We start from the raw sequence: 55,459 nt of genomic DNA on the forward strand, positions 1-55,459 counted from the left end.
GCCCGGCAAGCGCCAAGCGGGGTGTCGTTTTCTCTTGGTTACTTCTCTTTTGGACAAGCAAAAGAGAAGTAACTCGGGCGCCGTAGGCGCACGAAAGCTCTTGCCTCTGAGACACAAACCGGCCTACTGCGAAAACTGAACCTGACCCAGATATCGATCGGCGAAGGAGAACTGGTCGTTTGGCAACGGTATCGGCAATGCGTTGCATCGAGTTGCGTCGATCAGTTGATCCGCCGCCGAAGCGTACATAATTTGGCGAGTTCGAGACAGCTGACCTCATCCGTCGGTAGGTTCATCCCGACCGGATGCGAGCAGTTTGCTGCTCGGCCTGATATACCTGCTGTTGCCGGTCAAGACGACGCGCCATAAAAAGCCCAGTTGCAACGCCACCAAGCCAAAGCGCGACGGTTAGCGCTAGGCGCATCCAACGGCCAGTGTCGTACGCGCCATCGACGATGTCATTAGCCACGAATGTGCCGACGTAGTAGTAGTAGACGGCGGCGAGCAATACGGCCAGAACGATTGCCGTTCTTAATCGATATCGTGGGGCAAGGTACGCCCCCACAAGAATCACAATGAACGGGTTGAAGAAGGCCACGGCCAACTGCACTAATACCTCTGTCGGAATGAGCGCAAGGAGAGAGGCCGTAGGCTTATTGTTTTCGTCTCGATCAGCCACGTCGTACTGGTTGGCCAGAACGATCCAGCGAACCAGAATTGGGGCGAGAAGCGCGACAGCCACAGCACCCGGAAGCACTGCAATCCAGCGCAAGAATTCCTTATCTAGCCAGCGGGTGTTGTTCGTCATTTGCGGATTCCGATGATGACTGACCATTGTTCTTGTGGCGTCTGAACTCGGCGCTGGTGTTGCCCACCTGCAGGCACGGATAAGGTCCGCTACGGGTTGCGGACATTAAAAACGAGCCTATCTTATTCCCCGCGTAACCACCGCGCCGCATCGATCGCGTAGTAGGTAAGAATCGCATCCGCCCCCGCGCGCTTCATCGCCGTCAGCGATTCCAGCACCACCGACTTCTCGTCCAACCACCCATTCTGCGATGCCGCCTTCAGCATCGCGTACTCGCCGGAAACCTGGTAGACGAAGGTGGGCGCACCAAAGGTGTCTTTCACCCGGCGCAGCACGTCGAGGTACGGCAGGCCGGGCTTCACCATCACCGCGTCGGCGCCTTCAAGCAGGTCCAGCTCGACTTCGCGCAGCGCTTCGTCGCTGTTGCCCACGTCCATCTGGTAGGTGTGCTTGTTGCCCTTGCCGAGGTTCGCCGATGAACCGACCGCATCGCGGAACGGGCCGTAGAAGGCGGAAGCGTATTTCGCCGAGTAGGCGAGGATGCGGGTGTGGATGTGGCCGGCGGCTTCCAGCGCGTCACGGATCGCGCCGATGCGGCCGTCCATCATGTCCGACGGCGCCACGAAATCCATGCCCGCCTCGGCCTGGGCCAGCGACATCCTGATCAGCGCCTCGACGGTGGGCTCGTTCATCACGTAGCCGGTGTCGTCGATCAGGCCGTCCTGCCCGTGCGTGGTGTACGGGTCCAGCGCCACGTCGCCGATCAGGCCCAGCCCGGGGTACGTCGCCTTCAGCGCGCGGGTGGCGCGGTGCATCAGGTTGTCGGGGTTCCATGCCTCGGCGGCATCCTCGCTCTTCACCGCGGAACCCGGCGATGGGAACAGCGCCAGCGCCGGAATGCCCAGGCTCATGCACTCGCCGGCCAGCTTCAGCAGTTCGTCGATGGACAGCCGATCCACCCCCGGCATCGACGGCACCGGCTCACGCCGGCCTTCGCCCTCGATCACGAACGCGACCATGATCAGGTCGCTGGGCAGCAAGGTGTGCTCGCGCATCAGCGCGCGGGAGAAGGCGTCGCGGCGCATGCGGCGCATGCGGATGGCGGGAAAGCTCATGGCAGGTCCTGGCGGGTCGTATCCCGCGCATTTTAGGCCACAACGCCGAACCCGCGGCCGCGCCGCGACATCCGCGACACGCCGGCGAAACCCGGCCATAACATTTCCCGGGGCACTCTCGGTGCGGCATCCGACGCCATCCCCTCGGGAGAAAGCCTCATGAGCACGGCCCGAACCGCCACCCCGACCACCCACCGGCATCAGCCGCCCGGCGCCCGCTACCTGGGCCGGCACGCTCCGGATGCGTCGCTCGACGTGACCCTGGTGCTGCGGCGCCGGAACCCGCTGGGCACGATGGCCCCGCCTGCCTCACGCGCCGCGCGGCATGCCGACTTCGAGGCGAAATACGGCGCCGATCCGGCCGACGTGGATCGCCTGCGCAGCTTCGGCCGCCAGCATGGCCTGCAGGAACTGGCCAGCGAACCGGGGCGGCGCGCCCTGCACCTGCGCGGCACGGTGCAATCCCTGCAGCAGGCGTTCGGCGTGCAGCTGGGCCGTTACGAGCTGATGCCCGGCGGGGTGTCCTATGTCGGCTGCGCGCAGGCGCCGACCCTGCCGGATCCGTCGGTCATCGCCGTGCTGGGCCTCGACCGGCGCCCGGTCGCCCGGCCGCACTTCCGCGTGGCGCAGGCGCAGCCGGTGAACACCTACACGCCGCTGCAGGTCGGCCAGTTGTACGACTTTCCCGCCGGCATGGACGGCAGCGGCCAGGTCATCGCGATCATCGAACTGGGTGGCGGTTACCGGCAGGCCGATCTGGATACCTACTTCACGTCGCTCGGCCTGGCGACGCCCTCCATTACCGCCGTCTCCGTCGACGGCGGCAGCAACCAGCCCGGCGGCGCCGCGGATGCGGAGGTGATGCTGGACATCGAGGTCGCCGGCGCACTGGCGCCGGCGGCGAAGCTGGCCATCTATTTCGCCCCGAATACCGACCAGGGCTTCTACAACGCGATCTCGCAGGCCGCGCACGACAGCAGCCGGCCGGCCACGGCGATGTCGATCAGCTGGGGCGCTCCCGAGGACAGCTGGACCACGGCATCGCGCAACGCGATGGAAACCGCACTGGAGGACGCCGCCGTGCTCGGCGTGACGGTGACCGCGGCGGCCGGCGACAGCGGTTCCGGCGACGGCGAAAGCGATGGCCAGCCGCACGTGGATTTCCCCGCCGCCAGTCCATCCGTGCTGGCCTGCGGCGGCACGAAACTGGTCGGCGTCGGCAGCACGATCAGCAGCGAGGTGGCATGGAACGAGACCGCGGCCAACGAGGGCGCCACCGGCGGCGGCGTGAGCACTGTGTTCGCGCGGCCGGGCTGGCAGGCGGCCGCACAGGTGCCCACGGCGGCCGGAGGATTCGCCGGACGCGGCGTGCCGGACGTCGCGGGCAACGCGGACCCGCTCACCGGCTACGCCGTGCGCGTGGACGGCCAGGACGAGGTCGTCGGCGGCACCAGCGCGGTCGCGCCGTTGTGGGCCGCGCTGGTGGCTCGCCTCAACCAGCAACTCGGCCACACGCTGGGTGCGGTCCAGGCCGCCCTGTACGGTCTCGGCAACGGCGCATTCCACGACATCACCCAGGGCGACAACGGCAGCTACGCGGCGGGTCCGGGCTGGGACGCCTGCACCGGACTGGGCAGCCCGGACGGACAGGCCCTGCTCGGCGCGTTGCAGGCGGGGGCAGGCAACCCCATTCCGGCTCCGCCCGGCCACAAGCCCAAGCACGGGGGCCACAAACCCAAGCATGGCGGCCACAAGCCACCTGCGAAGGGCAGCAAGCACAAGGGCAAGCCGTAGGATCGCCCGACACGCGCAGGGCGGCCCAGCCTGCCGGATGCGGCCGGTGCTGGACGCTGGCCCACATTCACGGCAGGCTTGCTGCTTTCCGTGTCCCTGCTGGAGTCCCGATGCGCGTTACCGCCCCCACCCTGCTCGTCGATCTCGGCGGCACCAATGTCCGTTTCGGCGTGGCGGATCCATCGCGCGACAAGCCGCTGCTGACCGACAGCATCCGGCGCTACCGCGTGGCCGAGCACGACTCGCTGGTGGCTACCGCGAAGCACTACCTCGCCGACACCGGCCTCAAGGTGAGCCGCGCCATCGTGGCCGCCGCCGGGCGCATCGTCGACGGCGAGACGGTCAAGGTCACCAACAATCCGTGGGCGATCTCGGCGCACCAGACGGCCAGCGCGCTGGGCCTGGAATACGTGCACCTGGTCAACGATTTCGCCGCGCAGAGCATGGCGGTGACCCTGCTGCAGGGCGACGACCTGGTCGACGTGGGCACGGTGCCGCGCCCGGTGGTGGGCGCCGAAGCCGAGCAGACCTTCGCCGTCGTCGGCCCCGGCACCGGCCTGGGCGTGGGCGGCCTGCTGGTGCGCGGCGGCCACTGCAGCGTGCTGCAGACCGAAGGCGGCCACGCGGGCTTCGCCGCGCACACGCCGGAGGACATCGCCATCCTCGACTACCTCAACCACAAGTTCGGCCGCGTCTCCAACGAGCGGCTGATCTGCGGCCAGGGCCTGGTGAACCTGTACGACGCGATCTGCCACATGGTCGGCGCCCAGCCCGAGGCGCTCAAGCCGGAGGACATCACCGCCCGCGCGAAGGACGGCAGCTGTTCGCTGTGCACGCGCACGGTGGAGACCTTCGCCGGCATCTTCGGCAGCGTCGCCGGCGACCTGGTGCTCACGCTCGGCGCGTGGAACGGCGTCTACCTCACCGGCGGCCTGATCCCGATCCTGCTGCCGTGGCTGGAACGCGGCCGCTTCCGCGAACGCTTCGAGGCCAAGGGCCGCTTCCGCGACATCATGGAGAAGGTGCCGACCCAGGCGATCATGAACCCCGAGCCGGGCCTGCTCGGCGCGGCGGCGCTGGCGGTGCTGGAGTCGGGGCGCTCGCTGCTGCCGCGATAGCCCATCCGCCTGGCCGATCCGGGAGAAACCGCCCATGCCCCGCCACGACACCGCCTTCCTGTTCGACCTCGACGGCACGCTGATCGACAGCGTCTACCAGCACGTGCTGGCGTGGAAGGAGGCACTGGACGGGGAAGGCGTGGAGCTGTCGGTATGGCGCATCCACCGCAAGATCGGCATGAGCGGCGGGCTGTTCGCGAACATCCTGCTGCGCGAGACCGGGCTGGCGATCACCGAGGAGCGCCTCGACCGCCTGCGCCGACGGCACGCCGACGCGTTCAACCGGCAGCATGCCCAGGGTTCGGTGCGGCCGCTGCCGGGTGCGCGCGAGCTGCTGGATTACCTCACGGCGCAGGGCATCCCGTGGGCGATCGCCACCAGCGGACGGATGGAAACCGCCGCGCCCAACCTGGCGGCGCTCGGCGTCGACCCGGCGCAGGTGCCGGTGGTGACGCGCGACCAGGTGCGCCACGCCAAGCCCGATCCGGACCTGTTCCTCGCCGCCGCCGCGCGGCTGGGCGTGGACATTCGGCAATCGCTGGTGATCGGCGACAGCGTGTGGGACATGCTCGCCGCGCAGCGCGCCCGCGCGCTCGGCGTCGGCCTGCTCGCGGGCGGCTATGGCCTGGCCGAGCTGCAGCAGTCCGGCGCATTCCGCGTATACGACGACCCGGCCGACCTGTTGCGCCACGTCGATGAAGTGGCCGCGCGTGATTGAGCCTTCGACCGTCGCTGAACCGCACGCCCGCGCATCATGAAAAATTAATCCCCCATGCGCGGTCCGAGGGTAGGCTCCTTCGCCATCCGCTCACGGAGCCGCCCATGCGCCGCCTCGCCGCCAGCCTGCCGCTAGCCCTGCTGCTTGCCGCATGCTCGCCCTCGCCGGCGCCACCGCAAGCCGGCGCCGGCCGGAACGCGCCGGCGGATGCCGCACTCGGCTCGCCCGAATGGTACGTGTGGGTCGACCGCTCGCTGCACATCGGCGACAACGGCCACGGTCCCGAGCACGGCTCACCCGCATGGAACCAGGCCGTGCAAAACAAGCTGGGCCAGGAAGCGCCGCAATCGGAACCCGGCTCGCCGCAGTGGCAGCAGTCGGTGGATGCGCTGCTGCGCACGCGGCTGCCGCCGTCGTCGTAAGAGCCTGTGTGGGGCGCTTGAAGATCGTGGACAGGCTCCGACGCGGATTCAGCCCGGCGTCAGCAACGCGTCCAGGCCACCCTCGTCGAAGCTGAGCTTCTCGCGGCTGCCGCCGCCTTCGAGCACGGCTTCGGCAAGCTCCGCTTTGCGCGCTTCAGCTCCTAATGCGCTCTTCCACAGCGCCGGCACCTTCCATAAATGTACGGGGGTCCGGCCGATATGCTCAGTCGCATCGACGAGGTGGCGGCGCGAGAGGGTGCGTGCTAACGTAATTTCATGCGAATCTGCCAACGGAGACTCAGCAAGATCGTGATCCGCGTCTTTTGCAACTTGGACTTTTGCAAAAAACATCAACAAGGAGTTCTTCATGAAGAAGACAGTCAGCGGGCTTGTTCTGCTCGTAGCCCTGATATCAACTCAGGCCTTCGGCAAGACCATCACGTTGGTTTGCAATGGATGCAACCTCATAGAAAAACGCCTCCTGGCCGTTGAGGGTGGCACCGGCGACTACTACATCTTCGATTTTGTCAATCGAAACTTCGCGCACTGGAGCATCAACAGCCAAAACGCCCAGACGGTACCGCTATTGGCGAGCGAATTGGATGTATACCGCGCCGTTCAAAATTTCTACGACGCCGATGGCGGTTCACTCGACCTCTCTGTAACCGCGAATGTCTTTACCGATGAATCGGCCCCTCTACTTACACAACAAAATCAAATAAGCGCACTGTCAGACACTCGTCAAGCCACTGCTTTCGATGTGGTTACGACCCCCGTAATAAAGGAGCGAGTGGTGAGTAGTGTAGCTAACGGATCATCGCTATCGGATCGTGCAAACCAGACAATGATAGCCTTTAGGACGCTGGTAAGCTGGGCCAGTAACATCAAGATATTGGGGACCGGGATACGAATTCCGGTGAATGCCCAAATCAAGGTTCCGTTTTCTGACGGAAGTTCCGTTGTGGTCTATTTCGATTTTCCGAGCATGTCTTATGCGTACCTGAAGGGCAGCGCCAGAGATGCTGTCGGCAATCCCATTCCCGAAGACGCCATATCTGCTGCAGGCGGCCCCGATTCCACCCAGAAATATTTGTACCCGGACACCCCCGTGGGGCTCGAGTCTGGAATACGTGGAATTCAACACCTTAACGGGCTCGGCATTCCCGTCGAGATGCCACGTGTATTTTTTGGGCCATGGACCGTGGCGTGCACCAGGGTGGGTCAGTCCACGCAGTGCAACACCCAGCCCCAATAGCGATATTTGAGCCCAGGGCAAGTCCTGGGCTCAATGCCACTTCCCGGCAACACGGAGCGAATAAAATGTCGAGAGTATCGAGCCTGATCATTACGCTCTTTTTCATCACGCTCGCAAGCATGACCCTGCAACAGACATTGAACTGGCTAGTCAACGTCAAGGGGCCAGGCACCCTTGGCGAGGCCACGCCAACATTTGTACTGGCCGGCGTTGCCGCCATCCTCGCCCTGCTTCTTTTCATGCACGAACGCGGCCCCGCAGCGGGAAGGCTGTTTGCCCGCTTCAACCGGGTGTTCCTCGCGACAGCTATCATCTGCTACAGCATCATCATCGGCATCACGGCATTCAGCGTCATCAAGGCAACTTGATGACTTGAGGCGAGTTGCCCCCGCTTCACCCCGGCGCCAGCAATGCATCCAGGTCGCCCTCGTCGAAGCGCAGCCTCTCGCGGGTGCCGCCGCCTTCGAGCACGGCGGCGGCCAGTTCGGCCTTGCGCTCCTTCAGCTGCTCGATGCGCTCCTCCACCGTGCCCGAGGTGATCAGGCGGAACACGAACACCGGCTTGTCCTGGCCGATGCGGTGCGCGCGGTCGCTGGCCTGCGCCTCGGCGGCGGGGTTCCACCACGGGTCGTAGTGGATCACGGTGTCCGCGGCGGTGAGATTGAGGCCCACGCCGCCGGCCTTCAGCGAGAGCAGGAACAGCGGCACCTCGCCGTTCTGGAAGCGCTGCACCGGCTCGGCGCGGTCGCGGGTGTCGCCGGTAAGGGTGACGTAGCGGATGCGCCGGCGGTCCAGCTCGGCGGCGATCAGTTTCAGCATGCCGGTGAACTGCGAGAACAGCAGCACCTTGCGGCCCTCGTCGAGCAGCGCCGGCAGCATGTCCATCAGCAGCTCGAACTTGGCCGATTCGTTCACGCCGCGCGCCGCTTCGAGCTTGACCAGCCGCGGGTCGCAGCAGACCTGGCGCAGTTTCAGCAGCGCGTCCAGCACCACGATGCCGGAGTGCGCGATGCCGCGCTGGGCGATCACCTCGCGCAGTTCCTCGGCCAGCGACAGGCGCAGGCCTTCGTAGAGATCGCGCTGGCGCCCCTCCAGCACCACGCGGCGGGTGATCTCGGTCTTCGGCGGCAGCTCCTTCGCCACCTGCGCCTTGGTCCGGCGCAGGATGAACGGCGCGATGCGCAGGTTCAGCCGCTGCTGGCATTCCTCGTCGTGCTGCTTCTCGATCGGCACGCGGTAGAAGCGGCGGAACGCACCCTCGTCGCCGAGCAGGCCGGGCACGGCCAGGTCGACCTGCGACCACAGCTCGCCCAGATGGTTTTCCAGCGGCGTGCCGGTGAGGCAGACGTAGCGCGGCGTGCGCAGGCTGAGCAGGGCGCGGCGCGCCTGCGTGCGCGGGTTCTTCACCTGCTGCGCCTCGTCCAGCACGATCAGCGCGAACGGCTGCTTGCGCAGCGCGGCCACGTCGCGCGGCAGCAGCGCATAGCTGGTCAACACGATGTCCTGCGCGCCGAGCTGGATGAATTCCTCGGCGCGCTGCGGCCCGTGCAGAGTCAGTACGTGCAGCATCGGCGCGAAGCGCGCGATCTCCGACTGCCAGTTCGGGATCAGGCTGGTCGGTACCACCACCAGCGCCGGCTGGGTCAGCGTGCCGGCCTGCTTCAGCGCCAGGAGATGGGTGATCAGCTGCAGCGTTTTCCCCAGGCCCATGTCGTCGGCGAGCACGCCGCCGACGCCGGCTTCGGCCAGCGCGTTCAGCCAGCGCAGGCCCTCGCGCTGGTAGGGCCGCAGCTCCACGGTGAGCCCGTCGGGCACCGCGTCGCTGGCGCGTTCGGCGGCATCGCGCAGGCGCGCGGCGAAACCAAGCAGCGGTTCGGCCGCCTCCAGCGTGCCGTCGCCGGGCATCGCCGCGGCGAGTTCCTCCAGCCGGCCGGCCTGCACCCGCGGCAGGTGCAGTTTCTTGCGCGGCTTCTCCAGGTATTCGGCCAGCGGCGCCAGCAGCCCGCGCAACTCCTTCAGACGCACCGGCACGCGCCGGCGCGCGTCGACCGGCGCGTACCACACCGCGTCCTCCGGCTCGTTCGGCGCGGGGCTGAGGTTCAACTGGTGCTCGGCCAGCGCCTGCGCCACGGCCGGCAGCAGGTTGTGCCGCTGGCCGTCCAGCTCGATGCCGATCTCCAGGTCGAACGCGTGGTCGTCGGCATCCTCCACCGCCTGGCCGTACCAGTGCACCGGGCCTTCCAGCACCTCGAACGGGAAACTCGGCGCGTACTCGACCTGGAAGTTCTCTGCCTCGAGCTTGGGCCGCAAGGCCAGCCAGCGCGCCGGCGTGTTGACCTCCAGCGCGCCGGCATAGCCGGTACCGGGAAACAGCCAGGCGTCGTCGGGCAGGGTCTCGGCCACGTCCCACGGCAGGCCCTCGGTATCCACGCCGGGAGTGAGCCCGGCGCGTTCGAGCCGTTCCATCGCGCTGAGTTCCTCGGCGCGGCGGCGGATGATCTCGACCAGCTGGCTGTTGCGCACGCGCCGCACCAGTGGCTCGCCGCCCCGCCCGGGCAGGCGTTCGCCGGCGTAGTCGAAGGCCAGCCGCGCATAGCCCAGCGGCGGCGTGCCGGCGGCGAGCCGGGCATGCCGGGTCAGCGCGTGCAGGATCAGCACCGGCTTCGGCGCGAGCGCCGAGCGGCGCACCTCGCCGAACACCAGCGGCGGCGGTACCCGCGTGGCCAGCCGGCTGCCGGCCAGGCGGCCACGCAGGCGGCGGCCGTGCTCGTGTTTCAGCGGCGGCAGTTCCAGCCAGTGCGCTTCCTCGGGCGCGGCGTCGAAACGGCCCACGGTGGCGCGCTCGACGTCCAGGTACCACAGGCCGTCGATGCGCAGCAGGCGCTGGCTGTGCGGCAGCACCGGCAGCAGGCGCTGGCTGCCGTCCGGCTCCAGCTGCCAGTGCCAGTTGAGCGGATGCGACCTGCCGCGCGACAGGCGCAGGCCGGCCAGGCCGCCGAGGAAGCACGGCGCGGTATCGAGGATCTCGGCCAGCAGGGTATCGCCGACGTGGCCGCCGAGGCGCGCGTAGCTGCGGCCCTTGCGCACGTTCTGCGGCAGACCCAGCATGGTCGCGGCCAGGCGCTGCTCGTGCGGCTGCAGCGGCGACTGCGCCAGATGCCGGCTGTCCAGCGGCACCGGCCGCGCATAGCGGCCGTGCTCGACCACCGCCAGCAGCACCGGCGCCACGTCCAGCCGGGCAAACGGGGCGCCCTCTTCCGGCATCACCTCCAGGAAGAAACCGAGTACGCCATGCTCGTCGGCCACCGCCGGCTTCGGCGCGGCCAGCAGCCGCCGCCAGGCCGGCGGCAAGGCTTCGTCGTCGCCGGATGGCGGGACGGCGACGTGCTGTTTCTCGTCCGGTTGCTGCATGCGCATGCGGTCCGCGGCGACGACCAAAACATTGAGCTTAGCAGTGCGGCGGCAGGATGCGACCGTCGCCGGCGCGACAAATCGCGTCGCCGCCGGCGGGGTCAGCCGGTGCCGAACAGGCCGTGCGGATATTCCGGCTTCTGCTCGCGCGCCATCAGCGCCTTGAGCCCGTCGACCGGGGTGACCTCACCGTGCAGCACGGCGCGCACGCCCGCGCTGATCGGCAGGTCCAGGCCGTGCTTGTCGGCCAGCCGCGCCACCTCGTCGGCGGTGAGGATGCTTTCCACCACCTGCCCGATCCGGCGCACCGCCTCGTCGATCGCCACGCCCTGGCCCAGCGCCAGGCCGAGCCGGCGGTTGCGCGAGAGATCGCCGGTACAGGTCAGCACCAGGTCGCCGAGGCCGGACAGGCCGATCAGCGTCTCCGGCCGCGCGCCCAGCGCCACGCCGAGGCGCAGCATCTCGTTCATGCCGCGGGTGATCAGGCCGGCGCGGGCGTTCAGGCCCAGCTGCATGCCGTCGGCGATGCCGGTGGCGACCGCCAGCACGTTCTTCATCGCGCCGCCCAGCTCGGCGCCGAGCACGTCGCCCCCGGAATACGCGCGCAGGTTCGGCGCGTGCAGCAAGGTGGCCAGCTGCTGCGCAAACGCCGCGTCGTCCGAATGCACGGTGACCGCGCTGGGCAGGCCGGCGGCGACTTCCTTCGCGAACGACGGGCCGGTAACCACCGCCGCGGCGCGACCGGGCAGCCGTTCGGCCACCAGTTCGTGCAGGAAGCGGCCAGTGCCCGGCTCGAAGCCCTTGGTCGCCCAGGCGATCGCGGTGCCCGCATCCAGCAGCGGGGCCAGCTCGGCCAGCATCGCGGCGAACGCATGGCTGGGCACCACGATCAGCACGATCCCGGCACCGCGCACGGCGGCAGCCAGGTCGGCTTCGTAGGTCAGCTGCGCCGGCAGCTCGGTGTCCGGCAGGTAGCGCCGGTTGCGACGGCTTGTCGCCATCACCGCCAGTGCCTCGCGGTCACGCCCCCACAGCGTGGTCGGCACGCCGTTGCGCGCGGTCAGCGCCGCCAGCGCGGTGCCCCAGGAGCCGGCTCCGAGGATGGTCAGCTTCGGGTTTTCAGCCATGCACGCGGCTCAGCTGTTGAGCATGGCCGGGGCGTTGTCGCCACCCATCGCGCGGCGCTGCTGCTCGGCGAACAGCGCATCGAAGTTGATCGGCTGCAGCAGGAACGGCGGGAAGCCGCCCTCCAGCACCAGCGAGGAAATCACCTGGCGGGCATACGGGAACAGCAGGTTGGGGCAGTAGCTGCCGATGATCCCGGCATGGTCCGCCTCGCTGAAACCGGCAATGCCGAACAGGCCGGCCTGTTCCACCTCGGCCAGGTAGGCGGTGCGCTGGCCGACCGTGCAGGTCAGGGTGAGGCTGAGCACCACCTCGTACAGGTTGTTGCCCAGGTCGGTGGCTTTCTGGCCCAGGTTCAGCTGCACCTGCGGCTGATCCTTCTCGTCGAGTTCCTGGAAGATCTGCGGCGCATTCGGCGCCTCGAAGGACACGTCCTTCACGTAGATCTTCTGCATCACCAGCTGCGGCTGACTGGCCTGGCCATTGGCCTGGTCGTTGGTGATCTCTTGTGCCATCGGGGAGTTCCTCGGGTTTCGGTGTCGTGTATAAAAGAGGTCGATTGTTCCATACAACACCACCGCGCGCACGCCGGAAGCCGCCCGGTCGACCGGGGCGGATTGCGCACGGCCTTGTTTTTCTGCGAGAATGCGCGGCTCGCCTCTGTCGACCCGGTGCTTCCGGGCGGTCCGCCACGCGGTACGGACCCCACGATCATGCGTTGCGACAACTCCAGCATCGCGTGGCGCATGGCGCCGCTGGGCCGATCTCACCCTGGCCAACGGGTGTCAACCAAGAATTACGGAGGTCGTCATGGCCCGTGTATGTCAAGTCACCGGTAAGGGTGTGCAGAGCGGCAACAACGTCTCGCATGCCAACAACCGCACCCGTCGCCGCTGGTTGCCGAACCTGCATGAGCGTCGCTTCTGGGTGCCCAGCGAGAACCGCTGGATCAAGCTGCGCGTTTCCAACAACGCCCTGCGCACGATCGACAAGAATGGCATCGAGGCCGTGATTGCCGAGATGCGCGCCCGCGGCGAAAAGGTCTGAGGATTGAGCCATGGCTAACAAATCGCAAGACAAGATCCGCATGATCTCCTCGGCCGGCACCGGCCACTTCTACACCACGCAGAAGAACAAGAAGAACACGCCGGAAAAGTTCGAGTTCAAGAAGTACGATCCGGTCGTGCGCAAGCACGTGATCTACAAGGAAGGCAAGATCAAGTGACATTCTGGCGCGTCCGCGCGTAGCGCGTACGCCTTTGCCAGAACGTCATCCCGGCGCAGGCCGGGATCACCTCTGCTTCTGCAACAGCGAGACTGATACCTCCAGGAAAACCCGCCCTCGTGGCGGGTTTTCTTTTGCTCGAATGGAATGGCCTGACCGACGCGCCATGGCGAACCTGGTCATCCATGTTGCTTTTGCGCAAGGCCCGATGGATGACCAGCTCCGCCGTTGAAAAGCTCCTCCGGCCTTCGCCGGAATGACGAAGTTCGGAGATTATTCGGGTCTCCCCGCAGACCCAAATAAACAAAACCCGCCACGAAGGCGGGTTTTGTCGAACCGTTGTGCCGCCGGACGAATCAGGCCGTCGCGACGCTGTAGCCCTTGAGCCGTTGCGCGAACTCCTGCAGGGCGCGGATGCCGCTTTCCTCGGCTTCGTGGATCCACTGCTGCAGGCCCTTCAGCGCCTGCTCGGCACCACGCTGTTCCATCAACGCCGCAAGGCGGGTGCGGAAGTCGCACACGGTCTTCAGCGTCGGGCGCCGCGCAAGCACGGCCTGCATGCGGTCGCGGCCTTCGTTGTCGAGCCAGCGGCCGCCATCGGCCAGCGCCAGGCGCATGCGGCGCGGCATCGACTTGATGCTCTCGCCGGCGTGCTGCGCCTCGTCGCTGATGGTCGGCAGGATCACGCCGCGGTAGTAGTCGGTCATCGCCTGGAAGCGATGGGTGAGCACGGCCCTCAGCGTATCGGCATCGGGCAGGCGCACGTTCGGGCGCACGTCCAGCGACGGCGCCACGCGCAGCACCTTGGCCAGGCCCAGCGCGCGCAGGCCGCAGATCGCCGCCCAGCCGATGTCGAACTCCCACTTGCGCAGCGCGAACTTGGCCGAGCTGGGGAACGCGTGGTGGTTGTTGTGCAGCTCCTCGCCGCCGATCCAGAAACCCCATGGGATCAGGTTGCGCGCGGTGTCGGCGCTCTCGAAGTTGCGGTAGCCGGCCCAGTGGCCGATGCCGTTGACGAAGCCGGCGGCCCAGAACGGGATCCAGACCATCTGCACGGCCCACAGCGCGGCGCCGATCACGCCGAACAGGGCCAGGTCGATCAGCAGCATCAGGGCCGGGCCCCAGTACGGATGCGCGCCGTAAACCTTGTGCTCGACCCAGTCGTCCGGGGTGCCGCGACCGTACTGCTCCATGTCCTGCTTCGACTCGCAGGCATCGCGGTACAGCGAGACGCCGTCCCAGAACACCTTCTTGATGCCGTAGATCATCGGGCTGTGCGGGTCTTCCTCGGTCTCGACCTTGGCGTGATGCTTGCGATGCACCGCCACCCACTCGCGGGTGACCATGCCGGTGGTCAGCCAGCCCCAGAAACGGAAGAAATGCGCCAGCGCCGGGTGGAAATCGACACCGCGATGGGTCTGGCTGCGGTGCAGGTACAGCGTCACCGTGAAGATGGTGAGCTGGGTCACGATCAGCATGTAGACCAGCATCTGGCCCCAGCTTGCGCCGGTAAAACCGTCGTTCAGGAAATTGAGTACGGCGTCGAGCATGGAAGGCACCGGGTGAGGGATGGGGCAGTGTAGATCGGGGGTTTCCATACCCGCCAGCACGGCGAACCGCGGATGATAGCAGCCGGTCAAGAGCGGGGCGCTAAAGTGACGTTATTCGCGCCCGCAGCCTGCGCCTGTTGTCTAACGGTGGGGGCGCCGTGACAATCACGCAATGACCCCGCGCATTTCCGATTCACCCCGCACCGTCCTGCGACTGCACCGGCTCAGCCGCCGCCGCGCCGGCCGCGCCGCCGTGCAGGACCTCAGCCTGGAGCTGCAAGCCGGCCAGGTGATGGGCTTGCTGGGCGTGAACGGCGCCGGCAAATCCACCACCTTGTCGATGATCGCCGGCGCGCTCAGGCCCGACAGCGGCGGCATCGAGCTGAACGGCGAGGATTTCCTGGAGCACCCGGTACTGGCCCGCACGCAGATCGGCTGGCTGCCGGAACGCGCGCCGGTCTGGGCCGAACTCAGCGTCGAGGAGCATCTCGACGCGCACGGCCGCCTGCGCGGCATGGCCGGCGCCGCGCTGCGCCAGGCGCGCACCGCGATCATCGAGCGGCTGGAGCTGCAGCCGCTGGCACGGCGCCTGGCCGGCGTGCTGTCGCAAGGCCAGCGCCAGCGCCTCGGCCTGGCCTGCGCGCTGCTGCACCGCCCTGCGCTGCTGGTGCTGGACGAGCCGGCCAACGCGCTCGATCCGGTGCAGGTGGCCGCGCTGCGCGCGCTGATCCGCGAGCAGGCCGCGGCCGGCACCGCGGTGATCCTGTCCACCCACCTGCTGGCCGAAGTCACGGCCGTGTGCGACCGCGTGGCGATCCTGCACGAGGGCACGCTGCGCCACGACGGCCCGGTGCGCGCCGACGACCACGCGGCGCTGGAAAAAACCTTCTTCGGGATCGCGATGAACGGCGGCACCGAACCGGCGCGCGCCGCATGAGCCACGCTTTCGTGAACACCCTCGCCGTGACGCGGCTGGAATGGCGCCGGCTGCTGGTGCGCCCGCTGGCCTGGGTACTCGCCGCGCTCACCCTGGCCTGGCTGGCGTGGAACTTCACCCTGCTGCTGGGCGGTTTCCTCGCCGGGCAGATCCAGCGCGCCGCGCTGCCGGACGGTCCCGGCTTCATCGACCTGGTCGGCGTGCCGCTGCTGGCCCAGCTGGCCCAGCTGGCGTTCCTGGTGGTGCCGTTGCTGTGCATGTCGGCGCTCGCCGGCGAGCGCCGCAACGGCACCCTGCCGCTGCTGTTCGCCGCCGGCGTGCCGGCCTGGCGCATCGTGCTGGGCAAGTACCTGGCGGTGCTGGGCTGGCTGCTGCTGTGGCTGGCGCTGACCCTGGCGATGCCGCTGGCGCTGATGCACGCCACGCACTTCGACTGGGGCAAGCTGGCCGCCGCCACGCTGGGGCTGGCGCTGATGCTGGCCGCGCTGGCCGCGATCGGCGTGGCCTGCTCGAGCTTCGCCTCGCACCCGGCGCTGGCCGCTGCCGCCGCGCTGGTGGTCGCGCTGGCGCTGTGGGGCGTGAACCTGGGCGCGCAGATGGCCGGCGTCAACGGCGGCGCGATCAACTGGCTGGCGATGAGTACGCACCTGCAGCCGATGCTGCGCGGCCTGGTCTCGACCAACGACATCGTGTGGTTCGTGCTGCTGATCGCGCTGGCGCTGGCGCTGGCCGCGCGCCGGCTCGATGCCGACAAGGAGCGCGGCTGATGCGCAACCTGTTCAGGCGTCTGGACGGCTGGTTGTTCGCCTTGCTGCTGGTGCTGGCAGCCGGCGCGATCGGTTACCTCAGCACGCGCTACGCACGCCAGGCCGACTGGACCGCCAACGGCCGCGCTAGCCTGTCGGCGGAAAGCCGCGCCGTGCTGGCGCGCTTCGACAGCCCGGTGGAAATCGTCAGCTACGCGAACCCGCAGGGCGACCTGCGCCGGACCGTGGCCGGTTTCCTGCAGCGCTACCAGGCGGTGAAGCCCGACCTCGGCCTGCGCTTCGTCGACCCGCAGTTGGATCCGGCGAAGATGCGCGAGCTGGGCATCACCGTCGACGGCGCGCTGATCCTGCATTACAAGGATCGCGAGCAACGGCTGGACGAGTTGTCCGAGCGCAGCCTCACCAACGCACTGGAGCGGCTGCTGCGCGGCAGCGACCGTATCGTGGCCTTCGTCGCCGGCGACGGCGAGCGCCGCGCGGACGGCCAGGCCAATGCCGACCTCGGCACCTTCATGGCGCAGTTGGAAGCGCGCGGCATGCGCGCGGTGCCGCTGAACTTCGCGCAAGTGCCCGCGGTGCCCGAACACACCGACCTGGTGGTGCTGGCCAGCCCGACCCTGGCGCTGCCGCCGGGCGCGGTGCAGGCACTGGTCGGCTACGTGCAGAACGGCGGCAACCTGCTGTGGCTGACCGAGCCGGCAAACGACGACCTCGGCCTCGGCCCGCTCGCTGCCGCGCTCGGCGTGCGCGTGCTGCCCGGCGTGCTGGTCGACGGTTCCGGGGCCGCGCTCGGCCTGCACGACCCGCGCCTGATCGCGCTGGGCGACTACCCGGCGCAGGCGATCACCCGCGGCTTCACCCTGACCACGCTGTTCCCGCAAGCCTCCGCGCTGGCGCAGCTGGCGCAGGGCGGCTGGGCGGTCAAGCCGTTCCTGCGCTCCGGCGCGCAGAGCTGGACCGAGTTCCGGCCGATCGACAACAGCAAGCCCTCGGAGATCCGCTACGACGCCGATGCCGGCGAGCTGAAAGGACCGCTGGACTTCGGCTTCGCGCTGAGCCGGCTGTCGCCCAGCCCGGACAAGAGCGAACAGCGCGCGGTGGTGATCGGCGACGGCGACTTCCTCTCCAACACCTTCCTCGGCAACGGCGGCAACCGCGCGCTGGGCGAGCGCGTGTTCGACTGGCTGCTGGGCGACGACAAGCTGGTCCAGTTGCCGCCGCGCGGCGCGCCGGACCGGCTGCTGGAAATCTCGCAAGCCGGCTTGAACGCGCTGAGCCTCGGCTTCCTGGTCGTGCTGCCGTTGTTGCTGCTGCTGGCCGGTGCCCTGATCGCGTGGCGCCGGCGGCGGCGCTGAGCGATGAAGCGCGCCACCCGCCAGCGCCTGCTCCTGCTGCTCGCCGCGATGGCGCTGCTGGCGCTGGCGTCCTGGCAGTGGCAACGCGATGCCCGCCACGCCACCGGCAGCCTCACCGCGCTCGATCCGGCCGCCATCACGCACGTCGCGCTCACCCTGCCCGATGCGCCGACCCAGCACTATGAAAAGCGCGACGGCCACTGGTGGCGCCTCGACGGCACGCCGCAACGCGCCAACGATGCCCGCCTCAACGACCTCGCCGGCACCGCCGCCGCACCCGTGCTGAGCTGGCGCCCGGCCGGCGATTTCGATCCGGCGAAGATCGGCCTGGCGCCGCCGCGGGCGTCGCTGGTGCTGGACGGGCAGACGCTGGAATTCGGCGAGGGCTCGGTCACCGGGCCGCAACATTACGTGCGCGTGGGCCGGCGCATCGCGCTGGTGTCGACCCGCTACATGCCGCGCTCGCCGGCCACCTCCACCACCGAGCTGCACTGAGCGCCGTGCCCGAGCTGCCCGAAGTCGAGACCACCCGCCGCGGCATCGCGCCGTACGTGATCGGGCGCCGCGTCACCGACGTGATCCTGCGCCGGCCCGACCTGCGCTGGCCGATTCCGCCGGAGATCAGCGAACGGCTGCCCGGCCAGCGCATCGACGCGGTGGAGCGGCGCGCGAAATACCTGCTGCTGCACACCGCGGCCGGCAGCGCGCTGCTGCACCTGGGCATGTCCGGCGTGCTGCGCGTGCTGCCGCCGGACGCGCCGATCGGCAAGCACGACCACGTCGACATCGCGCTGGAGCGCACCCCGGAGCAGGCGCCGCGCATCCTGCGCTTCACCGACCCGCGCCGCTTCGGCTGCCTGCTGTGGCAGCCGCCCGGCGAGACGCATGAACTGCTGGCGAGGCTCGGTCCGGAGCCGCTGACCGACGCCTTCGACGGCGACCTGCTGTGGCATCTCTCGCGCGGCCGCACGGCGGCAGTGAAATTGTTCCTGATGGACAACGCCGTCGTCGTCGGCGTGGGCAACATCTACGCGAGCGAGGCGCTGTTCCGCGCCGGCATCGACCCGCGCAAGCCGGCCGGCAGCGTCTCGCGGGCACGCTACGCGCGGCTCGCCGCCGAGGTGAAACGCCTGCTGGCCTGGGCGATCGAGCGCGGCGGCACCACCCTGCGCGACTTCCTCAACCCCGACGGCGCGCCCGGCTACTTCTTCCGCGAGCTGATGGTCTACGGCCGCGCAGGCGAACCGTGCCACGCCTGCGGCACGCCGATCCGCCAGGTCACGCTGGGGCAGCGCTCGACGTTCTGGTGCCCGCACTGCCAGCGCTGAGCCGAGCCCATACCGATATCAGGACATGACCTATTTGCTGTCCGACACCACTGGCACGGGCAGGCTTTGCAGCGGCCCGACTTCGACCGTGCCCATTTCAGCGGCCGACAACTCCCACACCTGGTCTTTCAGCCGGGCGTAAGCTGCGGCCGACTACAGCGCCGGCGTGTAGTAGTCGGTGCCGCGCACCGGCGTGCCACCCAAAACCACCGGCGCGCCGTCGTCGCGCTGCAGCGGCGACCCGGCCCCACCCCGCAACAACACGGTCACGTTGTTGCCGCCCAAACCGGTGCGGCTGCCGGTGGCCCGGGCGAGCTCCCGGCGCAGCGCATTATCGAGTCGCTTCAGCCCCTGCGCGTCCCCGTATTCCGCGTAAACCCGGCGACCTCGCTCGATGGCACGCTGACGTTCATCCGGGTTGAGCTGCGCCCAGTACCGCTCGCGCTGAGCCAGCAGGTCGGCATAGCCACGACCAGCCGCCAGATCCATCCACGCATAGGCCAGCGCGCGATCCTGCGGCACGCCATCGCCGTTCCAGTACATCGCCGCGATGGTCGCCTGCGAGGGCTTGTCCGCAAAACGCGCCGCCTTGAGAAACAGAACCAATGCCTGCTCCTTGCTGCCTGCCTGGTAGCTCCTGATGGCAGCGTCACGGTAGAACAGGTCGGGATGCCGCGAATTCACCTGACTCTTGTCGAGCAGGGCGATCTGCTGGCCCAGATCGCTCGCCTGCGCCAACCCGGGCACGCATAGGGCCGGGGCGGCCAACAAACTCACTGCCACAAGACAACTCGCGCAACGGATGGGCACGACGGCTTCGCTCCTGCTCGCTTTCGACTGTCCCCACTTTGTACGCAAAGGGCGGGGCAGGTTCAACGCACAGCCCTTGTAGGGCGGACACTGTCCGCCGGCTTTCTGATCCGGATTCCAGGCGTTTCGGCAAGTGCGGCGGGCGGTGCCCGCCCTACGGGGTCATGGCGCCCATCCACAAAAATGCGATCGCGCACGGGGTGCGCTCCTACAAAACCCGCCGCTCACTCCGGCCAGCGGAACTCGACGTGGGTGTTGTTGAACTCGGGGTCGTCGAGGCTACCGCCCGGTTGCGCCACCAGGTCATCGGGTAGGCCGTCGACCTCAAGCGGCTGGCCGGCACTGAAGTGCGCGCCCAGCGACAGCAGTTCGACCAGCCGTTCGCACAGCACGCCGGCGCGGTCGACGTCGCGATCGGGCACGTTGCGCAGGCTGAGGTCGGGGCGGCCGAACTTGCGCATGCCGCGGGTGTGCACCCAGGAGCGGTCGCCGCCCTCGTCGCTACGCAGGATCAGCACGTGGTGGCGCGGCGGCGCGCCGTCCTTGACCAGGTAGTGGCGGCGCCAGTGCGCGGCGTCGAACAGGGTGAGGATCTGCGGGTCGAGGATGGCGGTGCCGCCCACGTCGAGCATGCCGGCCAGCACGCCGAGCGTGTCGCGCAGGTAGTCGAGGCTGGCGCCGTCCTTCAGCACGCCGCGCACCACCAGCACCTCGGGCGCGATGCGCGCCTGCTCGTACGCTTCCGGCGTGTCTTCCTTGATGAGGCCGCCCAGCGCGCCGTTCAGCGGATAGCCGTCCCACTGGCGCAGCACGGCGTTCTGGAAACGCTGGATCCCGACGCCCGCGGGCAGGCCCGGGCTGCCGTAGCGCGGCGACGGGATCAGCAGCTCCGGCTCGAACTTGCCGAACACGTAGAACTGCAGCACGGCCTCTTCTTCGCCGGGCTGCCAGTACGGCCGCGGCCAGCCGGCGGGGGGAGTGGCTTCGCTCATGCGGATTCCTTGATGGATCGGTTCATTCGCGCTCGCCCAGCGGCAGCACGGCCTGCTGCAGCTCGATGCGGCCGTTGCCTTCGCTGATCTTCTTGAACTCGGCGCGGCTCACCGAGACATAGCGTTCGTTGCCGCCGATCTCAACCTGCGGCCCGTCGGTGACCACGCGGCCGTGCTCGTCCACGCGCACCACCATAGTGGCCTTGCGCCCGGTGTGGCAGATCGTCTTGATCTCCTCCAGCTCGTCGGCCCAGGCCAGCAGGTAGCGGCTGCCCTCGAACAGCTCGCCGCGAAAATCGGTGCGCAGGCCGTAGGCCAGCACCGGGATGCCCAGCCGGTCGACCACGTCGCTGGCCTGCCACACCTGCGCCTTGGTGAGGAACTGCGCCTCGTCGACGAACACGCAATGCAGCGGGCCGTTCGCCGCAATGTCGGCCTCGACCAGCGCGAACAAGTCCTCGTCGCCGGCGAAGCGCCGCGCGTTCGCCTTCAGGCCGATCCGCGAGGCCACCACGCCGTCGCCGAAACGGTCGTCCAGCGCCGGGGTGAGGATCAGCGTGCGCATGCCGCGCTCGTGGTAGTTGTACGCGCTCTGCAGCAGCGTGGTGGTCTTGCCGGCGTTCATCGCCGAGTAATAGAAGTAGAGCTTGGCCATGTCGGTGCGCCGGGATCGTGACCGTGCATGGTAGCGCGACAGGCGGTGGACGATGGCTTGCCTGAAGATCCAGGGGCACCCCACCCCGACCCTCCCCGGCACGCAGGGGAGGGAGCGCAATCAGGCCTTGTCCAGCGGCGTGTTGCCGCCGGTGAACGGCGTTCTTGCCTGGGCCAGCCGGTGGCGGCGCTCGGCGCGTCCGCGGCGCCAGTCGCGCAGGGCGATGATCGCGTAGACCAGCTTGAACAGCTGCAATCGCCACAGCACCTTCGGCGTGTCGAACAGGTCGCCGGCGAGCATCGAGATCACGGCCTGCTCCAGCTGCCAGGTGTTGCGCGGCGAGCGCAGCATCTGCCGCATCACCGGCCCGTTGAAGCGGTAGACGAAGAACGCGAAGCGCGCCAGGCCGGCGCGCAGCCGCCTTTCCAGCTTGCGCAGCAAGGCCGCCTCGCGCTGCGGCTCGCGCAGGGCCTGGTCGACCACCGCGGCGGCCTGCTCCGCCCCGCTCATCGCCAGGTACACGCCGGAGGAGAACACCGGGTCGAGGAAGGCGAACGCGTCGCCCACCAGCACCCAGCCCGGCCCGCCCATGCAGGTCGAGTCGTAGGAGTAGTTGCCGGTGACATGTACCGCGTCGCCGATCAGCTCGGCCCGCCCGACGCGCTGCCACAGCGCCGGGTTGAGCTGCAGCGTGTCGAGCAGGAACTCCACCGTGCGGCCCCTGCGCTGCTTCAGGTACTCCGGCTGGCACACCGCGCCCACGCTCATCACGCCGTCGGGCAACGGGATCATCCACATCCAGCCGTGCGCGAAGCGGTAGATGCTGACGTTGCCGGCGTCCTCGCCGGGGCGGCGATCGGCGCCGCGGAAATGGCCGAAGATCGCCGCGCTCTGGTGCTGCGCGTTCCTGCGCCGCAGTTTCCTCTTCGTCGCCAGCAGCGCGTCGCGGCCGCTGGCGTCCACCACGTAGCGCGCGCGGATCGCGTAGTCGCGGCCGTCGTCGGTGCGCACCTCCAGCCAGCTCTCGCGCGGGCCGCGCTGCTCCACGCGCAGCACTTCATGCCCTTCGCGCGCCTCGGCGCCGGCTTCGCGCGCGTGCTCGTACAGCATCCTGTCGAAATCCTGCCGCCACACCTGGTAGGCATGCGGCGGGCTCGGCCCGATCGCGCGGGCGAACGCGTAGACGTTGTAGCCGCGTGCGTTGTCCGCCTCGAAATCGGCGCCGGACTTGAACACGCCCAGCTCGCGCACCTTGTCCAGCACGCCGAGCCGTTCGAACACCGGCAGGTTCATCGGCAGCAGCGACTCGCCGATGTGGAAGCGCGGGTGGTGCGCCTTCTCCAGCGCGATCACCTTGTGGCCGCGGCGCGCCAGCAGGGCGGCTGCGGTGCTGCCGCCGGGGCCGCCGCCGATCACCGCCACGTCGCACTGCTCGACTTCCGGTTCCGCCATGCCCTTCCCCGCCGACTGCCGTGCGGCCGATTATGGCCGAAGCCGGCGGGTGCGCCAGCAGCGCTCTGCTACCATCGGCCGCCGCCTCACGCCTCACTCGGTCCATGCTCAATCCACAACAACTGGCCGCCGTCGAACATTGCGACAGCCCGCTGCTGGTGCTGGCGGGCGCCGGTTCCGGCAAGACCAGCGTGATCACCCAGAAGATCGCCTACCTGATCCAGCGCCGCAAGCTGGCGCCATCGAAGATCGCCGCGATCACCTTCACCAACAAGGCCGCGCGCGAGATGCGCGAGCGCGTGGCGAAGCTGGTCAGCAGCGAGGACGCCGCCGCACTCACGGTGAGCACGTTCCACGCGCTGGGACTGAAGTTCCTGCAGATCGAGCACGCGCACGCCGGGCTGCGCCGCGGTTTCTCGGTGCTGGACGCGGACGACAGCGGCGGCATCGTCAAGGAGCTGGCACCGAAAGGCGCCAAGCCCGACGTGCTGTTCGGCATCCGCAACCTGCTCAGCCGCGCGAAGAACGGCGGCCTCTCGCCGGAGGAAGCGCTGGCCGCCGCGCGCGGCCCGCGCGAACTGGAGGCGGCGACGATCTACGACCTGTACCAGCAGCGCCTCGCCGCGTTCAACGCAGTGGATTTCGACGACCTGATCCGGCTGCCGCTGCGCATCCTGGAATCCGATGCCGAATGCCGCGACGCCTGGCGCGAGCGCCTGCGCTACCTGCTGGTGGACGAGTACCAGGACACCAACGACGCGCAGTACCGCCTGCTCAAGGCGCTGGCCGGCGAGCGCGGCGGCATCACCTGCGTGGGCGACGACGACCAGAGCATCTACGCCTGGCGCGGCGCCAATCCCGAGAACATCGACCAGCTCGGCCGCGACTGGACGAACCTGCGCGTGATCAAGCTGGAGCAGAACTACCGCTGCGGCCGGCGCATCCTGCGCGCGGCGAACGCGCTGATCGCCAACAACCCGCACAGCCACGAAAAGAAGCTGTGGAGCGAGCACCCGGAAGGCGCGCCGATCCGCGTGCTCGAATGCAAGGAGGCCGAGCACGAGGCCGAACGCATTGCCGCGATCGCCACCACGCTGGCCGAGAAGCACAAGGCGCGCTGGGACGACATGGCGATCCTGTACCGCGGGAACTTCCAGGCGCGGCCGCTGGAGAAGGCGCTGCGCCTGGCGCGGATTCCGTACCACCTCACCGGCGCGCTCTCCTTCCTCGACCGCGCCGAGGTGAAGGACCTGCTGTGCTACCTGCGCCTGCTGACCAACCCCAGCGACGACGCCGCGTTCCTGCGCGTGGTCAACGTGCCGAAGCGCGAGATCGGCGCCACCACGCTGGAGAAGCTGGGCCAGATCGCCCAGTCGCGCCACTCGTCCCTGCTCGACGCCACCCGCAGCGACGGCGTGCTGCGCCAGCTCACTCCACGCCCCGCCGCTGCGCTGGCCTCGTTCGCGAACCTGCTGGACGAACTGCGCAGTGCCTCGCTGCACGAGAGCGCCGCCGACCTGGTCGAGCTGATCCTGAAACGCACCGGCTACGCCGCGCAGATCGCCACCGGCACGCCCGACGCAACCGTGCGCGAGCGCAAGCTGGGCAACCTGCGCGAGCTGGCCGACTGGTTCCGCGCGATGCAGAAAAATTCGAATACGTCCGGCGGCAACAGCGCCGGCGACCTCGCCTCGCAGCTGGCCCTGCTCAGCCACGCCGACCGCGACGAGCCGGGCAACGCGGTGCGCATGATGACCCTGCACGCCGCCAAGGGGCTGGAATTCCGCTTCGTCTTCATCGTCGGCTGCGAGGACGGCACGCTGCCGCACGAGGGCGCGCTGGACGAAGGCCGCGTCGACGAGGAGCGCCGGCTGATGTACGTCGGCATCACCCGCGCCAAGGAGCTGCTCACGCTGTCCTGGTCGGCGCAGACGAAACGCTACGGCGAGGTCCACCGCAACCAGCCCAGCCGCTTCCTGCACGAGCTGCCGCAAGCCGACCTGCACTGGCAGGGCAAGGACCCGGAGGCGGACAAGGAAGTGACCCGCGAAACCGCCGAGTCGCACATGGCGCGGATCAAGGCGATGCTGGCGGGCGGCTGAGTTGACGGCCCGGGGGCAAATGCTTTCCAGTTCCCGCCACGACAGCCGGCTGCGCATGCCTTCCGGCGCCAGGGGGTTCCCATGACCGACCCGACCCGGGTCTATGCCAGGCTCATCGACGCGTTCAACCAGAACGACTGGCCGCGGGTGCGGCAGCGTGCGGCGCAACTCCTGCCAGTCCTGCCGCACGACCCGGTGGTGCATTTCATGGCCGGCGTGGCCTGCATGCAGATGCAGGAGCTGCCGCTGGCGCTCGATCACCTGCGCGGCGCCACCCGGCTGGAACCCGGCCGCGCCGACTTCCTCGCGCAGTACGCGAAGGCGCTGGTGCTCGTGCGGCGGATGCGGGAAGCGCGGCTGGTGGCCGACGAGGCCATGGGCTGCTCGCCCGCTGACCCGATGACGCTGGAGGCGCTGGGCGTGGTCTACGCCCAGGTCCAGGCCTTCGCGCAGGCGGCGGCGGTGTTCCGCCGCGCCGTGGCGCTCATGCCCGGGCAGGCCGCTGCCCGCTTCCATCTCGCCCACGCGCTGACGGCCCTGGGCGACAGCGACGGCGCCGAGCGCGAGCTGGAAACCGGCCTGCGGCTCGAACCGGGCTACTGGAAGGCGCACCTGACCCTGGCCCAGTTGCGGCGGCAGACACCGACCGGCAACCACCTCGAACGGATGCGGTCGCTGCTGGCGCAATACGGCAACGATATCGGCGCGCGGATCTACCTCAACCTGGCGCTGGCCAAGGAGTACGACGACACCGCCGACTACCTGCAGGCCTTCGAACACCTCGTGCGCGGCAACGCGGCGGTACGCAGCCTGCGTCCCTATTCGGCCGGGCACGACGAGGCGATGTTCGATGCCCTGGTGCGCACCTTTCCCACCACGCACGACGGGGCGGCCGAAGGCGATCCCACCCACGAGCCGATCTTCGTCATCGGCATGCCGCGCACGGGCACGACGCTGCTGGAGCGCATCCTTTCCAGCCATCCGGACGTGTACGCCGCGGGCGAGCTGCAGAACTTCCCGGCGACGCTGCAGCAAGTGGCGGGCGGCCGGCGGCCGCTGCTGTTCGACCCGGACCTCGCCACCCGCATGCGCGCCATCGACTGGCGACAGCTCGGCGCAAGCTACCTCGCCAGCACCCGGCCCGCCACGGCGGAGCGGCCGCGTTTCATCGACAAGCTGCCGCACAATTTCCTGTATGCCGGCTTCATCGCCCGCGCGCTGCCGAACGCGAAGATCGTCTGCCTGCGCCGCGACCCGCTGGACACCTGCCTCGGCAACTTCCGCCACTTCTTCGACCGGGAATCGCCCTACTACGACTACTCCTACGACCTGCTCGACACCGGCCGGTATTACCTCCAGTTCGACCGCCTGATGGCGCACTGGCGCAAGGTGCTGCCCGGACGCATCCTGGAGCTGCCCTACGAATCGCTGGTGGAAACGCCCGAGGCGGCTGCGCGCCAGCTGCTGGCATTCTGCGGCCTGCCCTGGAACGACGCCTGCCTGCATCCCGAGAGCAACGCCGCACCGGTCAACACGCCCAACGCCTGGCAGGTGCGTGCGCCGGTCTACCGCACCGCGGTCGGCCGCTGGAAACACTACGAGCCGCAGCTGCGCGCGCTGCGGCAACTGCTCGGCGAGGCCGGCATCGCGTGGCGGGACTGAACCGCCGCCCGTGGCTCAGATCAGCTTCTCCGCCTCCAGCTCGCTCTTCAGGTACGCGTAGTAGATCGGCGCGGCGATCACGCCGGGCAGGCCGAACGCGGCTTCCATCAGCAGCATGGCGACCAGCAGCTCCCAGGCGCGGGCGCGGATCTGGGTGCCGACGATGCGCGCGTTGAGGAAGTATTCGAGCTTGTGGATCAGGACCAGGAACGCCAGCGCGGCGACGCCCACGCCCAGCGACACCGACATGCCGGCCACCGTGATCGCCGTGTTGGAGATCAGGTTGCCGATCACCGGCAGCAGGCCGGCCACGAAGGTCACCACCACCAGGGTCTTGGCCAGCGGCACGTGGATACCCATCAGCGGCAGCAATCCGAGCAGGAATACCGCGGTGAATGCGGTGTTGATCAGCGAAATCTTGATCTGCGCGAACACGATATTGTGGAACGCGTCGGCCAGCCGCTGGCAGCGCAGGCTCAGCGCCGCCGCCAGCGGGCCCATCTGGTGCGCCGGGCGGGTGCGGCTCAGCGCCACGATCGCGCCCAGCACCAGGCCGATGATGATGTGCACGAACACCCGCACCGCGCCCTTGCCCGCCAGCTGCAGCGTATCGGCGTGCTTGCGGGCCAGTTCGATCGCCCCCACGCGCAGGTCGTCCACGCTGTCGGGCAGGTTGTCCACCAGCGCCGGCGGCAGTTGCTGGCGCGCCTTCTCCACCAGCGGCATCAGCTGCTCCTGCCAGAGCAGCTGCGGGTTGCCGATCTCGTGCCGGTACAGGCTGATCGCGCCGAGGATCAGCAGCAGCAGCAGGCCCACCACGATCGCGCCCAGCACCGCCACCACCACCACCCGCGCGCGGTCGCCGGGGATGCGCCGGCCCAGCAGCGGGACCATCGCCTGCACCAGCTCGAACACCAGCAGGCCGGCCAGCAGCGCCGGCAACAGGTGGATCCTGACGACCAGCAGCAACACGGCCGCCGCCAGCAGGTAGCTGGCGTAGCGGATCACCGACGAGGACTTGCGCAAGGCGGGCAGGGGGGAATCCATGCGGAACGGAACCGTAGGCAAGGGGCCGCCAGTCTGTCAGCAGCCCGCCACCGCTGCCAGCCCTGCCACGGCGCTGTCGTAAACTTCATTCATCGTTCCGCCCCGCTTCCCGCCAAGGATTACCGCATGCCACTCCGCTTGCCCGCCATCCTGCTCGCCCTCGCCCTGCTGGCCGGCTGCGCCACCACGCCGCGCCCACCGGCGGCAGTGCTGCCGGCCGCGTCGCCGGCCGCACCGGCGACGGTCGCCGCCAACGACAACCTCAACGCCGTGGCGTGGAGCCAGACCGCGATCGAGCACGACCTGATCTACCTGCAGACCTTCCGCGATGCGCAGGCGCAACTGCTGGCCGCGCTGCGCGACAGGCACTGGGACGCCCTGGGCAAGGGCGACCGCACCACGCCGCTCGCGGGCCTGAAGCCGGCGGTGATCCTGGACGTCGACGAGACCGTGCTGGACAACTCGCCGTTCGCGGCACGGGGCGTGCGCAGCGGCAGCGAATACAACGAAGCCGAATGGGCGGCCTGGTGCCGGGAAGAGCGTGCCAAGGCGTTGCCCGGCGCGGTCGAATTCACCCAGTTCGCGGCAAAGCACGGCATCGCGGTGATCTACATCTCCAACCGGGCCAAGGACCTGGACCAGGCCACCCTGGCCAACCTGCGCAAGGCGGGGCTGCCGGTCAGCGGCCCGCAGGCCTTCCTCGGCCTGGGCACCGTGGTGGAAGACTGCGAGCAGGCCGGCAGCGAGAAGGGCTGCCGCCGCCAGCTGGTCGCGCGGCACTACCGCGTGCTGATGCAGTTCGGCGACCAGATCGGCGATTTCGTGGACATCCTCGCCAACACCGCCGACGGTCGCCGCAAGGCGGTCGCCGACTACCTGCCGTGGATCGGTACCCGCTGGTTCGTGCTGCCCAACCCCACCTACGGTTCGTGGGAACCGGCACTGTTCAACAACGACTGGAGCCTGTCGCCCGGGCAGCGGCGCCAGCAAAAGCTCGATGCACTGCGCACCGAATGATTTTCATCATGTAAAACAATAAATTACAATGTAAATAAAAAGTATTGCCTCAGCTTTAACGAGCGGGTAATATTTCGTCCGCCAACACCTGCTGACCAGAATCTTCGCAGGCATGGCCATTTCCCTCCGGCTCTGCCGGATTTCCCCGTGAGGCCCAACGCCCACGGGGTTTTCTTTTGGGAATTCGCAAAAATTTGCGCTGCGACCTTGTTTCGGGGCTGCCACGGCCCTTACCCTGCGCGCTCACCTCGGCCGGGCGGCGCGTCCGCCGCCACACCGTGAGAACCCGCCCATGCAACTCCCCTCCCTGCGCCACGTCCTGTTGCCGCTGCTCGCCGCGCTGTTGCTGGGCGCGTGCCACGGCAGGGACGACGACGCCCAGCCGGGCGGCGGCTCCCCGGAGGCGGCGCTGCGGACCTCGATCGACCTGTTCAAGGCCGGCGACTTCCAGGGGCTGTGGAAACACGCGCTGCCGCCGGCCGACTACGCCGACATGCGCGCCGACTGGAGCCGCCAGCAGCAGGTGCCGGAACCGGCCACCGCCGAGGACCGCGCCCGCTTCGACGAGACGGTGCGCAAGCTCACCGAACCGGACGCGGAGAACAAGCTGTACGCCGAACTGCAGCCGAAACTGGCCGCGATGGAGCAGCAGTACAAGGACCAGCTGCCGGTACTGATCAGCATCGGCGAGGCGCTGGTGAAGAACGGCCTGGCGCAGAACCCGACCCTGAGCGCGGCGCGGAAGAACCAGGTCAACGGCGCGCTGGACGTGCTGCTGCCGTGGGCACAGCAGACGCCGTGGTTCGACCAGGCCAGGGCGAAGCAGGCGATCCGGGTGGCGGTGACCACCACGCGCAAGCTCGACCTGAAAAGCCCCGAGCAACTGCGCACGATGGACTTCGACGCCTCGATGGCCAGGTACGCCACCGCCTATGGCGGCCTCAAGCAGTTGCTGGCGATCTACGGGCTGTCGGTGGACGGCACGCTGGACTCGATCCGGCTCAGCCCGGTGTCCGCCGGCAACGGCCGCGCGGTGGTGCGGATCGACTACACCCTGCTCGGCAAGCCGCTGTCGACCGAGTCGACCCTGGTGCAGGAAAACGGCCGCTGGTACAGCGAGGATCTGCTGAACAGCGCGCGCCAGTCGCACCGGCGCCGGCTGCAGGAAGCCGCCGGCGCGCCCGCCCGCGCAGCCAGCGCGGCCGCCGGCGTAACGAAAGACTGAACATCGCGGCCATTAGAATAGACCGATGCCAACGAACAGCACCGCGGACTCCCCTGCCCGCCAGCGCGCGCCCTGGTGGTTCACCCTGGCCGGCCAGCTGCTGCAGCCGTGGGTGCGCATCCGCCGCGATCCGGCCGAGCCCACCACCTTGCTGCAGGCCGGCGTCCCGGTCTGCTACGTGATCGAGCGGGACGGCTTCTCCGACGCGCTGATCCTGCAGCGTGCCTGCCGCGAAGCCGGCCTGCCCAACCCGATGCAGCCGCTGGCCGGCACCCGCCGCCGGCGCTCGGTATTCGCGCTGGCCCGGCGCGACGGCTGGCTGTTCGGCCGCAACCGCCGGCGCAACCCCAACGAGCCGCTGCGGCAGCTGGTGCGTTCGCTGGAAGGCATGCCCGGGCACGATATCCAGATCATGCCGGTGTCGATTTACGTCGGCCGTGCGCCCAGCCGCGACAGCGGCTGGTTCCGCGTGCTGTTCTCGGAAAACTGGGTGATGGTGGGCCGCTTCCGCCGCATGCTGGCGCTGCTGCTGAACGGGCGCGACACGGTGGTGCACTTCTCCACGCCGGTGTCGCTGCGCCAGATGCTGGACGAGGCCGGCACGATCGCCCCGGAACGTTTCGCGCGCAAGGTCGCGCGGGTGATGCGCGCGCATTTCCACCGCATCCGCGCCGCGGTGATCGGGCCGGACCTGTCGCACCGGCGCACGGTGGTCGATGCGGTGCTGAACGCCGAGCCGGTGCGCGCCGCGATCGCCGCCAGCGCGGCCAAGGAAAAGATCAGCCACGCCAAGGCCTGGCGCAAGGCGCACAAGCTGGTGCTGGAGATCGCCGCCGACTATTCGCACCCGGTGGTGCGCTCGGCCTCGTTCCTGCTCTCCAACTTCTGGAACAAGCTGTACGACGGCATCGCCATGCACCACTTCGACAAGGCCCGCGCCGCCGCGCCCGGCCACGAGGTGATCTACGTGCCCTGCCACCGCAGCCACGCCGACTACCTGCTGATGAGTTACCAGCTGCACGTCTCCGGCGTGGTGGTGCCGCACATCGCCGCGGGCGTGAACCTCAACCTGCCGGTGATCGGGCCGGTGCTGCGCCGCGGCGGCGCATTCTTCCTGCGCCGCAGCTTCAAGGGCAACGCGCTGTACTCGGTGGTGTTCAACGAATACGTGGCGCAGCTGATCGACCGCGGCGTGCCGATGGAGTACTTCATCGAGGGCGGCCGTTCGCGCACCGGCCGCCTGCTGGCGCCGCGCGCCGGCATGCTGGTGATGACGGTGCGCGCGTTCCTGCGCGCGCCGCGCCGGCCGGTGCTGTTCCAACCGGTGTACATCGGCTACGAGAAGCTGATGGAGGGCAAGAGCTACATCGGCGAGCTGAGCGGCCAGCCGAAGGAGAAGGAATCCCTGCTCGGCCTGCTCAAGGGCCTCAAGGTGCTGCGCCAGCGCTACGGCCACGTGGCGCTGAATTTCGGCGAGCCGATCGAGCTGACCCCGCTGCTGGACGCCGCCAGCGCCGACTGGCGCGCCGCCACCACCGACCCCGAGGCGAAACCGGAGTGGCTGAACGCGGTCACCGACCGCCTCGCCGAGCAGATCCAGATCAACATCAACCGCGCCGCCGACGTCAACCCGATCAACCTGCTGGCGCTGGCCCTGCTCGCCACGCCGAAGCACGCGATGGCCGAGAGCGACCTGCTGACCCAGCTCGAGCTGGGCAAGGCGATGCTGGAGGAGCTGCCGTATTCCGATCGCGTCACGCTGACCCCGATGGGCCCGGCCGCGATCATCGCCTACGGCGAGCAGATGGGCTGGATCCAGCGCGTGCAGCACCCGCTCGGCGACGTGCTCACCGCCACCGGCGAGCGCGCGGTGCTGCTCAGCTACTTCCGCAACAACGTGCTGCACCTCACCGCCACCGCCGCGTGGGTCGCCTGCTGCTTCCTCAACAACCGGCGCATGTCGCGTTCCTCGATCCTGCGGCTGGGCCGGATCATCTATCCGTTCATCCAGGGCGAGCTGTTCCTGCCGTGGGATACCGAGGGCTTCGCCGCGCAGATGCAGGCGACCATCGACTTCTTCGTGCGTCGCGGCCTGCTCGAATCGGTCAGCGACGGCCGCGTGCTCGAGCGCAGCCCGGGCCAGGACGACGGCGCCTTCCAGCTCAAGGTGATCGCGCGCAGCCTGATCCAGGCGTTCGAGCGCTACTACATCACCATCGCCGCGCTGGCCAAGAACGGCCCGCACACGATGACCGGCGCGGAGCTGGAGAACGCCTGCACGCTCACCGCGCAGCGGCTGTCCCTGCTCAACGAGCTGTCCGCGCCGGAGTTCTTCGACAAGGCGCTGTTCCGCGGCTTCATCCAGAAGCTGCGCGAGCGCCGCGTGGTGTGGACCGACGACGACGGCAGGCTCGACTACGACGCCGCGCTGGAAGGCATGGTGCGCGACGCACGGGTGATCCTCTCGCGCGAAGTGCGCCACTCGATCCTGAAGATCACCCCCGGCGGCGACCGGGAACCCATGGCGGACCAGCCCGCCCACGTCCCCGCCGACAGCGACGACGCCGCGTTGCACGAGCGCCACGTCGCGGCCGAGCACCACCTGCACCAGGCGTCGGGCGGCACCGGGGCAGCGGCCGACCCGGCCACGCGGGAATGAGGCGGCAACGCCGCCCGGCGTCGACCACGTGCGGACGGAGCCGCCGCCGAACCCTCGCGTGACGCCGGCCGGCCCGTGCCCGGAAGCCGGCGCAGGGTATCCGGAGGCCTCGGGCAGGCTCTAAGATGGCCGCCACCCCAGTCCGGAACCCTTGCCCATGGCCGCACGCCGCGTCCTTGCCCTCGCTGCCGCCCTGCTGTCGCTGCCGGTCGGCGCCTCGGCCGCCGACACCGCGGCCCGCCACGACGTCCGCGTGCTGCATTGCGCGCGCCTGCTCGACACCGCCGCCGGCAGGATGCTCGGCGAGACCAGCGTGGTGGTCGATGGCGAGCGGATCCGGGAGCTGCACGCCGGCGCCGTGGACGTCGAGCCGTACCGGAAGGAGGCCAGCGCGGCAAGCGGCTCGTTCCAGTACATCGACCTGCCCGATTCGACCTGCCTGCCCGGCCTGATCGACAGCCACACCCACCTGACCATGGAGTTCAGCCGCTCCACCTACAGCGACAAGTTCCGCCTCGATCCGGCGGACTATGCGATCCGCAGCACGGTCTACGCCAGACGCACGCTGCTGGCCGGTTTCACCAGCGTGCGCAATCTCGGCGACGAGCACAACGAATCCATCGCGCTGCGCAACGCGATCAACACCGGCATCGTGCCGGGGCCGCGCATCTTCAGCGCCGGCCAGCCCGTCGGCAGCACCGGCGGCCATGCCGACCCCACCAACGGTTACCGTGCGGACCTGGCCGGCAACCCCGGCCCGAAGGACGGCATCATCAACTCGCCCGAAGACGCCTGGAAAGCGGTGCGCCAGCACTACAAGGACGGCGCCGACCTGATCAAGATCATGCCTTCCGGCGGCGTGCTCGACGAAAGCAGCAGCGCCGAAAACGCGCAGATGACCCTGGACGAGATCAAGGCCGTGGTTGCCGCCGCGCACGACTACGGCTTCACCGTGGCCGCGCACGCGCACGGCGCCGAGGCCATCCGCCGGGCTGTGCTCGGCGGCGTCGACTCGATCGAGCACGGCACCTTCATGAGCGACGCGGACATGAAGCTGATGAAGGAGCACGGCACCTGGTATGTGCCGACCATCACCGCCGGCAAGTTCGTCGAGGAGAAGGCGAAGGAAGGCTGGTATCCGCCGCAGGTCGCGGCCAAGGCGGAACAGGTCGGGCCGATCATCCTGGCCACCGCCGGCAAGGCCTACAAGGCCGGCGTGAAGATCGCGTTCGGCACCGATGCCGGGGTCTATCCGCACGGCGAGAACGCAAAGGAATTCGTCTACATGGTGCAGGCCGGCATGCCACCGATGTTCGTGCTGCAGGCCGCCACCACGCACGCCGCCGAATTGCTGCACAAGCAGGACGAACTGGGGCAGATCGCCGCGGGCCGGCGCGCCGATGTGATCGCCGTGCCGGGCAACCCGCTGGACGACATCACCGCGATGCAGCGCGTCAGCTTCGTGATGAAGGACGGCGTCGTCTACAAGGACGGCGGCAAGCCGACGCTGTAGCATGGCGCCCATGAACGATCCGCAATCCAAAACCACCCACTTCGGCTTCCGCGACGTGCCGGTGGGCGATAAGCAGAAACTGGTCGGCCAGGTCTTCACCTCGGTCGCGCGCAGCTACGACCTGATGAACGACCTGATGTCGTTCGGCATCCACCGGCTGTGGAAGCGCCATTTCGTGGCGGTCAGCGGCGTTCGCCGCGGCGACCGCGTGCTGGACCTGGCCGGCGGCACCGGCGACATCGCCGCGCTGATGAAACCGGTGGTCGGCGACGAGGGCGAGGTGGTGGTGGGCGACATCAACGCGGCGATGCTCGGCGTGGGCCGCGACCGCCTGACCGACCGCGGCCTGGTCGGCGGGCTGCGCTGGGCCCAGCTCAACGCCGAGGCGCTGCCATTCCCGGACAACAGCTTCGACGCGGTGACCATGGCGTTCGGCCTGCGCAACGTCACCGACAAGGACAAGGCGCTGGCCGACATCTGCCGCGTGCTGAAGCCCGGCGGCCGCGCCCTGGTGCTGGAGTTCTCGAAAGTGCAGAACGAGCTGTTCGGCAAGCTCTATGACTTCCACTCGTTCAAGATCCTGCCGAAGCTGGGCCAGCTGTTCGCCGGCGACGCCGACAGCTACCAGTACCTGGCCGAGTCGATCCGCAAGCACCCCGACCAGGCGACCCTGAAGGGCATGATGGAGCGCGCCGGCTTCGGCCGCGTCGAGGTGCGCAACCTCACCAACGGCATCGTGGCGATCCATCGCGCGTACAAGTTCTGAGGCGGCGGCCGGTCCGGCTGACCCAGATCAGTGGCCGGCCGGAGTGCGCGGCGTATGTTGGGGCTCCCTTTCCCGCGAGTTCCGCCACATGTCCATCGACACCGTTTCCGAACAGAACGTGCACCTCTTCGACGCGCGCGGGGTGGCCCGGCGCTTCCGCCACTCGGCGATCTTCGGCGCGATCGGCGCGCTGCGCTCGGGCGAGACGATGCGCTTCGTCAACGACCACGACCCGATCCCGCTGATCGCCCAGCTGCGCGAGCGCCTGGGCGACCACCTCACGGTGAACTATCGCCAGCGCGACGCCGATGCGGTGGTGATCGACTTCGGCATCACCGGCCTGCCGGGGGAGTGATGGACTATCCCGCGTTCTACGACCAGGCGCCGCGCATCGCGATGCGCGACCCGCTGGCCGCCTTCCTCGGCGCCGCCGGGGACGGCCTGCTGGAATACAGCTACCTCGACGCGGTGCGGCTGGCCGGCCACTCTTGCCCCACCGTGGCCGGCGCCTGGCTGATGGCGCGCACGGCGCTGCAGGCCTTGTACCCGGGCGAGCCGGCCGAGCGCGGCGGCATCGCGGTACGCATGCCGGCGCCCGCGGACGAAGGCGTCACCGGCGTGATCGCGCAGGTGCTGACCCTGGTCACCGGCGCCGCCGCCGAGAACGGCTTCCACGGCATCGGCGGCCGCTTCGTGCGGCAGTCCCTGCTGGATTTCGCGGCCGCCCCGACCACCGACGCGGTGCAGTTCAGCCGCCGCGACAACGGCGAAACGGTTGCGGTGAGCCTGGACCTGTCCCGCGTGCCACCGGCGCCGAACCTGCGCGAGCTGATGGTCGTCGCGCTGCACCCGACCGCCACGGCGCAACAACGCGCCACCTTCGCGCAGGCCTGGCAGGACCGCGTGCGGCGCCTGCTGCTGGAACACGCCGACGACGCCGAGGTGTTGCGGCTGGCCCGGTTGAACTGATCCGATCGAACCGATCCGGCAGGAGCCCGCCGGCGGGCTCCTGCCGGATCGGCTAGCGCGGCGCCTGCCTGCAGGCTTCCAGCGCCACGGCCGGCGCGGCGCGGCGGCGCGCGTTCGCCAGCACCACGCCGCCGATGGTGACCGCGCCACCCACCAGGATCAGCGCGTTCGGCACCTCGTGCAGCCACAGCCAGCCGATCAGCAGCGCGATCGGCGGCGACAGGTAGATGAAGCTGCTGACCCGCGACGCGGAGGCGCGGTGCACCGCCATGTTCCAGGCCAGGTAGCCGACGAAGGTGGGCGCGATGCCCAGCCACAGCAGCGCGCCGATCCGCGGCCACGCCGCCGTGCCCAGCGCCTGCGGCAGCTGCCAGCCGAACGGCAGCGCGGCGAGCGTGCCGGCGAAGAAGGTGAACGCGGTGACGCCGAGCATGCTGTTGCGCGCGAACAGCTCCTTCTGGCCCACGAAATAGATCGCCGATACCGCCACGCAGACCAGCACCAGCAGCGCCTTCGGGTCCACTTCCACCCGCTGCCCGCTGGCCAGCACCACCAGCACCGTGCCGACCAGCGCCACCGCCAGGCCGATCCAGGTGCGCAGCGCCAGCCGCTCGCCCAGCCACCACGCCGATACCGCCGCGGTCGCCGCCGGCACCAGCGAGATCAGGATCGAGGCGGTGCCGCTGGCGATCCGCGTCTCGGCGTAGTTCAGGCACAGGTGGTACACGGTAAGGCCGAGCACGCCGAGCAGGGCCAGCTGCGGCCAGTCGCGCCGCGCCGGCAGCGGCACGCGCCTCACCCGCAGCAACGCGGCGAAACACAGCGAGCCGATCAGCAGCCGGGCGAACGCCACCTCGCCGGGAGTGAAAGCCGGCAGCGCGTAGGCGATCGCGGCGTACGCCGACGACCAGGTGAGCAGGGCGACCCCGATGCCGGCCAGGGCACGGCCATCGAGACGATCAACGGTATCCATGGGGACGGATTCCAGGGGCGGGGAAGTGTGCATCCTAGTCTTGCCGGCCGCGCCGGGGAATAATGCATCACATCGCTTTCCTGACGTTTGGCCAGCGATCGAAACAATCGACGAGGTATTCCGCCATGGAATCGAAAGTCACCGAAGCCAAGCCGGAACTGGACGGCAAGGACTGGCAACTGCTGGAGGCGCTGCAGGCGGATGCGCGCCTGGGCTACGCCGAGCTGGGCCGCAAGGTGCGGCTGTCCGCGCCGGCGGTGGCCGAGCGGGTGAAGCGGCTGGAGGAAGCCGGCGTGATCACCGGCTACCGCGCGGTGGTGGAGCCGAAGCGGCTGGGCTACCGCATCGAGGCGATGGTGCGGCTGCGCTGCGATGGCGGCATCTGCGCGCGCATCGGCCCCATCGTGGCGGACATCCCCGAAGTGCTCGACTGCCGCCGCCTCGCCGGCGAGGATTCCGCCCTGCTGCATGTGGTGGCGATGTCGATCAGCCACCTGGAAAGCGTGCTCGATCGCCTGCTGAAGATCCACGCCAGCATCAGCACCACCACCCTGATCGTGCTGCAGGCGCCCCACGTGAACCGCGCGATCAACCGCGCGATGTGGGACGCCGCGTGCAAGTTCTCCGCCGATTGAGCCGCGCCGCCACGCGCCTGCCACACGGCTGCGATACTTCTGCCGGTGTGCCGTTTCCATTCGCCCAGCCCAGGTGAATCGCCATGACCAAGCCGTTGCCGCCCGCTCCACCGCACGCCGAAACCGACGCCCCGGCCGATCCCGCCCGCCGCAAGCTGCTCGGCGGCATCGCGCTGGCCGGCGCGGCGCTGGCCGCGGGCGGCTGCCAGATCGCCGCCGGCAGCCGCCCCGCGCGCACCGGTCGCGCCACGGAAGCCGCGCTGGATGCCGCGCTGCGCGAGCACGTCCGCCACGTGGTGGTGATCTACGCGGAGAACCGCAGCTTCAACAACCTGTTCGCGGATTTCCCCGGCCTCGAGCGGCCGCTGGCCGCGCTGACGCCGGAGCAGTACCGCCAGCGCGACCGCGATGGCCGCCCGCTCGACACGCTGCCGCCGATCTGGCACGGCCTGGTGCCGCACGAACAGACACTGGGCAACCGCCGCTACCAGATCGGCGAGGACGCGATCCGCAACCTCGCCAACGCGCCGTTCGCGCTGCGCACGCCGGAGGGCGAGCCGCTGCCGCCGGCACTGGTCACGCGCGACCTGATCCACAACTTCTACAACAACCAGCTGCAGATCAACGGCGGCCGCAACGACGGCTTCGTCGCCTGGGGCGACAGCGGCGCGCTGGTGATGGGCCGCTACGCCGAGGGCGCGGCGGACCTGCAGCTGTGGCGGCTCGCGCGGCAGTACACGCTGTGCGACAACTTCTTCATGGGCGCCTTCGGCGGCTCGTTCCTCAACCACCAGTACCTGATCACCGCGCAGCCGCCGTTCTTTCCGCAGGCGGACCAGGGGCCGGCAAGGCAGCAGATCGCGCAGGTGGAAGGCGATGATCCCGCCGGCATCCGGCTGAAGCTGGCCGGGGATTCCCCCGCCAGCGCGATGCAGGGCCGGCCGAAGTTCGCCTCGCGCAACGTGCTCACGCCGGACTTCTGGGCGGTGAACACGATCGGCCCGCCCTACGCGCCCGGCCTCACCCGCGACCCGCACCATCCGCTGCTGGCCGATCCGGCCGACCCCAGCACGCTGCCGCCGCAGAGCCACGCCACCATCGGCGACCGGCTCGACGCGCAGGGCATCGACTGGGCCTGGTACGCCGGCGGCTGGCAGCTGGCGCTGGACGGCAGCGGCATGCGCGGCGCGCACGGGCAGTTTCCCTACGGCCCCAACTTCCAGATCCACCACCAGCCGTTCAACTACTTCCGGCAATTCGCGCCCGGCACCGCCGCTCGCGCGCAGCACCTGCGCGACGGCGGCACCGGCGACAGCGCCGCCAGCAACCGCTTCATCGCCGCCATCGAGAGCGGCACGCTGCCGCCGGTGGCGTTCTACAAGCCGCAGGGCGACCTCAACATGCACGCGGGCTACTCGGACGTGGCCGCCGGCGACCGCCACATCGCGCACATCATCGACGCGCTCAAGCGGAGCCCGCTGTGGGAACACGCCGTGGTGGTGATCACCGTGGACGAGAACGGCGGCTGGTGGGACCATGTGGCGCCGCCGAAGGGCGACCGCTGGGGACCGGGCACGCGCATCCCCGCGCTGGTGGTGTCGCCGTTCGCGAAGAAGGGTTTCGTCGACCACACCATCTACGACACCGGCTCGATCGCCCGCTTCATCACGCGCCGCTTCGGCCTGCAGACACTGCCCGGCCTCACCCTGCGCGAGCAGGCGATGATCGCCGCCGGCGGCCCGCCGCCGGGCGACCTCACCGCCGCCCTGCAGTTCGATATTTGACTCCCTCCCTGCTCGCCGGGGAGGGGTACTCCCGACTTCCCCGCCAGCCCGGACAACTTCCTTCACCCCCTGCACGCAGGGGGTGAAACTCCACAAGAGATCGCCACCATGCGCGAGCTGTATCCCGAGATCGAGCCGTACCGCACCCACCAGCTCGCCGTGGACGCCATCCACACCCTGTACGTGGAGGAATGCGGCAACCCCGCCGGCCTGCCGGTGGTGTTCCTGCACGGCGGCCCGGGCGCGGGCCTGTCCGCCTACCACCGCCGCTTCTTCGATCCGGCGCGCTACCGCATCGTGCTGTTCGACCAGCGCGGCGCCGGGCAGTCCACCCCGTTCGCCGAACTCACCGACAACACCACCTGGCACCTGGTCGCCGACATCGAGGCGATCCGCGAGCGACTGGAGATCGAGCGCTGGGTGGTGTTCGGCGGCTCGTGGGGTTCCACGCTGGCGCTGGCCTACGCGCAGACGCATCCCGAACGCGTGCTGGGGCTGGTGCTGCGTGGCATCTTCCTGGGCCGGCCGCAGGAGCTGCGCTGGTTCAACGAGGTCGACGGCGGCGCCTCGCAGATCTTCCCCGAGCGCTGGGCACGCTTCCTCGCCTTCATCCCCGAGCAGGAACGCAGCTCGATGCTGGACGCCTACTGGCGCCGCCTCACCAGCGACGACGAAGCCACCAGGCTCGCCGCGGCCAAGGCATGGAGCGCGTGGGAAGGCGGCAGCACCACCCTGCTGCACGACCCCGACGCCGGTGGCGATTTCGAGGACCCGCACAGGGCGGTCAGCCTGGCCGTGATGGAGGCGCACTACTTCCGCCACAACATCTTCCTCGAACCCGACCAGCTGCTGCGCGACATCGGCCGCCTGCGCCACATCCCCACCACCATCGTGCACGGCCGCTACGACATCATCTGCCCGGTGAAGAGCGCCTGGGACCTCAGCCAGGCCTGGCCCGGCGCCAGCCTGCACGTGGTGCTGGCCGGCCACAGCGCCGCCGACCCGGCGATCGTGGACCAACTGGTGCAGGCAACGGACCGACTGGCGGACCGGTACTGCTGAGGCATGGAACTGGAACTTAAGTGGAACTTAAGGGGCGGAGGTAATTAAACGGAGAAAACATCGGGCCGGCCCGCAGCCTGCCGGCCACGCGGCCGGCCAAGAACGAAGGGCGGCATTTGATTGCCTCCGCCCTCTTCCGGGGTAGCCGCCACGGCGGCAATGGCATACTGGGGTTTTCCGGCACGAGACTCCCCCATGCGCCTGTTGCCCGCCCTCGCCTTCGGCACGTTGCTGCTGCCGCTGGCGGCCTACGCCAACGACCCGAACTCGTACGCCCAGCCCGAGCAGGTGCGGGTGACGCATCTGGACCTGGACCTGACGATCGACTTCCCGCACCGGCAGCTCGACGGCCAGGCCACGCTGAAGCTGGACTGGAAGAACCCCGGGGCGCAGTCGCTGGTGCTGGACACGCGCGACCTGAAAATCGCCAGGGTCGAGGCGCTGGCCGCCGACGGCAAGGCCACGCCGCTGAAATACGCACTGGCGCCGCGCGACAAGGCGCTGGGCAGCAAGCTGACCATCGCCACGCCGAAGCATCCGGCGCAGGTGCGCATCGTCTACACCACCTCGCCCGGGGCGTCCGGCCTGCAGTGGCTGACCCCGGCGCAGACCGCCGACAAGAAACTGCCGTTCATGTTCTCGCAGTCGGAATCCATCCACGCGCGTTCGTGGGTGCCGCTGCAGGATTCGCCGGCGGTGCGCTTCACCTACGACGCCCGCGTCAAGGCGCCGAAGGACGTGCGCGTGGCGATGAGCGCGATCAACGACGCGAAGCATCCGCTGGACGGCGAATTCCGCTTCGACCAGCCGCACCCGATCCCGTCCTACCTGCTGGCGATCGCCGCGGGCGACCTGGCGGTGAAGGAGACCGGGCCGCGTTCGGCCGTCTATGCGGAGCCGTCGGTGGTGGACAAGGCCGCGCATGAATTCGAGGACACCGAGAAGCTGATCGCCGCCACCGAGCAGCTGTACGGCCCGTATGCCTGGGGCCGCTACGACATCCTGGTGCTGCCGCCGTCGTTCCCGTTCGGCGGCATGGAGAACCCGAACATGACGTTCGCCACGCCGACCGTGCTGGTCGGCGACAAGAGCCTGGTCTCGCTGGTCTCGCATGAGCTGGCGCACTCGTGGTCGGGCAACCTGGTGACCAGCGCCGCCTGGCGCGACATCTGGCTCAACGAGGGCTTCACCACCTACGTGCAGGGCCGCATCACCGAGGCGGTGTACGGCAAGGCGCTGGCCGACGAGGAGGCGCTGCTGTCCGCCCGCGCGCTGCAGAAGGGCATCGGCGCGATGGCCGCCAACGCGCAGAAGCTGGCGCCCGACCCGCGCGGCATCGGCGCCGACGATGCGCTGTCCGACGTGGCCTACGACAAGGGCTCGTGGTTCCTGCGCACGCTGGAGCAGCGCTTCGGCCGCGAGCCGTTCGACGCGTACCTGAAGGGCTACTTCCACCACTTCGCGTTCCAGAGCATCACCACCGAACAGATGCTCGACTACATGAAGCCGAACCTGATCGAGAAGTACCCCGGCAAGATGAGCTGGGACGAGGTGAAGGCCTGGGTCTACGGCGAAGGCATCCCCAAGGATGCGCCGCTGCCCGACTCGCCGCGCTTCAACGCGATCGACCAGGAGCGTAGCGACTTCCTTGCCGGCAAGCTGGCCGCGGGCAAGCTCGACGCCAAGGGCTGGAACACGCAGGAGTGGATGTACTTCCTCGACCGCCTGCCCGATGTGGCACCGCTGGACAAGCTGCAGCAACTCGACGCCGCCTGGCACCTGACCGGCACGCCGAACGCGGAGATCGGCATGCGCTGGTACAGCCACGCGATTGCCGCCGGCGACAAGGCCGTGTGGAGCGCCGCCGCCGAGCACATGACCCGGATCGGCCGCATCTACCTGACCACGCCGCTGTACAAGGCGTTCGTGAAAACGCCGGAAGGCCTGGCCTACGCCGAGCAGGTCTACGCCAGGGCAAAGGCCGGCTACCACCCGCTGACCCAGCAGGTAGTCGAAGGCATCATCGCCAAGGCGAAGAAGGCGAAATAACCCACATGCTCCTCCCCCTGCTCAGCAGGGGGAGGTTGGAGGGGGTGAAGCTCTTGGCTCAGGATCAAGAGCACCCCACCCCGACCCTCCCCTGCGATGCAGGGGAGGGAGTATTCCCAGCCACGACCCATCCAAGAAGCCGCCATGCCGCCATCAACGAACAGCACCACCCCGCTCTGGAAACGCATGCTGTGGCGCCGGCTGAAATTCCTGGCGTGGCTGGCGGCACTGCTGGCGATCGTGCTGGGCGGCAGCTACCTGTTCGCGCCGCAATGGCTGATGCAGGCGGATACTGCGCGCCAGGCGATGGCGGCGCACCTGGACAAGCAGGCGGTACAGGTCGGCGACACGCACTGGATCTACTACGAGGGCGGCCAGGGGCCGACCATCGTGCTGCTGCACGGCTTCGATGCCGACAAGAGCGTGTGGCTGCAGACGGCGAAGCTGCTCACGCCGCACTTCCACCTGATCATTCCCGACCTGCCCGGCTGGGGCGAATCCTCGCGCGACGCCGGCGCGAGCTACAACATCGACGCGCAGGCCGCGCGCCTCGACGGCTTCGTGCAGGCGCTGGGCCTGCAGCACTTCGTGCTGGTCGGCCACTCGATGGGCGGCGCGGTCGCCGGGGTGTACGCCAGCGCACATCCCGAGCACGTGGCCGCATTGGCCCTGGTCGACGCGTTCGGCCTGAAGGGCAAGGTGAATGGGTTCGACCGCGACGCGCTGGCCGGCAGGAACCCGTTCGTGTTCGACGACCGCGCCGGCTTCGAACGCGCCATCGCGCTGGCCTTCGAGAAACCGCTCGACCTGCCCGGCCGTTTCGCCGACGTGTTCGTCGAGCGCAACCGGCGCGACCGCGCCTTCATCGAGCGCACCTTCGACGAGCTGCGCGTGCCGTCGCAATACCTCTCCGTGCAGAATCGGCTCGGCCAGCTCACCATGCCGGTACTGGGCCTGTGGTGCCACGACGACCGCATCGTGGACATCTCCGCGCTGGACAGCCTGCGCAACGGCCTGACCGCCGCCAGCGCGATCAGCACCAGCACCATCAACGGCTGCAACCACATGCCGATGCTGGAAAAGCCCGAGCAGACCACGCAGATCCTCACCGGCTTCGCGCTGTCGCACTGAGCCCCGGCGCCGCCATCGTCGGTTGCTGAACGGTTCCGCCCCTCCCTAGCGCATCATTGTGAATTGCGTATGACAACATGGGAGAATGCCGTCGTGACGCCGTGGTCATGGCGTACCCATGCGCGTGAAGGCAGGACAGTGCAGCAAGCGATGAAACGGAATCCCTGGCGCATCTTCGTGGACGCGGTGATGCGGATGTCCGCCACCCGTGCCAACTACTGGTCCGAGCTGGGCGTGGACGGCGTACTGTGCGTGCTGTTGCTGGTGCTGGGCTGGCAAAGGCATGCGGGCGGCCCGCTGACCGCGCTGCTGGCGATCGGCCTGGGCCTGTTCGCCTTCAGCTTCATCGAGTACTTCTTCCACCGCTGGATGTTCCACACGCGGGTCCCGCTGTTCGCGCAGGGCCACGACCAGCACCATGCGCGGCCGCTGGGCTACGACTCGCTGCCGTTCTTCCTGCCGCCGGCGGTGCTGTTGGCGCTGGCCGGCGTGTTCGTGCTGCTCATGCCGACCGGCTTCGCCCTGCTGCTGGCCGGCGCGATCACCTTCGGCTACATCGTCTACGGCCTGGGCCACTTCATCATCCACCACGTGCGCTTCCGGCAACCGCTGCTGCGGCGCTGGGCCGCCGCCCACCACGTGCACCACTACCACCCCGAGAGCAACTTCGGGGTCACCACGCCGTTGTGGGACGTGCTGCTGGGCACGCGCTACGTGCGGCAGCCCGGGAGCCGCTGAACCGGGTCGCCCGCGGGCATCAATCGGCCACGTCGGCGACCAGCCGGTCCAGCTCCGCCTTCAGGATCGCGCCGTGCTGGCGCAGCCAGTCGCGCTGCTCGCGCCAGTCCGGGAACAGGTTCCCGACCTGCGTCCAGAACCGCGGCGAGTGGTTGCGCACCTTGAGGTGGCACAGCTCGTGCGCCAGCACGTAGCGCAGCGCCGATGGCGGCGCCAGCGCCAGCGCGAGGTCGAGGTTGATGCGGTCGCGGGTGTCCAGGCTGCCCCACAGGCTCTTCATCGGGCGGATCCGCAGCGAGGTCGGCGCCAGCCCCAGCTGCGGCACGTAGCCGGCCAGCCAGCGCGAGACGTCGCGGCGGATCAGCGTTTCCAGGTGCGAGGCGAGCAGGCCGCGGGCGATCGGCAGCGCGCGGGTGTGCGGGCGCGGGATCACCAGGGTCAGCCCGGTCGCGTGCGGCTCGATCTTCGGATAGGCGCCCTCGGCCCAGTCCAGCTCGGCCAGCTCGCCGCGCAGCGGGAAATTGCACGGATAGCCCACGCGCAGCGGCGGCAACGGCTTCACGATCAGGTTCAGCTCGTCGAGCTTCTGCTCCAGCCAGCCGGCGTGGCTGCGCAGGAATGCACTGACCTGGGCCGGGTGGGTGCCGAGCGGATAGGTCACCCGCGCGCCCTGCGGCGTTACCGTGAGGCGCAGCCGGCGGGCACGCGGATGGGCGGTCTTCAGCACCCGGATGATGCTGCCGCCCACGGTTGCCAGTTCCAGCCAGTCGCCTTCCAGATGCTGCGCCATGATCCTGCCTGCTCTTGCCTGGGCCTGTTCAGATCAGAGATGGGGAATCCGGCTGCCCGCAGGTGGCCGGACGCCCAGTATGGCGCGCCCGTGGACCGGGCGGTATGAATTTTTTCGTTCAGCCGTCGGCCGGACGCGGCAGGCCGAACCACTCCTCCAGCTTGCCCAGCAGCCGCTCCAGTTCCAGCGTCAGCAGGGCGAAACCGGCGTCCAGCTCGGCATGGGCGTCGGTCTGGCTGTCGCCCAGCTCGTCCATCACCACGTCGAGGAACTTCAGCTTGCGCACGATCAGGTCCTCGCCCAGCACGAAGCTGATCCGCTCATCGAACGTGAGACCGAGCATGAACACCTGCTTGCCGTTGCGCAGGTGCTCCTTGACCTCCTCGGCGTCCAGGTCCTGCCGGCGGCAGCGGGCGATCGCGCCGGTGGCGGTGGCCGGGTCGCGCAGTTCGCATTCGTCGCCCAGGGCGAGGCCGGCCGGCAGGTTGCCGTTGGCCAGCCAGTCGGTCATCAGCACGCGCGGGCCTTCCTCCGGCGCCAGCGGCACCGCCGGGAAGCTGCCCAGCGCTTCGCGGACCTGGGTCAGCGCGTTCTCGGCCGATTTGCGGCTGGAAGTGTCCAGCACCAGCCAGCCATGCTTGCGGTCGACGTAGGCGGACATCCGCGAATTGCGCACGAAGGCGCGCGGCAGCAGTTCGGTGAGCAGGTCTTCCTTGATCCGCTTGCGCTCGCGGCCGCCGACCTTGCGGCCCTCTTCCTCGGCGATCTTCTGCACCTTGCGCTGCAATTCGTCGTTGATCACCGCGGCCGGCAGCAGCTTGTCCTCACCGCCCACGGTCAGCAGGGTGCACTGCTTCACCGTGTGCGTGAGCGGCTCGCCCTCGCCGCGCCCGACCGGCGGCACGAAGCCCTTGGTGAACATTTCCAGCGGCCCGCACGGGCGCAGCCGGTGTTCGGCCAGCGCCTCGTCGAGGCGGCTCAGGTCATCGGCAACGGCGGGGGAAAAACGGAACAGCGTGAGGTTGCGAAAAAACATTCGGTATCCGGATGAAGTGAGGCCCGAAGGCGAGGTTTCAGCTCTCGCCGTTCGCCCTGAGCGTAGCGCAGCAAAGTCGAAGGGCACGGTACGACACCCTTCGACCTCGGCCCTTCGGGCCTACGCTCAGGGCGAACGGTGTGCGGGCTGATGTAATGATCGACAAGACATCAGCGGATGACGGCGGCGACCGCGGCGGCGACGGTGTCCAGGTTCGCCTGGTTCAGCGCCGCCACGCAGATGCGCCCGCTGTCGAGCGCGTAGATCGCATGTTCGTCGCGCAGCCGGTGAACCTGCGCCTTGCTCAGGCCGGAGTACGAGAACATGCCGGCCTGGCGGTTGATGAAGCCGAAATCCGGTGCACCGTGCGCGGCCAGCCGTTCGACGAAGCCGGCGCGCATCGCGTGGATGCGCTCGCGCATGCCGCCCAGCTCCTGCTCCCAGCGCGCGTGCAGCTCGGCGCTGCCGAGCACGCCGGCGACCAGCGCGGCGCCGTGCGTGGACGGGCTGGAATAGTTCGCGCGGATGGTCTGCTTGATCTTCGACAGCAGCCGCGCCGCCTCGTCGCGGTCGGCGCCGACCATCGACAGCGCGCCGACCCGCTCGCCGTACAGCGAGAACGACTTGGAGTACGAATTGGCGACCACGAACGCCTCGATCCCCGACGAGGCCAGCAGGCGCACGCCGGCGGCATCGGCATCGGTGCCCTGGGCGAAGCCCTGGTAGGCCATGTCGACGAACGGCAGCAGCCGGCGCTCCCTGAGCAGCGCGATCACCTGCTGCCACTGCGCCGCGTCCAGGTCGACGCCGGTCGGGTTGTGGCAGCACGCGTGCAGCAGCACCACGGTGCCGGGCTCGAGCTTGCCCAGGTCCTGCAGCATGCCGGCGAAGTCCAGGCCGTGGCTGGCCGGGTCGTAGTAGCGGTACTCCAGCAGTGCGAAACCGGCGGTGCGGAACACCGCGTGGTGGTTGCCCCAGCTGGGGTTGCTGATGGCGATCTTCGCGCCCGCCCCGGCCACCTGCTTGAGCAGGTCGGCCGCCACCCGCAGCGCGCCGCTGCCGCCGACGGTCTGCACGGTGGCCACGCGGCCGGCCGCCAGCAGCGGCGAACCGGCGCCGAATACCAGCTGCTGGGTCGCCTGGTTGTACGCCGGCATGCCGTCGATCGGCAGGTAGCCGCGCGGCTTCGCCGCGGCGGCCAGCGCTTGCTCCACCTCGCGTACGCTCGGCAGCAGCGGGATGCGGCCCTGCTCGTCGACGTAGATGCCCACGCCCAGGTTGATCTTGCCCGGGCGCGGATCGGCCACGTAGGTTTCGGTGAGGCCCAGGATCGGATCGCCCGGGGCCATTTCAACGGATGCAAAGAAGGACACGGCGGTTACTCGGCTCAGGTGGTGGAGGGGTGGAGGGTTCGGGCCGGCGCGGTCTCGTCCGCTGCGTCGCCGGGCCAGGCCGGCGGCGCGGCGGACGGCGCGCCGAAGCTGAAATCGAACAGCCGGCGGTCGGCCAGCTGCGAGGGCGACACGTGGCCCAGCGCGCGGAAGATGTTCTCGCTGCGCCCGGGCTGCTGCCGTTCCCATTCGGCCAGCATGCGCTGCACCGCCTTGCGCTGCAGGTTGTCCTGCGAGCCGCACAGGTTGCACGGGATGATCGGGAACTGCCGCTGCGCCGCGTATTCGGCGATGTCGCTTTCGCGGCAATACGCCAGCGGGCGGATCACCACGTGGCGGCCGTCGTCCGAGCGCAGCTTCGGCGGCATCGCCTTCAGCTGCGCCTGGTAGAACAGGTTGAGGAAGAACGTGGCGAGGATATCGTCGCGATGGTGGCCCAGCGCGATCTTGGTGATGCCGTTGTCCGCGGCCCAGGTGTACAGCGCGCCGCGGCGCAGCCGCGAGCACAGGCTGCACATGGTCTTGCCGGCGGCGATCACCCGCGTCACCGTGCTGTAGGTGTCCTGCTCGACGATGTGGAACGGCACGCCGCGCGCGGTGAGGTAATCCGGCAGCACGTGCGCAGGGAAGTCCGGCTGTTTCTGGTCCAGGTTCACCGCGATCAGCTCGAAGCGCACCGGCGCCTTCGCCTGCAGTTGCAGCAGCAGGTCCAGCAGGGTGTACGAATCCTTGCCGCCGGACAGGCACACCATCACCCTGTCGCCGTCCTCGATCATGCCGAAGTCGCCGATCGCCCGGCCCACCTGCTGGCGCAGGCGCGAGGCCAGCTTGCCGGCCTCGGCGGCGGCGACAGGTGGACGGGGGATCCCGGGTTGGGCGGACATGGCGGCTGGCAGGACGACGGGGAACGCCCATTGTAGCCCGCCGGACGCCCCGCCACCGGCCGACGAACGGCGTTAAACTCAAGGAACCGCCCCAGCAGCCGCCGACGCCATGCAGGTTCAGGATCACGCCGAGATCGTCCATCTTCTGGCCGAGTTGCGGATGGAGCATCGGGATCTCGACGCGGCGATCGAGCAGCTCGACGCGGCGATCGGCCGCGACGAACTGCAACTGACCCGGCTGAAGAAGCGCAAGCTGCTGCTGAAGGACAACATCGCCCGGCTCGAGAGCAAGCTGATCCCCGACCTCGACGCCTGAATACCGCACCGGACTCCCATGAACCCGTTCGCCCCGATCCGTCTGCACGACGAGCACGTCGTGCTGGAACCCTTGAGCCTCGACCACGTGCCGGCACTGGAAGCGGCCGCTGCCGACGGCGAACTGTGGAACCTCGCGGTCACCAGCGTGCCGCCGCCGGGACAGGCGCGCGCTTACGTCGAGAAGGCGCTGCAGGGCCAGGCCGAGGGGCACATGCTGCCGTTCGCCGTGCGCGAGGCCCGCCGCGGCGAGATCGTCGGCAGCACCCGCTACTACGAGATCGACACTGCGCTGCCGCGCCTGGCCATCGGCTATACCTGGTACGCGAAACGCTGGCAGAAGACCCACCTCAACACCGCCTGCAAGCGCCTGCTGCTGGAGCACGCGTTCGAAGCGCTGGACTGCGTGGCCGTCGCCTTCCATACCGATGAATTGAACGAGGATTCGCAGCGCGCGATCGAACGCCTCGGCGCGCAGCGCGAAGGCGTGCTGCGCGCGCACAAGCGGCGCACCGACGGCAGCCTGCGCAACACGGTCTGCTTCAGCATCCTCGCCGACGAATGGCCGAACGTGGCGAACTGGCTGGAGATGCGCCTGAGCCGCCTGACCGCTTCGTAGGGCGGGCACAGCCCGCCGCTTTCGCCGCGGCGTATCGAAAAACCGGCGGGCATTGCCCGCCCTACGAAACTTGCCGCGCAATCGTAGGAGCGCACCCTGTGCGCGAATGCTCTTGGCACCGATCGACATCAAAGCATTCGCGCACAGGGTGCGCTCCTACAGCAGCCGGTTGACCAGGCGGTCCAGCCGCGTGCGGTTCAATCGCCGCAACAGCCGGCGCACTTCGGCCGGGTAGCGCCGCGGGCTTTCCAGCGCGCGGTAATCGGCCAGGCGCGTGGCATGCCGGCGCAGGGCCGCCCACTCCGCCTCGTGCTTCGCCTGCAGCAGCCGCGCGGGATCGCGCAGCACCAGGCCGTTTTCCAGATCCAGCGACCACGCGCGCGGGTTGAGGTTGTTGCCGGTCAGCACGGCCACGTCGTCGTCGATGAACAGGCCTTTCAGGTGGTAGCTGTTGTCGCCATCGCGCCACAGGTGCAGGTTGAGCTGGCCGCTCTCGATCTGCCGGCGATGCGCCCGCGCGAAGCGGCGCAGGTTGTTCTCGTACAGGTACGGCAGCAGGCCGATCGTCTTGAACGGTTGTCCCGGCGGGATGTAGAAATCGTTGGCGACCTTGTCGCCGACCATGACGTCGAGGGTGCAGCCGCGGCGCAGCAGCTGGCCCAGCACCGCCCGCACCGGCCGCGGCAGGTTGAAGTACGGCGTCAGCAGGATCAGCCGCCGGCGCGCGCCGCCCAGCAGCGCCAGCAACGCCTCGTTGAGCGCGTTGTCGCCGCGGCCGAAGCCGAGCAGCGGCGTCACCGCCACCTCGCCGATGCCCGGCGTGTCGCGCGGAACCTCGTACGCGGCGCGCTGCAATTCCTGGCGGAACTCGCGGATCGCCGGCTGCAGCATCTTCGTGGACGGCACCTCCGCTACGTCCAGCCGGCGCACCGCCGCGCTTTCGGCGAAGTACCGCTGCACGAATGCCGCCATCGCATCGGCCAGGCCGCGATGGCGCAGCAGGTGGTAGCGGTCGAGCCGGTAGCGTCCGTACCGCGCCAGGTAGACGTCGTTGAGGCTGGCGCCGCTGTACAGCACCGCGTCGTCGATCACGAAGCCCTTCAGGTGCAACACGCCGAACAGCTCGCGGTTCTGCACCGGCACGCCGTGGATTTCCACGCCCGGCCCCAGCCGCGCGGCGCACTCGCGGTACATGCCCGCATTGCCTTCGTTCTTCTGCTTGCCGATCAGGCCGCGCTGCGCACGATGCCAGTCGACGAACACCGACACCTGCAGCGCCGGCCGGCGCGCCTTCGCCGCGTACAGCGCGTCGAGCACCTCGCGGCCGCCGTCGTCGTCCTGCAGGTACAGCGCCACGATCACGATGCGCCGGGTGGCCTGCGCGATGCGCTGCAGCAGCTCGCGCCGGAACGCTGCCGGATCCGGCAGCACGTCGATGGCCCCGGCGGGGATGGCGAAGGACGGCAGCGCGACCGGCGCCGTGCGCGGCTTGCGCCGGAACGGCAGCAGGCGCGCAAGTCGGCCGGGAGCGGTGATCAGCTTGTTCATGACGGCGCCGTGGTGCAACGGCGCCCATCATCGCAAACCACGGCGCGCGCGCCTACCGCGGACTACTTCCCCGCTGCGCGCGGCTGCACCTCGATGGTGGCGGTCATGCCGGCGGCGATCAGCGTGTCGGGCGGCAGCTTGCCGGTATCGATCGCGATGCGCACCGGCACCCGCTGCGCCAGCCGCACCCAGTTGAAGGTGGGATTGACGTCGGCCAGCAAGTCGCTGCCGGTGGGGTTGTCGCGGTCGGTGATGCCGCGGGCGATCCCGGTGATGGTGCCCTTCAGGTGCACGCCGCCGGCCATCAGGCGGATGTCGACCGGGTCGCCCACGCGCAGCTGCGGCAACTTGGTCTCCTCGAAATAGCCGTAGATGTAATAGCCGTGGCTGTCGATCAGGGCCAGCCGCGGGCTGCCGGTACTGGCGTAGTCGCCGACGCGGATGTCGAGGTTGGTGACGTAACCGTCCACCGGCGCGCGCACCTCGGTGCGCTCGAGATTGAGCCTGGCCTGGTCCAGCGCGACCTGCGCCTGCTCCACCGCGGCCTGCGCCTGCTCGCGCACCGCCGAGGCCTGGCTGCCGCCGGCCTGCGCCTGGGCCCAGGTGGCGCGGGCGGAGTTCGCGGTGGCGGTGGCATTGGCGCGTTCTTCCTGGGTGACGATGCCGCCCAGGCGCTGGCGGCGCGCGGCCTCTTCCGCCCGCATGTCGTATTCGGCCTTGCGCGCCGCGGCGCTGGCCAGCGCCGCGCCGATGTTGGCGCCGGCGGCCCGGGCGCTGGCCTCGGCGGCATCCAGGTTCGCCTGCGCCTGGCCGACCGCGTAGCGGAACCGCGCGGGGTCGATGTCGAACAGCAGGTCGCCCTTGTGCACGAACTGGTTGTCGCTCACCTCCACGCGGGTGACCAGGCCGGAGACATCCGGCGCGATCCGCACCACCTCGGCGCGCACGCGGCCATCGCGGGTCCACGGCGAATACAGGTAGTGCTTCCACAGGGCGTGGCCGAGCAGGGCCGCCACGATGACGATGATGCCGGTGACGGCAAGGCGCAGCAGCAGGGGTTTGTTGTTCATGGAAGGGGACTCAGTGGATCAGCAACAGTCCGGCGGCGCCGAACAGGCAGACGAACAGCGCCAGCCGCACCAGCGATGGGTGCAGCACGTAGCGGTACAGGCCGAGCCGGCCGAGCACCGTATCGAACAGCCACATCAGCAGCAGGCAACCGAAGAAGACCACGACCAGGCCGGGCATCATGGCTCCGCCGATCGACACTTCATGAGGCATGGACAGGCTCCTCAGCCGCCGGCATGTACGGCGCCAGCGCCGATTCGTCGTCGCGCAGCACGCTGCGCAGCTGGTGAAGGTGCAGCAGCACGCGGCGGCTGCCGGCCTGTGCGCCCGACTGGCCGCGCACGATCTCCGTGATCGCCTCGGTGACCGTCTGCTCGGCCTGCTGCCAGCGCGCGGGGTCCGGTGCCTCGAACAGCCGCGCCACGGCCTGCACCGCCTGCTGCGCCGGCTGCTCCACCGAGGCCGGCAACTGGCTGCCGGCCATGTCCTGGCGCAGTTCGATCAGGCCGCGGCCGCACTCGTGCACGGTCAACGCCCAGGCCAGCAGGTCGCGCGATTCGCGGCTGTCCGGCCGGGTATACGTCACCACCTGCAGGAAGAGATCGCGATTCACGCTCTCGAAGCGGTATGCCAGCCCCGCCAACGGCGCACTGGCGGCCTGCACCACCTGCCGGCGCAACTGGCGCAGCTGGCGCGCGCGCTGCCAGCCGGTGCCGGTGATCGCGGGGATCGCCATGAAAGCCACTGCGCAGAGCCCGAACCCGGCCAGCTGCGCGATCGCCTCGTTGATGAAGAACGCCGGGTCGTAGCTCATCCGGTTGGTCAGCAGCATGCTGGAGACGAAACCGATGCCGTAGCCCACGCCCATGGTGGAAACCGCCGGCTTCGACTGCACGTAGAAGCCGGGAATCAGGAACGGGAGCGTGGCCACGATGAACATCGTGTAGCCGTCGCAGCGCGGCAGCAGCCCGAACGTGACGACGAACGCCACCGCCATGCCCACCCCCTGCGCGAACAGCGTGTGGAACGCCGCCGAGACCGGGTTCGGCGCCATCGCCAGCAGGCCGGCGAAGATCGTGGCGATCAGCATCGCGCTGGCCCCGTGCGGCCAGCCGCTGGCCAGCCAGAACACGCTCAGGGCGACCATCGTGAGGAAGGTGCGCAGCACCGCCAGGCCGGCACTGGCGTAGTCGTTGCCGCGGCGGAACTGCACCCGCTCCACGTTGCCGCGCAGGCGCTTTGCGCGCAGCGAGTTCTCCACCAGGGCGAAGTCGCGCAACTCGTCGGCGAAGCGTTGCAGCAGGATCGCGCCGGTATCGAAGTCCAGCCGCGCCGGCGCCGGCAGCGCATCGCGCAATTGCCGCGCCAGCGCCGGCAGCACCTGCTCGCAGGCCTGCAGCCGCGGCGCCAGCACGGCCGGGTCATGCTGCTGCGCCGGCTCCGGCGACAATGCCTCACCGATCGGCCGGTACAGCGCGATCAGCGCATCGGCGGCATCGGCGCGGCCGTTGCGCTGCAGCCGGTTGATCAGGTGATGCACCGACTGGAACGTGGTGGTGGCGGACATGTAGAACTGGTTGATCAGGCGGATGCGACTGCTGCGCGCGCGCGCCTCGGGATCCTCGAAGATCACCGCGGCGCGCAGGTTTTCCAGCTGCACCGCGCCGCGCACGAAGCGCAGGTAGGCCTGCTCCATGTCGCGGCGGGCGATCGTGCCGCCGGTGCTGCGACGGGCGAAGTCCAGGAAGTGCCCGAACTGCTCGCGTGCACTGCGCCGCAGCACCTCGCGCAGGCGGGTGGGCAGCACCAGGTCGCTCACCGCGCCGGCCACGATCACGCCCAGCAGCACCTCGCTCACCCGCATCACCGCCGAGTCGAACACGGTGAGCGGATTACCGATCGCCGGCAAGGTGACGATCGCGGCGGTATAGCCGGCCAGCACGAAGCCGTAGGACATGAAGTTGCGGTACAGCGTGGCGCCGCCGGCGCACAGCGCCACCCACAACGACATCGACAGCAGGAACAGCTCGCGCTGCTGCGGGAACAGCGCCATCAGCAGCACGCCGAACACGCTGCCGGCCAGCGTGCCGATCGCCCGGTAGAAGCTCTTCGCCAGCACCATGCCGCTCTGCGGATGCATCAGCAGCGCCACGGTGATCATCGTGGTGGACGGCTTCTCCAGCTGCAGCCACATCGCCAACCAGGTCGCCGCATACAGCGCCAGCGCGGCCTTGAACACGAACAGCCACGCACTGCCCTCGCCGGCGAAGGCCTCGGCCAGCCATTGCCGGAGCGGGGGCCGCGTCCCGGATTCGATGACGGCGACGGTCACAGCCTCAGGCCTGCTCGAGATGGCCCAGGAATTTCTTCAGCAGCTTTTCCAGCTGCGCAGCCTCGCGCGGCTGCAGGCCGGCGGTCTGGCGCTCCAGCAAGGCGCAGACGTCAGGCAGGAAGCCCTTGATCACCACCACCCCCGCCTTGGTCAACGTGAGCGCGATCTTGCGACGATCCTCGTCGCTGGCGGTGCGCTCGATCAGGCCCTTGTCGCACAGCTCGTCGGTCAGCCGCGTGATGTTGGCGGACTTCTCCCCCGCCGCCGCCGCCAGCTGCGACGGGCTGAGCGTATACCCCTCGGTGCCGTACAGCATCATCAGCAGGTTGTATTCCGGGTGGTTGATGCCCCACGGCTTCAGCAGCGTATTGGCGTCGTCGTGCAGGCGCTTGTAGAGATGCTTGACCAGCCGCACCAGCACGGCCGGCTCGCGCGGAAACGCGGGGTGCCGCCGGCAGGTGACCGCCAGGCGCTGCTCGGTGGGGGCAAAACTGTTCACGGCATTCATCATTAATTGTCGTGCATATTATACATAAATGTACTATATGTTTATGAATGCCATGCCACTCCCCGGCACGGCGCAAGCACCTGGTCGGCACGCACGAAAAAGGCGCCCCGCGGGGCGCCCTTCGATGGCCGGACCAGGCGGGTTCAGCCGCCGTGCACGGGGAAGGTCTGCAGCTGGCCCGGGGCCGAGCCGGAAGCGGCCGGCGCCCGCGGCGCGGCGGCCGGCGCCGGCCGGTTCGCACCGCACTGGTACGCGCCCCACGGCTGCGAGCCGTCGGCCGGCTCGGCCAGCGGCTTGATGGTGTCGGCGTGCATCTTGGCGGCCTCGTTGCGGGCCAGCACCTCCAGCTCGTCGCGCACCTTGATGTCGTTGCGGTCGACCGGGCCGACGCGGTTCATCACCGAGACGGTGACCTTGCCCAGCTCGCGGCAGGAGGAGACGTCGCCGCTCCAGGCCGTGCGCACGTTCTTGGCGGCGTCGTCCAGGGTGATGCCCCAGCTGCAGGCGCCGAGCAGGAGGACGGGGACGAGCAACAGCAGGGTCTTGCGCATGGGGTGGCTCCGCGACGATGGCTTGGGCATGGAAGGAGGCCGCACGTTGCCGGCCCGGGCTCCATCCTAGCGCGGGCACGCCGACGCGTCTCCGAACCGATCCACAACGGGCGGCGCCGGCACGGGCCGGCGCCGCCCGCGGGCCTACTTCGCCGGCTTGCCGTCGGCGTCGAGCACCTGCACCTGGCCGAGATTCAGCGCGCGGATCGGCGCCTCGATCTTCTTGAGGTCGCCGACGATCACCCAGG

At 69.1% G+C, this 55,459-nt stretch carries 54 protein-coding genes (1 of these 54 cut by a window edge); 30 read left to right on the forward strand and 24 right to left on the reverse strand.

The genetic code is table 11. The features are described 5' to 3' along the window. Positions 1-292: 292 nt before the first annotated feature. Positions 293-808: a hypothetical protein gene (locus AC3WRN_RS13850; protein WP_492623389.1), complete on the reverse strand. Its 516-nt coding sequence runs from the start codon at positions 806-808 to the stop codon at positions 293-295. 122 nt (positions 809-930) lie between these two features. Continuing rightward, positions 931-1,923 (reverse strand): porphobilinogen synthase, encoded by a 993-nt coding sequence (gene hemB, locus AC3WRN_RS13855; RefSeq protein WP_492623390.1) that lies wholly within the window; start codon positions 1,921-1,923, stop codon positions 931-933. 159 nt (positions 1,924-2,082) lie between these two features. On the opposite strand from hemB, the gene AC3WRN_RS13860 reads away from it, so the two are divergent. The 4 genes from AC3WRN_RS13860 to AC3WRN_RS13875 all read left to right on the forward strand — a co-directional run bounded on the left by AC3WRN_RS13860 (position 2,083) and on the right by AC3WRN_RS13875 (position 5,975). Next, positions 2,083-3,717 (forward strand): S53 family peptidase, encoded by a 1,635-nt coding sequence (locus AC3WRN_RS13860; protein WP_492623391.1) that lies wholly within the window; start codon positions 2,083-2,085, stop codon positions 3,715-3,717. A 110-nt stretch (positions 3,718-3,827) separates the two neighbouring features. Further along, a complete protein-coding gene (gene glk, locus AC3WRN_RS13865; protein WP_492623392.1) occupies positions 3,828-4,835 on the forward strand; it encodes a glucokinase in 1,008 nt (335 codons plus the stop codon). A gap of 34 nt (positions 4,836-4,869) precedes the next feature. Next, positions 4,870-5,553, forward strand: coding sequence for an HAD family hydrolase (locus AC3WRN_RS13870; protein WP_068092872.1), 684 nt, complete (start codon positions 4,870-4,872; stop codon positions 5,551-5,553). Between the two features lie 104 nt (positions 5,554-5,657). Next, positions 5,658-5,975 carry a hypothetical protein gene (locus AC3WRN_RS13875; RefSeq protein ID WP_492623393.1) on the forward strand — a complete coding sequence of 106 codons (318 nt, stop codon included), beginning with the start codon at positions 5,658-5,660 and terminating at the stop codon, positions 5,973-5,975. 48 nt (positions 5,976-6,023) lie between these two features. Here the strand turns inward: AC3WRN_RS13875 and AC3WRN_RS13880 are convergent, their stop codons facing one another. After that, positions 6,024-6,344 carry a hypothetical protein gene (locus AC3WRN_RS13880; RefSeq protein ID WP_492623454.1) on the reverse strand — a complete coding sequence of 107 codons (321 nt, stop codon included), beginning with the start codon at positions 6,342-6,344 and terminating at the stop codon, positions 6,024-6,026. On the opposite strand from AC3WRN_RS13880, the gene AC3WRN_RS13885 reads away from it, so the two are divergent. Continuing rightward, positions 6,343-7,230, forward strand: coding sequence for a hypothetical protein (locus tag AC3WRN_RS13885; RefSeq protein ID WP_492623394.1), 888 nt, complete (start codon positions 6,343-6,345; stop codon positions 7,228-7,230). The genes AC3WRN_RS13880 and AC3WRN_RS13885 overlap by 2 nt on opposite strands. Before the next feature lie 65 nt (positions 7,231-7,295). Beyond that, entirely contained in the window at positions 7,296-7,598 is a 303-nt protein-coding gene (locus AC3WRN_RS13890) for a hypothetical protein (protein ID WP_492623395.1), read from the forward strand. Between the two features lie 25 nt (positions 7,599-7,623). Here AC3WRN_RS13890 and AC3WRN_RS13895 read toward each other — a convergent pair whose 3' ends face one another. The 3 genes from AC3WRN_RS13895 to secB form a co-directional block, all read right to left on the reverse strand. Further along, positions 7,624-10,641, reverse strand: a complete 3,018-nt coding sequence (locus tag AC3WRN_RS13895; RefSeq protein ID WP_492623452.1) for a DEAD/DEAH box helicase — start codon at positions 10,639-10,641, stop codon at positions 7,624-7,626. Positions 10,642-10,742: 101 nt separating this feature from the next. Next, on the reverse strand, positions 10,743-11,768 hold the full coding sequence (locus AC3WRN_RS13900) for an NAD(P)H-dependent glycerol-3-phosphate dehydrogenase (protein WP_068092867.1): 1,026 nt from the start codon (positions 11,766-11,768) through the stop codon (positions 10,743-10,745). Positions 11,769-11,777: 9 nt separating this feature from the next. Continuing rightward, positions 11,778-12,281: a protein-export chaperone SecB gene (gene secB / locus AC3WRN_RS13905; RefSeq protein ID WP_068092865.1), complete on the reverse strand. Its 504-nt coding sequence runs from the start codon at positions 12,279-12,281 to the stop codon at positions 11,778-11,780. Positions 12,282-12,576: 295 nt separating this feature from the next. Here secB and rpmB point away from each other — a divergent pair, with 295 nt between their 5' ends. Next, positions 12,577-12,813, forward strand: coding sequence for a 50S ribosomal protein L28 (gene rpmB, locus AC3WRN_RS13910; protein ID WP_007513766.1), 237 nt, complete (start codon positions 12,577-12,579; stop codon positions 12,811-12,813). A gap of 10 nt (positions 12,814-12,823) precedes the next feature. Next, positions 12,824-12,991, forward strand: a complete 168-nt coding sequence (rpmG, locus tag AC3WRN_RS13915; RefSeq protein ID WP_007513765.1) for a 50S ribosomal protein L33 — start codon at positions 12,824-12,826, stop codon at positions 12,989-12,991. A 356-nt stretch (positions 12,992-13,347) separates the two neighbouring features. On the opposite strand, the gene AC3WRN_RS13920 is transcribed toward rpmG, so the two are convergent. After that, positions 13,348-14,541, reverse strand: a complete 1,194-nt coding sequence (locus AC3WRN_RS13920; RefSeq protein WP_492623396.1) for a DesA family fatty acid desaturase — start codon at positions 14,539-14,541, stop codon at positions 13,348-13,350. A gap of 172 nt (positions 14,542-14,713) precedes the next feature. Here AC3WRN_RS13920 and AC3WRN_RS13925 point away from each other — a divergent pair, with 172 nt between their 5' ends. Genes AC3WRN_RS13925 through mutM form a run of 5 tightly spaced genes read left to right on the forward strand, consistent with a single transcriptional unit; the run spans position 14,714 to position 18,928 of the window. Continuing rightward, a complete protein-coding gene (locus AC3WRN_RS13925; protein WP_492623397.1) occupies positions 14,714-15,478 on the forward strand; it encodes an ABC transporter ATP-binding protein in 765 nt (254 codons plus the stop codon). Continuing rightward, entirely contained in the window at positions 15,475-16,245 is a 771-nt protein-coding gene (locus AC3WRN_RS13930) for an ABC transporter permease (protein WP_492623398.1), read from the forward strand. Before AC3WRN_RS13925 ends, AC3WRN_RS13930 begins: the two co-directional genes overlap by 4 nt. Then, complete coding sequence (locus AC3WRN_RS13935; RefSeq protein WP_492623399.1) at positions 16,245-17,600, forward strand: GldG family protein; 1,356 nt, start codon at positions 16,245-16,247, stop codon at positions 17,598-17,600. Before AC3WRN_RS13930 ends, AC3WRN_RS13935 begins: the two co-directional genes overlap by 1 nt. 3 nt (positions 17,601-17,603) lie before the next feature. Beyond that, entirely contained in the window at positions 17,604-18,095 is a 492-nt protein-coding gene (locus AC3WRN_RS13940; protein ID WP_492623400.1) for a hypothetical protein, read from the forward strand. Between the two features lie 5 nt (positions 18,096-18,100). Further along, positions 18,101-18,928: a bifunctional DNA-formamidopyrimidine glycosylase/DNA-(apurinic or apyrimidinic site) lyase gene (gene mutM, locus AC3WRN_RS13945; RefSeq protein ID WP_492623401.1), complete on the forward strand. Its 828-nt coding sequence runs from the start codon at positions 18,101-18,103 to the stop codon at positions 18,926-18,928. Between the two features lie 153 nt (positions 18,929-19,081). Here mutM and AC3WRN_RS13950 read toward each other — a convergent pair whose 3' ends face one another. The 4 genes from AC3WRN_RS13950 to AC3WRN_RS13965 all read right to left on the reverse strand — a co-directional run bounded on the left by AC3WRN_RS13950 (position 19,082) and on the right by AC3WRN_RS13965 (position 22,837). After that, complete coding sequence (locus AC3WRN_RS13950) at positions 19,082-19,711, reverse strand: SEL1-like repeat protein (protein ID WP_492623402.1); 630 nt, start codon at positions 19,709-19,711, stop codon at positions 19,082-19,084. Positions 19,712-19,962: 251 nt separating this feature from the next. Further along, complete coding sequence (locus AC3WRN_RS13955) at positions 19,963-20,730, reverse strand: hypothetical protein (protein ID WP_492623403.1); 768 nt, start codon at positions 20,728-20,730, stop codon at positions 19,963-19,965. Positions 20,731-20,752: 22 nt separating this feature from the next. Further along, complete coding sequence (locus tag AC3WRN_RS13960) at positions 20,753-21,385, reverse strand: thymidine kinase (RefSeq protein WP_068092844.1); 633 nt, start codon at positions 21,383-21,385, stop codon at positions 20,753-20,755. Positions 21,386-21,505: 120 nt separating this feature from the next. Beyond that, the gene (locus tag AC3WRN_RS13965) at positions 21,506-22,837 is read right to left on the reverse strand and encodes an NAD(P)/FAD-dependent oxidoreductase (RefSeq protein WP_492623404.1); all 1,332 of its coding nucleotides are present in this window, start codon (positions 22,835-22,837) and stop codon (positions 21,506-21,508) included. Positions 22,838-22,941: 104 nt separating this feature from the next. On the opposite strand from AC3WRN_RS13965, the gene AC3WRN_RS13970 reads away from it, so the two are divergent. Beyond that, complete coding sequence (locus AC3WRN_RS13970; RefSeq protein ID WP_492623405.1) at positions 22,942-24,939, forward strand: UvrD-helicase domain-containing protein; 1,998 nt, start codon at positions 22,942-22,944, stop codon at positions 24,937-24,939. Positions 24,940-25,020: 81 nt separating this feature from the next. Further along, positions 25,021-26,601: a sulfotransferase family protein gene (locus tag AC3WRN_RS13975; protein ID WP_492623406.1), complete on the forward strand. Its 1,581-nt coding sequence runs from the start codon at positions 25,021-25,023 to the stop codon at positions 26,599-26,601. A 15-nt stretch (positions 26,602-26,616) separates the two neighbouring features. Here the strand turns inward: AC3WRN_RS13975 and AC3WRN_RS13980 are convergent, their stop codons facing one another. Beyond that, on the reverse strand, positions 26,617-27,648 hold the full coding sequence (locus AC3WRN_RS13980) for an AI-2E family transporter (protein ID WP_068092831.1): 1,032 nt from the start codon (positions 27,646-27,648) through the stop codon (positions 26,617-26,619). Positions 27,649-27,774: 126 nt separating this feature from the next. Here AC3WRN_RS13980 and AC3WRN_RS13985 point away from each other — a divergent pair, with 126 nt between their 5' ends. The 7 genes from AC3WRN_RS13985 to AC3WRN_RS14015 all read left to right on the forward strand — a co-directional run bounded on the left by AC3WRN_RS13985 (position 27,775) and on the right by AC3WRN_RS14015 (position 35,797). Then, a complete protein-coding gene (locus AC3WRN_RS13985) occupies positions 27,775-28,665 on the forward strand; it encodes a 5'-nucleotidase, lipoprotein e(P4) family (protein ID WP_492623407.1) in 891 nt (296 codons plus the stop codon). A gap of 292 nt (positions 28,666-28,957) precedes the next feature. Continuing rightward, complete coding sequence (locus AC3WRN_RS13990; protein ID WP_068092828.1) at positions 28,958-29,890, forward strand: hypothetical protein; 933 nt, start codon at positions 28,958-28,960, stop codon at positions 29,888-29,890. A gap of 25 nt (positions 29,891-29,915) precedes the next feature. Further along, on the forward strand, positions 29,916-32,549 hold the full coding sequence (gene plsB / locus AC3WRN_RS13995) for a glycerol-3-phosphate 1-O-acyltransferase PlsB (RefSeq protein ID WP_492623408.1): 2,634 nt from the start codon (positions 29,916-29,918) through the stop codon (positions 32,547-32,549). Between the two features lie 157 nt (positions 32,550-32,706). Beyond that, positions 32,707-34,062, forward strand: coding sequence for a metal-dependent hydrolase family protein (locus tag AC3WRN_RS14000; protein ID WP_492623409.1), 1,356 nt, complete (start codon positions 32,707-32,709; stop codon positions 34,060-34,062). Between the two features lie 10 nt (positions 34,063-34,072). After that, positions 34,073-34,828 (forward strand): bifunctional demethylmenaquinone methyltransferase/2-methoxy-6-polyprenyl-1,4-benzoquinol methylase UbiE, encoded by a 756-nt coding sequence (gene ubiE, locus AC3WRN_RS14005; RefSeq protein WP_492623410.1) that lies wholly within the window; start codon positions 34,073-34,075, stop codon positions 34,826-34,828. Positions 34,829-34,916: 88 nt separating this feature from the next. After that, positions 34,917-35,183, forward strand: a complete 267-nt coding sequence (locus tag AC3WRN_RS14010) for a DUF2249 domain-containing protein (protein WP_114343220.1) — start codon at positions 34,917-34,919, stop codon at positions 35,181-35,183. Next, complete coding sequence (locus AC3WRN_RS14015) at positions 35,183-35,797, forward strand: hypothetical protein (protein WP_492623411.1); 615 nt, start codon at positions 35,183-35,185, stop codon at positions 35,795-35,797. Before AC3WRN_RS14010 ends, AC3WRN_RS14015 begins: the two co-directional genes overlap by 1 nt. Positions 35,798-35,849: 52 nt before the next feature. Here the strand turns inward: AC3WRN_RS14015 and AC3WRN_RS14020 are convergent, their stop codons facing one another. Continuing rightward, the gene (locus AC3WRN_RS14020) at positions 35,850-36,770 is read right to left on the reverse strand and encodes a DMT family transporter (RefSeq protein WP_492623412.1); all 921 of its coding nucleotides are present in this window, start codon (positions 36,768-36,770) and stop codon (positions 35,850-35,852) included. A gap of 125 nt (positions 36,771-36,895) precedes the next feature. On the opposite strand from AC3WRN_RS14020, the gene AC3WRN_RS14025 reads away from it, so the two are divergent. The 6 genes from AC3WRN_RS14025 to AC3WRN_RS14050 all read left to right on the forward strand — a co-directional run bounded on the left by AC3WRN_RS14025 (position 36,896) and on the right by AC3WRN_RS14050 (position 44,169). Next, a complete protein-coding gene (locus AC3WRN_RS14025; protein WP_492623413.1) occupies positions 36,896-37,405 on the forward strand; it encodes an Lrp/AsnC family transcriptional regulator in 510 nt (169 codons plus the stop codon). An 83-nt stretch (positions 37,406-37,488) separates the two neighbouring features. After that, positions 37,489-39,189, forward strand: a complete 1,701-nt coding sequence (gene acpA / locus AC3WRN_RS14030) for an acid phosphatase (RefSeq protein ID WP_492623414.1) — start codon at positions 37,489-37,491, stop codon at positions 39,187-39,189. Between the two features lie 108 nt (positions 39,190-39,297). Next, on the forward strand, positions 39,298-40,251 hold the full coding sequence (gene pip / locus AC3WRN_RS14035; protein ID WP_492623415.1) for a prolyl aminopeptidase: 954 nt from the start codon (positions 39,298-39,300) through the stop codon (positions 40,249-40,251). Positions 40,252-40,446: 195 nt separating this feature from the next. Next, a complete protein-coding gene (locus AC3WRN_RS14040) occupies positions 40,447-42,300 on the forward strand; it encodes a M1 family metallopeptidase (protein ID WP_492623416.1) in 1,854 nt (617 codons plus the stop codon). Between the two features lie 186 nt (positions 42,301-42,486). Further along, the gene (locus AC3WRN_RS14045) at positions 42,487-43,431 is read left to right on the forward strand and encodes an alpha/beta fold hydrolase (RefSeq protein WP_492623453.1); all 945 of its coding nucleotides are present in this window, start codon (positions 42,487-42,489) and stop codon (positions 43,429-43,431) included. A gap of 150 nt (positions 43,432-43,581) precedes the next feature. Next, positions 43,582-44,169: a sterol desaturase family protein gene (locus AC3WRN_RS14050; RefSeq protein ID WP_492623417.1), complete on the forward strand. Its 588-nt coding sequence runs from the start codon at positions 43,582-43,584 to the stop codon at positions 44,167-44,169. 19 nt (positions 44,170-44,188) lie between these two features. Here the strand turns inward: AC3WRN_RS14050 and AC3WRN_RS14055 are convergent, their stop codons facing one another. The 4 genes from AC3WRN_RS14055 to ttcA all read right to left on the reverse strand — a co-directional run bounded on the left by AC3WRN_RS14055 (position 44,189) and on the right by ttcA (position 48,270). Further along, a complete protein-coding gene (locus AC3WRN_RS14055) occupies positions 44,189-44,959 on the reverse strand; it encodes a M48 family metallopeptidase (protein WP_068092785.1) in 771 nt (256 codons plus the stop codon). Positions 44,960-45,077: 118 nt separating this feature from the next. Next, positions 45,078-45,995, reverse strand: a complete 918-nt coding sequence (locus tag AC3WRN_RS14060; protein ID WP_492623418.1) for a recombination-associated protein RdgC — start codon at positions 45,993-45,995, stop codon at positions 45,078-45,080. Between the two features lie 170 nt (positions 45,996-46,165). Further along, positions 46,166-47,368: an amino acid aminotransferase gene (locus AC3WRN_RS14065; protein WP_492623419.1), complete on the reverse strand. Its 1,203-nt coding sequence runs from the start codon at positions 47,366-47,368 to the stop codon at positions 46,166-46,168. 14 nt (positions 47,369-47,382) lie between these two features. Beyond that, the gene (gene ttcA / locus AC3WRN_RS14070; RefSeq protein ID WP_492623420.1) at positions 47,383-48,270 is read right to left on the reverse strand and encodes a tRNA 2-thiocytidine(32) synthetase TtcA; all 888 of its coding nucleotides are present in this window, start codon (positions 48,268-48,270) and stop codon (positions 47,383-47,385) included. A gap of 109 nt (positions 48,271-48,379) precedes the next feature. Between ttcA and AC3WRN_RS14075 the strand changes: the two genes are divergently transcribed. Further along, positions 48,380-48,586 (forward strand): YdcH family protein, encoded by a 207-nt coding sequence (locus tag AC3WRN_RS14075; RefSeq protein ID WP_492623421.1) that lies wholly within the window; start codon positions 48,380-48,382, stop codon positions 48,584-48,586. Positions 48,587-48,604: 18 nt separating this feature from the next. Further along, positions 48,605-49,204, forward strand: a complete 600-nt coding sequence (locus tag AC3WRN_RS14080; RefSeq protein ID WP_492623422.1) for a GNAT family N-acetyltransferase — start codon at positions 48,605-48,607, stop codon at positions 49,202-49,204. Positions 49,205-49,360: 156 nt separating this feature from the next. Here the strand turns inward: AC3WRN_RS14080 and pssA are convergent, their stop codons facing one another. The 7 genes from pssA to AC3WRN_RS14115 form a co-directional block, all read right to left on the reverse strand. After that, on the reverse strand, positions 49,361-50,752 hold the full coding sequence (gene pssA, locus AC3WRN_RS14085; protein ID WP_492623423.1) for a CDP-diacylglycerol--serine O-phosphatidyltransferase: 1,392 nt from the start codon (positions 50,750-50,752) through the stop codon (positions 49,361-49,363). 62 nt (positions 50,753-50,814) lie between these two features. After that, the gene (locus AC3WRN_RS14090; protein WP_068092764.1) at positions 50,815-51,822 is read right to left on the reverse strand and encodes an HlyD family secretion protein; all 1,008 of its coding nucleotides are present in this window, start codon (positions 51,820-51,822) and stop codon (positions 50,815-50,817) included. Positions 51,823-51,832: 10 nt separating this feature from the next. After that, positions 51,833-52,033, reverse strand: coding sequence for a DUF1656 domain-containing protein (locus AC3WRN_RS14095; RefSeq protein WP_068092762.1), 201 nt, complete (start codon positions 52,031-52,033; stop codon positions 51,833-51,835). Next, positions 52,023-54,152, reverse strand: a complete 2,130-nt coding sequence (locus tag AC3WRN_RS14100) for an FUSC family protein (RefSeq protein WP_082823663.1) — start codon at positions 54,150-54,152, stop codon at positions 52,023-52,025. The genes AC3WRN_RS14095 and AC3WRN_RS14100 overlap by 11 nt, the downstream gene beginning before the upstream one ends. A gap of 4 nt (positions 54,153-54,156) precedes the next feature. After that, positions 54,157-54,651, reverse strand: coding sequence for a MarR family transcriptional regulator (locus AC3WRN_RS14105; RefSeq protein WP_492623424.1), 495 nt, complete (start codon positions 54,649-54,651; stop codon positions 54,157-54,159). 152 nt (positions 54,652-54,803) lie between these two features. After that, positions 54,804-55,211: a DUF4156 domain-containing protein gene (locus tag AC3WRN_RS14110; RefSeq protein WP_492623425.1), complete on the reverse strand. Its 408-nt coding sequence runs from the start codon at positions 55,209-55,211 to the stop codon at positions 54,804-54,806. A gap of 144 nt (positions 55,212-55,355) precedes the next feature. Then, positions 55,356-55,459, reverse strand: the final stretch of a protein-coding gene (locus AC3WRN_RS14115) for a M16 family metallopeptidase (RefSeq protein WP_492623426.1). Its footprint extends 2,755 nt past the window's final position; the window shows 104 of its 2,859 coding nt (coding positions 2,756-2,859); the start codon falls outside the window, past its right edge; the stop codon is at positions 55,356-55,358.

This window comes from Rhodanobacter sp. FW101-FHT13A11 (genome assembly GCF_058790335.1).

Bases quoted from the DNA above. Each gene is read 5' to 3' on its own strand.
- AC3WRN_RS13850 (WP_492623389.1), bottom strand. From the start codon at position 808: ATGACGAACAACACCCGCTGGCTAGATAAGGAATTCTTGCGCTGGATT.
- hemB (WP_492623390.1), bottom strand. From the start codon at position 1,923: ATGAGCTTTCCCGCCATCCGCATGCGCCGCATGCGCCGCGACGCCTTC.
- AC3WRN_RS13860 (WP_492623391.1), top strand. From the start codon at position 2,083: ATGAGCACGGCCCGAACCGCCACCCCGACCACCCACCGGCATCAGCCG.
- glk (WP_492623392.1), top strand. From the start codon at position 3,828: ATGCGCGTTACCGCCCCCACCCTGCTCGTCGATCTCGGCGGCACCAAT.
- AC3WRN_RS13870 (WP_068092872.1), top strand. From the start codon at position 4,870: ATGCCCCGCCACGACACCGCCTTCCTGTTCGACCTCGACGGCACGCTG.
- AC3WRN_RS13875 (WP_492623393.1), top strand. From the start codon at position 5,658: ATGCGCCGCCTCGCCGCCAGCCTGCCGCTAGCCCTGCTGCTTGCCGCA.
- AC3WRN_RS13885 (WP_492623394.1), top strand. From the start codon at position 6,343: ATGAAGAAGACAGTCAGCGGGCTTGTTCTGCTCGTAGCCCTGATATCA.
- AC3WRN_RS13880 (WP_492623454.1), bottom strand. From the start codon at position 6,344: ATGAAGAACTCCTTGTTGATGTTTTTTGCAAAAGTCCAAGTTGCAAAA.
- AC3WRN_RS13890 (WP_492623395.1), top strand. From the start codon at position 7,296: ATGTCGAGAGTATCGAGCCTGATCATTACGCTCTTTTTCATCACGCTC.
- AC3WRN_RS13895 (WP_492623452.1), bottom strand. From the start codon at position 10,641: ATGCAGCAACCGGACGAGAAACAGCACGTCGCCGTCCCGCCATCCGGC.
- AC3WRN_RS13900 (WP_068092867.1), bottom strand. From the start codon at position 11,768: ATGGCTGAAAACCCGAAGCTGACCATCCTCGGAGCCGGCTCCTGGGGC.
- secB (WP_068092865.1), bottom strand. From the start codon at position 12,281: ATGGCACAAGAGATCACCAACGACCAGGCCAATGGCCAGGCCAGTCAG.
- rpmB (WP_007513766.1), top strand. From the start codon at position 12,577: ATGGCCCGTGTATGTCAAGTCACCGGTAAGGGTGTGCAGAGCGGCAAC.
- rpmG (WP_007513765.1), top strand. From the start codon at position 12,824: ATGGCTAACAAATCGCAAGACAAGATCCGCATGATCTCCTCGGCCGGC.
- AC3WRN_RS13920 (WP_492623396.1), bottom strand. From the start codon at position 14,541: ATGCTCGACGCCGTACTCAATTTCCTGAACGACGGTTTTACCGGCGCA.
- AC3WRN_RS13925 (WP_492623397.1), top strand. From the start codon at position 14,714: ATGACCCCGCGCATTTCCGATTCACCCCGCACCGTCCTGCGACTGCAC.
- AC3WRN_RS13930 (WP_492623398.1), top strand. From the start codon at position 15,475: ATGAGCCACGCTTTCGTGAACACCCTCGCCGTGACGCGGCTGGAATGG.
- AC3WRN_RS13935 (WP_492623399.1), top strand. From the start codon at position 16,245: ATGCGCAACCTGTTCAGGCGTCTGGACGGCTGGTTGTTCGCCTTGCTG.
- AC3WRN_RS13940 (WP_492623400.1), top strand. From the start codon at position 17,604: ATGAAGCGCGCCACCCGCCAGCGCCTGCTCCTGCTGCTCGCCGCGATG.
- AC3WRN_RS13955 (WP_492623403.1), bottom strand. From the start codon at position 20,730: ATGAGCGAAGCCACTCCCCCCGCCGGCTGGCCGCGGCCGTACTGGCAG.
- AC3WRN_RS13960 (WP_068092844.1), bottom strand. From the start codon at position 21,385: ATGGCCAAGCTCTACTTCTATTACTCGGCGATGAACGCCGGCAAGACC.
- AC3WRN_RS13965 (WP_492623404.1), bottom strand. From the start codon at position 22,837: ATGGCGGAACCGGAAGTCGAGCAGTGCGACGTGGCGGTGATCGGCGGC.
- AC3WRN_RS13970 (WP_492623405.1), top strand. From the start codon at position 22,942: ATGCTCAATCCACAACAACTGGCCGCCGTCGAACATTGCGACAGCCCG.
- AC3WRN_RS13975 (WP_492623406.1), top strand. From the start codon at position 25,021: ATGACCGACCCGACCCGGGTCTATGCCAGGCTCATCGACGCGTTCAAC.
- AC3WRN_RS13980 (WP_068092831.1), bottom strand. From the start codon at position 27,648: ATGGATTCCCCCCTGCCCGCCTTGCGCAAGTCCTCGTCGGTGATCCGC.
- AC3WRN_RS13985 (WP_492623407.1), top strand. From the start codon at position 27,775: ATGCCACTCCGCTTGCCCGCCATCCTGCTCGCCCTCGCCCTGCTGGCC.
- AC3WRN_RS13990 (WP_068092828.1), top strand. From the start codon at position 28,958: ATGCAACTCCCCTCCCTGCGCCACGTCCTGTTGCCGCTGCTCGCCGCG.
- plsB (WP_492623408.1), top strand. From the start codon at position 29,916: ATGCCAACGAACAGCACCGCGGACTCCCCTGCCCGCCAGCGCGCGCCC.
- AC3WRN_RS14000 (WP_492623409.1), top strand. From the start codon at position 32,707: ATGGCCGCACGCCGCGTCCTTGCCCTCGCTGCCGCCCTGCTGTCGCTG.
- ubiE (WP_492623410.1), top strand. From the start codon at position 34,073: ATGAACGATCCGCAATCCAAAACCACCCACTTCGGCTTCCGCGACGTG.
- AC3WRN_RS14010 (WP_114343220.1), top strand. From the start codon at position 34,917: ATGTCCATCGACACCGTTTCCGAACAGAACGTGCACCTCTTCGACGCG.
- AC3WRN_RS14015 (WP_492623411.1), top strand. From the start codon at position 35,183: ATGGACTATCCCGCGTTCTACGACCAGGCGCCGCGCATCGCGATGCGC.
- AC3WRN_RS14020 (WP_492623412.1), bottom strand. From the start codon at position 36,770: ATGGATACCGTTGATCGTCTCGATGGCCGTGCCCTGGCCGGCATCGGG.
- AC3WRN_RS14025 (WP_492623413.1), top strand. From the start codon at position 36,896: ATGGAATCGAAAGTCACCGAAGCCAAGCCGGAACTGGACGGCAAGGAC.
- acpA (WP_492623414.1), top strand. From the start codon at position 37,489: ATGACCAAGCCGTTGCCGCCCGCTCCACCGCACGCCGAAACCGACGCC.
- pip (WP_492623415.1), top strand. From the start codon at position 39,298: ATGCGCGAGCTGTATCCCGAGATCGAGCCGTACCGCACCCACCAGCTC.
- AC3WRN_RS14040 (WP_492623416.1), top strand. From the start codon at position 40,447: ATGCGCCTGTTGCCCGCCCTCGCCTTCGGCACGTTGCTGCTGCCGCTG.
- AC3WRN_RS14045 (WP_492623453.1), top strand. From the start codon at position 42,487: ATGCTGTGGCGCCGGCTGAAATTCCTGGCGTGGCTGGCGGCACTGCTG.
- AC3WRN_RS14050 (WP_492623417.1), top strand. From the start codon at position 43,582: ATGAAACGGAATCCCTGGCGCATCTTCGTGGACGCGGTGATGCGGATG.
- AC3WRN_RS14055 (WP_068092785.1), bottom strand. From the start codon at position 44,959: ATGGCGCAGCATCTGGAAGGCGACTGGCTGGAACTGGCAACCGTGGGC.
- AC3WRN_RS14060 (WP_492623418.1), bottom strand. From the start codon at position 45,995: ATGTTTTTTCGCAACCTCACGCTGTTCCGTTTTTCCCCCGCCGTTGCC.
- ttcA (WP_492623420.1), bottom strand. From the start codon at position 48,270: ATGTCCGCCCAACCCGGGATCCCCCGTCCACCTGTCGCCGCCGCCGAG.
- AC3WRN_RS14075 (WP_492623421.1), top strand. From the start codon at position 48,380: ATGCAGGTTCAGGATCACGCCGAGATCGTCCATCTTCTGGCCGAGTTG.
- AC3WRN_RS14080 (WP_492623422.1), top strand. From the start codon at position 48,605: ATGAACCCGTTCGCCCCGATCCGTCTGCACGACGAGCACGTCGTGCTG.
- pssA (WP_492623423.1), bottom strand. From the start codon at position 50,752: ATGAACAAGCTGATCACCGCTCCCGGCCGACTTGCGCGCCTGCTGCCG.
- AC3WRN_RS14090 (WP_068092764.1), bottom strand. From the start codon at position 51,822: ATGAACAACAAACCCCTGCTGCTGCGCCTTGCCGTCACCGGCATCATC.
- AC3WRN_RS14095 (WP_068092762.1), bottom strand. From the start codon at position 52,033: ATGCCTCATGAAGTGTCGATCGGCGGAGCCATGATGCCCGGCCTGGTC.
- AC3WRN_RS14110 (WP_492623425.1), bottom strand. From the start codon at position 55,211: ATGCGCAAGACCCTGCTGTTGCTCGTCCCCGTCCTCCTGCTCGGCGCC.